Source organism: Streptomyces sp. NPDC050704 (assembly GCF_040654355.1).
Lineage (GTDB): Bacteria > Actinomycetota > Actinomycetes > Streptomycetales > Streptomycetaceae > Streptomyces.
In genome coordinates, this window is sequence record NZ_JBFAHW010000023.1 from 1 (window position 1) to 57,419 (window position 57,419).

Consider the following 57,419-nt stretch of genomic DNA (forward strand, 5'->3'; position numbering starts at 1 on the left):
TTGCGGGGGGGGGCGCCCCCCCCCCCCCCCCCCCCACGCCACAGCCACCGTTCACCCTGCCGGGACAGCCGTCAGTGCGTCACCGTCGAGTAGTCGCTGTTGTTGTCGTCCGAGAGCCCCTCACTGCTGGTGGTTCCGGGGAGAACCGCTGAACGTCGGTTCTGCCGCAGCCGGTTGGACACGGCGCGCATCTGCTCGTCAAGGTCTGCGAGTGCTTGGCGCAGTTCGACGGCGCGGGTTTCCAGCGCGCCGGCCTCGGCCGCCAGGGAGACTACGGTGGCTGCGATGGAGGGTCGGTTCTCGGATGCCGGGGTCGTCATGTGTCCTCCGCCGGAAAAGGCCGATATGTCGAGGACCGGCCGGAGACGGGGTGGCCCCTGGAGACAGGGGCCACCCTCCTGCCGAAGGCTTACTGCTGCTGTGCGAGCCAGTCGGCGAACCTGGTCCCGGCGAGGTGCGCGTCCGGCCCCGGCAGGAGCGTGGTCTCCTGCAACTTGGCACCCGAGTACGTGGCATGCGGGTCCGTGACCACCGCGCGGGGGTCGTTCTTGGCGGCGAGCCCCTTGCGGACGAACTCGTCGATCGGGAACGCTTCGGGGCCCGCGACCTCCACCACACCCTTGACCGGGGCGCCGACCGCGGTACGGCCAACGGCCGCGGCCACGTCGTCGGAGACGATGGGCTGGATCTTCGCGGCGGGCAGACGCACGGTGTCGCCGTCGGTGGCCGTGTCGGCGATCCCCTTCGCGAACTCGAAGAACTGGGTGGCGTGGACGATGGAGTAGGGGATGCCGGACGCCTTGATCAGTTCTTCCTGCACCTGCTTGGCACGGAAGTACCCACTCTCCTGGAGCCGGTCGGTGCCGACCACGGAGAGCGCCACGTGATGGGTCACGCCGGCGTTCGCCTCCGCCTTCAGGAGGTTGGTGGTCGACGTGCGGAAGAACTCCATGACGGCGGCGTCCGCGAACGAGGGGGAGTTCGAGACGTCGACCACGACGGAGGCACCCTGCAGAACCTCGGCCAGGCCCTCACCCGTCAGTGTGTTGACGCCGGTGTTGGGCGCGGCCGGAACCGCCTCGTGGCCGTGCTCGTTGAGCTTGGCAACCAGCTTTGAGCCGATGAGTCCGGTTCCGCCGATGACTACGACCTTCATGATGTGGATCCTCTCGGAGTTTTCCCATGTGCAGCGGGCGTGGTGCGAAGAGCGGCTCGGCTGCACCGGCCAATTCTGTCTTCACCAGGAAAGACAGGACAGTGACTGCATTTGTGACACGGAAGCCGGATGGAGTCCGAAATTCCCTCGGCAAGGCCGGCAGGTGTCGATTTCCTCATGCCGAAACGCGAATTCGGCGGGTTACTCCACGAGCTTTCCAGCGGTCGAGACCTCTTCCATGAGAGGGGCGATCTCGTCCGGGACGGGGGCGATGCTCTCGTGGGTGATTCCCGTCGTCGGGGACCATACGAGATTGACCCGCAGCGCGGGATCCATGTCCGGGTGGTCGCTGCGGTTGTGGCAGCCGCGGGTCTCTCGGCGTTCGAGTGCCGCTTCGAGCGTGGCCCGGGCCGCGAGGGCGGCGGACTTGAGGTCGAAGGCGTGCGCGAGGTCCTGGAAGCCGGCGATGTCGGGATGGACGCCGACGGCCTCCATCCGCTTCTCGATCACACCGAGTTCGGCCAGCCCGGCGCGCAGTCCTTCTTCGTCGCGTACGACGCCCGCGTGCTCGGTCATGGTGTTGCGGATGGCGCGCTGCAGGGCACGGACGTTCTCCGGTCCGTCGGCCGTGAGCAGCTCGTCGATCTCGGCCCGGGCCTCGGCCACCGCCGACGCCGAGCGCGGCTGCGCGGTCAGTGACTCCGAGTAGGCGGCGGCCGCCTGCCCGGTGATGCGGCCGTAGACCAGCAGCTCGATGAGGCTGTTGCCGCCGAGCCGGTTGGCGCCGTGCAGGCCGCTCGCCGCCTCGCCGATGGCGTACAGACCGCGTACGTCGGTGCTGTGGTCCTCGGGCCTGACCCAGACCCCGCCCATCGAGTAGTGCGCGGTGGGCGCGATCGCGATCGGCTCGCGGGTGATGTCCAGCATCTGCAGGTCCAGCAGCGTCTGGTAGACCCGGGGCAGCCGGTTCATGATCGTCTGCCGGGGCAGGTGGGAGACGTCGAGCCATACCCCGCCGTTGGGCGTGCCGCGTCCTTCCTTGATCTCGGTGTAGGAGGCGAGGGCCACCCGGTCGCGGGTGGACAGTTCCATGCGCTCGGGGTCGTAGCGGGTCATGAACCGCTCGCCGTGGGCGTTGCGCAGGATGCCGCCCTCACCCCGTGCGGCCTCGCTGACGAGAGTGCCGGCCGCGTTCTCCGGCTCGATGATGCCCGAGGGGTGGAACTGGACCAACTCCGGGTCGCGCAGCCGTGCTCCGGCCTCGACGGCGAGCCGGAAGGAGTCGCCGGTGTTCTCGTCGCGCCGTGAGGACGTGCGCCGCCAGATGCGAGTATGGCCGCCCGCCGCGAGAATGACGGCGTCGGCGTGGATCACGTAGCGCTGTCCATCCGTGAGGTCGAAGCCGTACGCCCCGAACACGGCACCGTCGTGCACCAGGAGCCGGGTGATGTAGACGCTGTCGAGCATGGGGATCTTCAACTGGCTCGCCCGCCTGATGAGCGTGCGCTGGATCTCCAGGCCCGTGTAGTCACCGGCGAAGGCGGTGCGCCGGAACTTGTGCGCACCGAAGAAGCGCTGGGAGATACGGCCGTCCTCCTCCCTCGCGAAGGCCATGCCGTAGCGCTCCAGGTCGTCGATGCCCAGGGCGGCGCCCTGGGTGACGATCTCGGCGGTACGAGGATCGGCGAGCAGGTAACTCTCCTTGAGCGTGTCCGCGGCGTGCTGCTGCCAGCTGTCCTCGGGGTCCATGGTGGCCAGGGCCGCGTTGATACCCCCGGCGGCCAGAGCCGTATGGGCGTCCTCCTTGGGGCGCTTGCCGACGGCGAGGACGTCCATACCGGCCTCGGCCAGCTCGATCGCCGCCCGCAGGCCGGCCCCGCCCGTACCGATCACCAGCACCATGGTGGACAGACGTCGTTCGGTGATAGCCACGATTGCTCCGATCGCTTGGGTCGTCACCCAGTACGACCGGCCGATCCCGCTGTTTGTGACATCCGTCGGAGTGCGACGTTCGAGGCGTTGTCACAACATCACGGGCTCCCCGGTCATACGACCAGAAGCGCTCCAGGGAGCACCGCGCTGACCAGGCTCCCCACGCCTCCCCGCGTATGGCCTGGTCCGCCTCGCCGCGGGAGGGCGGTGCCGTGTACCGACCGGACGGTGGTACACGGCAGCCGCGGGGGTGGTGGCCGGGCGAAGACGCCCTGGCTAGGGAGCCAGCGTGATGGTCGTCGGGGTTCCCTCCCGGGCCATCCTCGCGTAGGGGCACAGCGAGGTGGCCTTCTCGATGAGGGGTGCGGCGATCTGCGGAGGGATATCCGGCCACTTGACCACCAGATCGACACGAAGCAAGTAGCCGCCGCCACCCGGATCCCGGCCCAATGCCACGGTCGCCTCGATGGAGATCACGGCCGGATCGAGTGCCGTTTGCCGCGCCACCAGGCTCAGGGCGCCGTGGAAGCTGGCTGCGAAGGCGGCGGCGAACGACTGCTCGGGATTGGTTCCCCGGCCGTCGCCACCGAGTTCGGCAGGCATGTGCAGGTCGAGGCCCAGGGCCCCGTCGGCCGACCGCGCCCGGCCCGAGGCTCGCCCGTGTCCGGCCACACCGCCACTGACGGTCACCGTCGTCGTGTAGATGGCGGAGAAGGACTCACCGTCGAAGCCCTCGTCGGTGGACAGTTCGGGCAACTTGATGTGCTCAGTCACCGCGTTACTCCAGCATCGTTGCAGATACGTCCTGGCAGAGACCCGACAGCACGTACGGAGCGGGCAGTGTGGCGGAGACGGCCGGGCCCGCCCGCCCCGTCAGAAGTCTTCCCTCGGCAGGCACAGCCATGCACTCCGCCGCAGGCAGCGCTGACTGTGCCGTCCATGACAATCGTCACGTTGTCTGTCCTTCTAGTCTTGGGAAACCGCAGGTTCCGATTGACTGGTTGACCGACAAGTCACTGTCTTGTGACACCCGGCCGGCCTCGCGTCGTTCCGGCCGGTTCGAGAGGTGCTCAGTTGTCCAGTGACGCCACATAGGGCGACAGCTTGGCCGGGTTCATCACCCACATGATCCGGTCGATCCCTTCCGCCGACGCGTCGACGGACAGCAGCGCCACAGCGCTTCCACCGGATCGGACGAGCACGGCCGGGCGGCCGTTGGCCTCGACCCAGCGGATGTCCGACTGCGGCCAGAATCGCGGCGCGAAGGCGACAAGGTACTTGGAGACGTGCGGACGTCCGATGACCGGGATCCGCGATGCGCCACGCATTCCTCCGCCGTCGGAGTAGCTGACGACGTCCGCTGCGAGGATGTCCTCGAGCGCCCTCAGATCGCCCGTCTGCGCCGCGGTGAGGAACGCTCCCAGCAGGCGCTGATGCTCAGTCCGGCTGACACGTTCCCTGCGTTCGGTGGCCAGGTGCTTGCGCGCACGGCTCACCAACTGGCGGGTGTTGGCCTCACTTGTTTCCAGGATGTCGGCGACCTGCCGGTAGGGGTAGTCGAACGCTTCCCTCAGGACGTAGGCGGCCCGTTCCACCGGGTTCAGCTTCTCCAGGAGGAGGAGAACCGCCAGCTCGACCGCCTCGGCCCGTTCCGCCCCCACTTGCGGGTCCAGGCTCGTGTTGATCGGCTCGGGAAGCCACGGTCCGACGTACGACTCCCGCCGTACCCTGGCGGACTGGGCCATGTTGATCGCGAGCCGGGTGGTCACGGTGGCCAGGAAGGCTGCCGGCTCGACGATGTCCGTGCGGTCGGCGTTCTGCCACCGCACCCACGCTTCCTGGAGGATGTCCTCGGCCTCCACGGCGCTGCCCAGCACGCGGTAGGCGATCCCGAAGAGCTGCGGACGCGCTGCGACGAAGTCCCTCGTCGCCTTCTCAAGAGAGTCGGCGTCATCCCCAGCGTGCATTTGTGTCCCTTCAGGCCCAGAGACCGCCCATGCTACAACCGGTACAGAAGGTGTGTGGCGGTAACCCTGGACAGCTCATACTCAGGTCCACGAACAGTGTCAGTCGTTGGCACTGGGAGATGAGGCAGTCGGAGGGGAAGGCGCGCTGCTTCTACCACTTCCTGCGAACAGTGTCGGCCTGTCACAGATCGCGTGGCCATCCGGTCCTAGTTGGCGAACACGCCGTGTCGCCGTGGACATGAGAGGTGGATCATGAAAGTCACGCGCCGCCGGAAGCCGGCCTCATCACCACGCTCTGGTTCCAGTGGGGACGGTTCGGCGGCTGGTCGCGGGCACGAGAGGCGTAGCACCGGGACGAGTGAGCAGGGGGCGCGCCCACTGTCGTCGAGCGGGCTGCCCGGGAGCGCGCCACCGTCGGGTCTGCGCGCCCTTCCCCGTCCCGTGGCCGTGGTGGTGGGCGCCGGTGGCGTACTCGGAGCGGCACATGTGGGCGTCGGGCACGCTCTGGAGCAACGGGGATTCATCCCGGACATGATCATCGGAACTTCGGTGGGCGCACTGAACGGGGCCATCGCGGCCGCGCATCCCGACCGGGCCGCGCCGTGGCTGGACCACGTGTGGACCGAGCTGCGTCGCCGTGACGTGTATCAGCTCGGCTACCTGTTCTCACGGGCCAGTATCTTCACCGACCGCGGTCTGCGCCGACTGATCGCCCGGGCCGGGCTGCCGTCGCGGATCGAGCAGTTGGCGGTGCCGTTCACCGCGGTGGCCATGGACCTGGCCACCGGCGCTCCGGCACTGCTCGACCACGGGGACCTGGAGTCCGCGCTGCTGGCCAGCGCGGCCATTCCCGGCATCCTGCCCCCGGTGGACCGTGGGGGCCGCACGTTCGTGGACGGCGGGGTGGTCGCCTATGTCCCGGTGCTGGCGGCCCAGCAGGCCGGGGCGGCCAGCGTGGTCGTGGTGGCGACCGGGCCGGAGAGTTCGCCGTTGCCCGTGACCGTCCCGCGCCGACGTGCGGGCGCGATCGCCGCCAGGGCCGGGCTGCTGCTGTTGCACCATCAGATCGAGCGCGACCTGCACGAGGTGGCCCGGCGCATCCCGACCGTCGTACTGCCGACCGGCACCGAGGTCTGGCCCGCCCCGTGGGACTTCGGCCATTCCCAGCGGCTGATCAGCACCGCGTCCCGGACGGCGGGGCGCTTCATCGACGGGCTGCGCGTCAGCGGGCCGGGCCTGTACCGGGTCGAGGAGGCTCCGACGACAGCGGCCGGTCCCACTGGGACACCGAACTCCACCGCACTGGGGGTTGGCTTGTGAGTACCATCGCGTTCCTCAACATCGGCATGCACGGCCATGTCAATCCGACGCTGCCGGTCGTGGCCGAGCTGGTCCGGCGCGGCCACTCCGTCACGTACTACACCTCGCCCGCGTTCCGTGCGGAGATCGAGGCCACCGGCGCGACCGTGTACGTCTACCCCGGGGGCGAACAGTCGATCCCCGATCCGCCGACGCCGCTCACGCTGATGGAGGCGCTCGCCCGCACCACCCTGCGCCTGCTGCCCGCTGTGCTCACCGACCTGCGCCGGGTCCGGCCCGACCTGATCGTCCACGACAGCGCCTGCCTGTGGGGCGCGGTCGCCGCCCGCGAACTCCAGGTGCCGGCGGCGTCGTCGTTCACCACGTTCGCCTTCAACCGGCATGTCCCCAGCCCCACCCGCGGTTCATGGGCCCTACTGGCCGCGGCGACGGCTCGGCCCCGCAGCCTCCGGAGCTATCTGCGGTCCCGCCGGCAGCTGCGCCGCCGCTTCGACACACGGGGGTTGCCCCTGCTCGACCTGGGGAACATCCGTCAGCCGCTCAACCTGGTGTACACCTCGCGGGAGTTCCAGCTCGCCGTCGATGACTTCGACCACTCGTACCGGTTCGTCGGCCCCAGCATCGGCGCCCGCCCCGACGACCCGTCGTTCCCGGCCGACCGGCTGCACGACCCGGTGCTGTACGCCTCGTTGGGTACGGTGTTCAACGCCGACCCCAAACTGCTGCGCAGTTTCGCCACCGCGCTCGCCCCACTGGGCGGCGCCGTGGTCGTCTCCACCGGACAGACCGATCCCGATGAGCTGGGCCCGTTGCCGGCCAACGTGCTCGCCCGCCGCTTCGTGCCCCAGCCGGAGGTACTGGCCCGCGCGGCGCTGTTCGTCACCCATGGCGGGATGAACAGCGTCAACGAGGCCATGTACGCCGGGGTTCCGATGCTGGTGGTCCCGCAGGGCGCCGACCAGCCGGTGGTGGCCGGGCGCGTCGTCGAGCTCGGCGCCGGCCTGTCGATCCGTACCCAGGACGTCGACAAGCGCTCCGTGCACGCCCTCGCCCGGCGCCTGCTGCACGACCCCCGGTTCCAGGCAGCCGCGACCACCCTGAAGGCCGCCCAGCACGAGGCGGGCGGATATCGGCGCGCCGCCGACGAACTCGAGCGGTATCCGCATCCGGCCGACCCCGTCGGTCAGCCGGCTCCCGTCGATCCGTCACAGCGAGGTTGAGCGATGTCCGCCGCCGTCGTCGCACTGCTGTTGCTCGCCGGAGTGTCGGAGGCCGCCGGACGCATCATGCCGCTGGCCGTGCGCCGGCCCGGCATGTCGCGGCCCTTTGTGGCCGGGTTGCTGCTGGCCGCCGGGCTTGTCGAGGCTGCGGTGCTCGCGCTGTGGCCGCTGACCGCCTGGACCCTGGCCGAACTGGTGCTGGCTCCTCCACCGCCAGGCGCCGAGTTGGTCTGGACACCGGGCCTGGTCGCCCCGCTGGTGTTCGCGGCCGTCCTCGCGTTCCCGTTGCTCGGGCCCTTCCTCCACCTGCTGCTCTTCGTGGGGGTCGGGGCCGGTCTGTCCGGCCCGCTCGCCACCGCGACCGGGATGGGCTGGTGGAGCGCCGCCGGTTGCGTGGCCCTCGCCGGGGCCGGGCTGGGAGTCGCCGTGGAGGCTGTGCGGCGACTGGTCGTGAGGATCAGTGAGACCGGGACACCGGAGGCGATCGCATGAACGACCTCCTGCTCTGGGCCGGCGCGTTGGGGCCGGCGCTGCTCGCCGAAGGTCTGCTGGCCCGCTACGAGGTGCTGGCCTACGGCGCGGGCTGGCGGACCCCCACCACCGAGCTTCCGCAGGGCGTGCCCTACGCCAGGGGCGCGGCCCCCGAGGGCCCCCCGGACGCCTACCTGGTCTACCTGGACGGCATCGGCAAACGCCGAGTCCGTGACAGTCGGGACGGCGGCCAGCTGGTCAAGGCCGTGCTCGCCGGAGCACCGGAACTGCGGGTACTGGGTCAGGTGCAGCCCTACTCGCCGCTTGCCGATCCGCTCGCCGACCGGCCGGTGTGGGCGTGGCTGCGCCGCCGCGTCGGGCTGCTGCTGTTCCTGCACAACGTCATGCAGACCTTCGTCGCCGCCGACCACCGCTACCGGCCTCTGTACAACCGGGCCGTCGGCTCCCAGATCGCCACCCAGCTCCGGCTCGCCGGGTACCAATCCGGCAGCGGTATCCCCGTGGTGCTGCTCAGCTACAGCGGCGGCGCGCAGGTCGCCACCGGCGCGGTCGACGAACTGCACACCCAACTGCATGCCCCGCTCCTGCTGATCATGTTCGGCGGGTTCCACAACGGCGCCAACGACCTCACCCATGCCGAGCACGTGCACCAACTCACCAGCGCGAACGACCGGATCGAACGGGTCGGCAGCTGGATCTTCCCGCAGCGCCGACGGCTGTTCCGCCGCAGCGGATGGAACCGGGCCGTCCGCGCCGGGAAGATCACCGTGCACCGGCTCGACCCGGCCACCCACGTCGGGCCGCGCAGCTACATCAGCCCGACGGCCCAACTGCCCGACGGCCGCAGTCACCTGGACCGCACCGCCGACACGGTCATCGCGCTCGTCCGCGCCCGCCGCAGTGCGCCCGCGGCGACAGAGGACCCGTTGCCGTGACGGCCTGATCGGCGACGGCCCAGACCTGCTGCCCGGCCCCAGGCGGTGCGGGGCGACGCTCGCTCGTCGCTCCGCACCGCACTCATGGTGGCCTTTCTGTCGTGGGTCATCGCTGTCTGAGTACGGCGGCAGTCGCTCGCCGAGAGCCCGCACATGCCGGGCAGCGGGAGCGGAGGACCAACCGTGCGTTGGCGGAGCTGTCCCCGCACGCGCGTCCGGAGCCGGTCGTGGAGCTCGGCAAGCCGGCCCGTCACCTGCCAATGGCGGTAAAGGCATGCATCCGCCGATACCGCGGGGAGTCCGCAGGCAGGTTGGCCCACTTCACGCCGTTGTCGGCCACATAGCGCACCGCGTCGAGCATCACACGGTGGGAATTGCCCTCCGGCCGCCCGCCCCTCCAGCCAGGCCGGAACAGGCAACAACGGCCGCAGCACCCGCCACTCCGCCTCTGTCACATCGGAGACATAGCTCGAAGTGCGCTCCGGCCCGTCCGCCGCGCTGCCGAACCTGTGCGCGAGGCAGTCACACGACGGCGGCAGCGAGTTGGGCCCCACGCACGCGAGCGCGAGAGACCGCGGCAACAGGGCCTCCTGGTACTCGGATGGGATCGCACCCCCGAACTACCAAGAAGCCCTGCTGCCATGCGCCGGCCATCACGCGATCACCCGATCAGGAACCCTGTTCGACCAGACCAGCCCCGTGATCGATAAGCGGATGGCGTCTCACAAACATTGGGGACCGTCAGTAGGCACGCCGTTGAATTCCCAGAAGGCATCCAAGGTCTTCGGTCCGACGATTCCGTCAACGGCAAGGCCGAAGCCAAAAGTGTTCAAGTAGCGCTGCAACGCCTTGATCGTGTAGCGTCCGACGATTCCATCGACGACCAAGCTGGTACCTCCATTGAAGCCACGCCTGTTGAACATCCGCTGCGCGGCCTTCCAGCTGTCCTTGCCCAGCAGCCCGTTGTGCTCATAGGTCGGGTAACCCATGCGGGTCAGAAAGCACTGCCAGTTCTTCGCCCGACCGACGGTCAGGCCGAGATTGTTCACCGCGAGGACGGAAACGTCCTGGGTGCTCGCCGCAGGCCTGGCGGTCGGCTCGGATGCCGCAGAGCTGACGGTCGCGCCCGCCAGACTTCCGGCGGCGAGTCCGATGATGGTGGCAGCGCTAACGAATGTCCTCGTCAAGGCAGGTCGCATTTGTTGTCCTCTTAACTGTCTCGCCGCTGCGGGGCGGGATAGGGAAATGACTTCTTCAAGGAGCGGCACATACCGCGCCCTTACTGCAGGTTTGTGTGGGCGGGCTGCACCCAGTTCCCGACGGTGCTGGCAAAGATCCGCATTCCGCGGGTCGGTCCGGGCCGGCCCCACACGAAGCCTTGCAGCGCTGCGGCCGGCAAGGGGTATTGCAACAGCCCGTGCCCCAAGTGACTGCGGCGCCGGGGCATCTTGCGCATGATCCCGGAGAAGACCGATGGCCAGGCTGCCCGCTCACTTCCCTTTCTCCGGCCCCGTCCATGGACCTGAGGGTCATCGCGGGTTGCGGACTGTGGCATCCGTGCAGGGAACTTCGTCAGTGGTGCACCGCCTCAAGGTCGCGCCGCTTCACGCGACCGCCATGGCCGGTGTCAGCCCCGTACGACGGGCACAGTAGCCCGGCCCGGTCGCCGAGTCTGCCGGTCGTTTGCCCCACAAGGAACGGCCGCCGCGCACACCGGAATACGGGCAAGGCGGCGGTCGAGACCGCCTCTGGTTTACCGTCGCGACTTTGTTGAGCTCGACTGCCGCTACCGCTGGGACCACGAAGAGCGGGGTCTGTGTGCACCGAGCACTCCACCGGGGCTTGTATACGAGATCAGCAGAGGTTCAAAGATGGGTTCTGAGGGAGTGAGGAGAGGAAGGTGCCGGCCGCGGGCACGCGCGAGCCGTCGGTGCCCCGGCCGGCAGAAGCTGTGCCCGGTGATGGTGGGCATCACCGGGTGGAGTCACCGGCGCGCGAGCCACCGGGCGACGGTTCCGTGGGCCAGGTGCGCGTCCGTCCGGGGGACCAGCGTCCGCTCCTCGAGCACCGCGCCGAAGAAGGGGGCGTGTACGTCGGTGACCCCGCTGGTGCCTTCGTGGCGGTGGCGGTGGATTCACCCCGCTCACTACATCTCTGACAGTGTTCGCGCTGCCGTTGTGACACTGCACGGCACTGCCCGGCACAGGCCGACGGGTACGGGGAGAGGACGGGGCGCGGTAGCGGTCACCCATGTCACAAATCCGCGGTGCATCCGGTCATCCCTGTGCACGTGGTGGAACCTACGGAAGGTGCAACACAGTGTCGGAGAACCAGACAGCACATGTCCATGAGACCGGCGAGCACACAGGGGCGAAAGGCTGGATGACCGCGGCCAAGATGCTGCAGGACGCCTCGCCGATCACCGTTCCCGAAGGTGCCTCGGCGATGACCGTGCACATCGAGTGGGAGCCCGGCGACCCGGGAACTCCTCCGCACCGCCACTCGGGTCCCGCCTTCGGGTACGTCATCGAAGGCGCGGTCCGCTTCGAGCTCGAGGGCGAGCCCGAGCGCGTCGTCAAGGCCGGCGGGACGTTCTGGGAACCGGGCGGCGACGTGATCCACTACCAGGACGGCAACGCGCTGACCGATGCGCGGACCGAGTTCGTGGTGACCATGATGTGTGCGCCTGGCAAGCCCATGCTCGAACTGGTCGACGAGGCGGAGCTGGTCGAGCGGGCCCACCTGCGCGCCCCTCGCCCCACCGTCTGACCTGCGACCTTGCCCGCACAGGCCGCCCGTTGCCCACGGAGCTCGTCCGCTCCGTGGGGAGGGCGCGACACGGCATGAGTGCCACTGACGTCGTGTACTGCATGCTGACGGCGCTGTTCGCGGCTGCGGCCGTCCACGGGCTGCGGCACGGCGTCCTGCCACGGAGCGCGGGATGGCGCGCCCGCGTCGACCATCTCCTGCACACCGCCATGGCTCTGGCCATGGCGGTGATGCCGTGGAGCTGGGGCCGGGCGCTGCCCGAGCTGCCGCAGACGGCCTTGTTCGCGGCCGCCGCGCTGTGGTTCCCCTTGACCGCGGTCCGTCGCTGTCGGGAGTCCCGACCGGCCGCGACCGCGAGGAGGCTGCCGTACGCGGCCGGCATGGCCGCGATGGCCTGGATGACCCACCCCATGGCGGGCTCGTCGCACGAGACGTTGGCCGAGGGGCTCCCGGCCGTGCACCACGCAGCCCATCTCGGTCACCCCGGAGCGGGATCGAGAGCCGGTGACGCGATCACCGTGGTGCTGGCGTTGTACCTGTTGGCGTGCGCGCTGTGGTCGCTGACCCGCGACATGCCCACGCTGCGCACGGCAGCGGACACAGTCGTCGACAGCGTGGACCCTTCCACCGTCGGGCAGCCGTACAGCCACTTCCGGGACGGATCGACCACCCTGGGAACGGTCGTCATGCTGCTGATGCCCCACTGAACCCGTCGACAGCCGGACCGCGCAGCAATGGGGGAGCGGAACACTCGGCAAACACGCGGCAGTCGGCTGCCGCGGCACATCTCTCACGAGGCGTGGACCTGTTGGCGCGCCGGTCAGCCACAGAGCGTCGAGCTGGACAACACGCTTGGGTGCGCCGGTGGGTCCGCCGCCGTCGACGACGTTCAGCAGACGGGGCCCGGGACCCGTGGCCCGGGGGATGAGATCCGCTCCCCGTACGTCCCGCGGCTCGTTCGTCATGTCAAGGAAGAGCACCAGTCGTCCAACACTTCGACGCCCTGCCGCGGGCCGAAGCCGAGGGGCCCGGCCCGGCTGAGCCACCTCCGGGAACCTGCCCCCGGGGGTGAAGTGCCACTTCATGGCCGCTCAGACGGACTCTGACAGTCGGTTACTCCACGAAGTACGAGTCGTGCCTGTCGAAGAACTCGGCGCGCTCCTCGTCCGTGGCATCGGCCAGTTGCGACACCTTCTCGAAGTACTCCTCACGCGGTGCGCCCGGGGTGAAGAGCAGCAGCATTTCGGCCGGGGCGTCGGAGTCGTTGCGGAAGGCGTGCAGCCCGCCCTGCGGCACGTGCAGGAAGTCGCCCTTCCGCGCATCGATCCACTGCGCGCCGTCGAAGAGGCGAACGGTGCCGTCGAGGATGTAGAAGGACTCCGAGATGGACTTGTGGAAGTGAGTCCTGGGGCCGCCTGCCTTCGCCCTCATCTCGACTCGATAGAGCCCGAACTCGCCTCGTGTGGTGGTCGTGGTCGCCAGGTAGTGAACGGCGTCCTTACCGGCCTCACCGACATCGGGTCCGGTGCTCGACGGGCGGAAATCAGCGCTGACCTCGCCGCCCTCTCCCCAATACACCTGTTCCGGGTACGACATGATTCCCATCCTTTACATACGGTGGTTTCGGCGGTCGTCGGCCGAACTTCCGGCGGAGTCAGATGAGTTCGAGTCCGCCGTCGACCGTGAGGACCTGACCGGTGACGTGCGTCCCGCGCGGATCGGCCATACGCAGGATCCAGTCCGCGACGTCGCCGGGATCGCCGAGCCGGCCCGCGGGAATGCGCTCGCGCTCGTAGGTGTACATCTCGTCGACGGTGTCAGCGGCAAGACCTGCCGCGGTCAGGACGTCCGTCTTGGTGGGGCCGGGGGCGACGGCGTTCACACGGATGCCCATCGGAGCCAGTTCGAGTGCCCAGCTGCGGGTGAGCTGCTCCATGGCGCTCTTGGTGGCCGCGTAATGCGCCCCACCGGCCAGGGGACGGTGGCCGTACGTGCTCGACACGTTGACGATGGACCCCGAGGACTTCCGCAGGTGGGGCAGGGCCGCGTGGGCCAGCAGACTCGGCGCCGTCACGTTGAGCTCGAACAGGTTGGTGATCACTGCACGATCCGTCTCCGCCAGGGGCATCACGGCGGTGACACCGGCGTTGTTCACCAGTAGGTCGAGTCGGCCCCACCGCTGCACGGCCGCGCCGACGACCGTTGCCGCGGCGCCCTCCGCGCAGATGTCGAGCGGCAGGATCTCGATGTTGGCGTGCGCGCGAGCCGTCTGCTCCAGCGCGTCCTTTCGACGCCCCACGCCGAGGACACGGGCCCCCGACTCGGCCAGGGCGACCGCCGTGGCATGGCCGATGCCCGATCCGGCTCCCGTGACGATCGCGACACGGTCCGAGAAGGGCAGGGCTGCAGAGCTGGGCATTGGGTTCCCTACTTCTTAGTTGCTGGTTCATTGTTCGATGTTCGTTGGACATCGAACAATTTAACAGATGTTGGCATGGCGCAAAGTTGACAGAACGAACACACCGTTGATCTGCGATCAGCGGCGCATGGCACAGTGGTTTCCGGCGCCGGAAGTCCGTCTCCCCGCCGGAGGCCGGGGGTGGCGCGGAGACGGACCGTATGCGTCCGGCCGGGCCGGGTGTCTCTCGTCAGCCGAACTGGCCGGGCTGGTAACTGCCGGCGGGCTGCTGGTTGATCACGTTGATGCGGTTGTAGGCGTTGATGACGGCGATGAGGGAGATGAGCGCGACGAGTTGGTCCTCGTCATAGTGCTTGCGGGCGTTCGCCCAGGCCTCGTCGGTGACGCCACCGGCCGCGTCGGCGATCCTGGTCCCCTGCTCCGCCAGCTCCAAGGCGGCCCGTTCGGCCTCGGTGAAGACCGTGGCCTCGCGCCAGGCGGCGACCAGGTTGAGCCGCAGCGAGGTCTCCCCGGCGGCGGTGGCGTCCTTGGTGTGCATGTCCGTGCAGAAGCCGCAGCCGTTGATCTGGCTGGCGCGGATCTTCACCAGCTCCTGTGTCGAGGCCGGCAGCACCGAGTCCGCTACGACCTTGCTCGCCGAGTTGATGTGCTTCAGGACCTTGCCCGCGAGGGGATTGCCGAAGTAGTTGAGGCGCGAATCCATGGCCTTCTCCTTGCCGAGTTGTGGATACGCACTACTGACCACGGAGCCGGGGGAGATGTGACACGAGGAGGGGAGCACGCCGACGTTGGCAGGTTCACACGGTGCGGTTTCCGGCCGTTGTGCTCCCGAGGCCGCGACGTTCGTCCGGTACCGGACAAGCGGTAATCTGGCCGCCATGCCGGACCACTCGTCATCACCCGCCCGCAGTGAGATCACCTTGCCGCGCGTACTGGGAGCGCTCAGTGACCCGACGCGGCTCGGTATCGTCCGGGTGCTGTCCGACGGCAACGAACGCGGATGGGGCGAACTACGTGCACCCATCGCCAAGTCCACCCTCAGCCATCACCTCAAGGTGCTGCGTGAGGCGGGTGTCACGCAGACCCGTCAGGAGGGCACCCGGTGCTTCGTGACGCTGCGCCGCGGAAGCCTCGACGCGCGGTTCCCCGGACTGCTGCCGGCTCTGCTGTCCGCGGCCGTCGCCGACCATGTCGGCGCACACGTGACCGAAGGTGACGAGGGGGAGTGACCGGACTGCCCACGTAGCGAGCGGAAGGGTCCAGAACACCGAAATCCCCGTCCCGCGGTTCGGCCGCCCGCCGCCGGCAGCCACCTGGCAGGTCACCGACCGGGTGGCGCCTCGCCTGATCCTTCTCTCCGTCGATGGTCTGGGCGGTCGGGCCCGTCACCGAGGACCGACACGAGCTGGAGACTCGCATAGCTCTCCGTGCCGGGTACCGCGGTGAAGACCAGGAGCCGCTGCGACTGGTCGGGGTCGACCAGCGTCTGGCAGTGCAGTTCCAGCAGCCCCACCCGCGGATGCTGGAAACGCTTCGGTGCGCAGTAGGGTCCGAGCACCGGGTGCTCGGACCACAGAGCCGCGAACTCGGGGCTGGCGGCCCGCAGTTCCTCGACGAGTTGCGCGGTGCGCGAGTCACTGCCGTCGCGTGCGTACGCGCCGTACAGATCCGCCGCCAGGAGGCGGCTGTGCTCGGCGTGGTCGCTCTCAGGGCGGACGAGCCGGGAAGCGGGATCGGTGAACCAGCGATAGTGCAGGCTGCGGGCCCATCCCGTGAAAGCCGTCTCGTCCCCCAGCAGCGCCACCGCCAACCGGGTCTGCTTCAGCGTCTCGCCCAGGTGGTTGACCACTTGCGCGGGAGTGTCCTGGAGCCGGTCGAGGATCCGCATGATCCCCGGGTTGATGTGGTCGCCTCGCCTGATCCTTCGGGGAGCGGCGTGACCCGCGAGCCGGAACAGGTGGTCTCGCTCCTCCAGGGACAGACGCAGGCCGCGAGCGATCGCGGCCAGCATCTGCTCCGACGGATTCGGTCCCCGCGGTTGCTCCAGCCTGCTGTAGTAGTCCACCGACATGTCGCACAGTGCGGCCACTTCCTCTCGGCGCAGGCCGTCGGTACGCCGACGACGGCCGCGGGGCAGTCCGGCGTCCTCCGGTTGCAGGGCCTCACGACGAGCCCTGAGGAAGGCCGCCAACGCGGCTCTGTCCGCTGTGTCCACTGTCCCGCTGTCCTGTTCGTTCGACGTTCGAAAGGGGTCCGACGGTGTGTTCGGCGGGGGCGCCGAGGGTGTCGTCTGCCTCAGACGGCGGCGAACTCGATTCCCGTGAGACGTTCCGAGACTTGCCAGAGCCGGGCCGCGGCCGCCTCGCTCCGGGCCGACTTGTAGATCGCCAGCTGAGTGGGGCTGCCGGTGAACTGTCCGAAACCGTCAGGGCCGTACAAGTGTCCGCCGCCTGCCTCGGGGCTGGTCGCCGCGTACAGGATCGGCTGCAGTCCCGCGTCGACGGAGTGCACGAGGAGCCCCCAGCGTGCGAGCCGCTTCATGATCGCTTCGTGGGGTGCGGTCCGGGCGCGGCCGAGGTTGGGTCCGGACGCGTAGAGATTGGTCAGTGTCGTGCCGGGATGCGCGGCGTTACTGACGATGCCCCACCCACCTGCCGTGCTGAGGCGGTCCAGCTCCAGTGCGAACAGGAGGTTGGCCAGCTTGGAGAGGCCGTAGGCGCGCACCGGCGAGTACCGCCGCTCACTCTGCAGATCGTCCCAGTCGATCTTGCCGCCGCGTGCGGCGCTGCTGGTCACGGTGGTCACCCGGGCCTGTCCGGCTCGCAGCAGCGGCATCAGGTGTCCGGTGAGCGCCACATGGCCGAGGTGGTTGGTTCCGAACTGCAGCTCGTACCCGTCCGTGGTCGTGTGCCGGGTGGCCGGCGCCATCACCCCCGCGTTGTTGATCAGGAGGTTGACGGGTCTGCCTTCCGACTTCAGTGTGTCGGAGAGGCTTTCGACCGATGCCAACGAGGCCAGGTCGAGGACGCGGGTGGAGACCCTCGCCGTCGGCTCGCTCGCTCGGATGCGGTCGAGAGCGGCGGCGCCTTTGGCCGCGTTGCGCACCGGCAGGACCAGTTCGGCGCCGGCCCGGGCGAGGCGTAGGGCCAGCCCCAGGCCGATGCCGTCGCTCGCCCCGGTCACCACGGCGAGTTTTCCTCGTACGTCAGTCACGGTCACTTCCTTCATCACAAGCTCCCTGCTGTGCGGTCCACCGCTCGGATCACCAGAGTCCCTACCTGCGGCGGCCTGATCCATGTGACGTCGAACCATGGATCCGCCCTGCATGGCAGAACCGATACGGGCCCTCCGCCGTGATGCGGGTCGGAGGCGTCCATACCTGAAAACACGGTGTGACAAGATGTTGTTCCCGCGATATTTTCGGTGTGCACGCTTCGCCCCATGCCGCCTGACGCGTTCTGGGATTTCTTACTGATGAAGGGCCTTGACCATGCCTGCAGTTCTGATCCATGGCGTCCCCGACACCCACCGTCTGTGGGACGGAGTCCGTCGGCAGCTGACTCGGAGTGACGTGGAGGCGTGGGATCTGCCCGGGTTCGGTGCGCCGCGGCCGGCCGGCTTCGGTTCCACCAAGGAGGAGTACGTCGACTGGCTCGTCGAGCGGCTGGAGAAAGTCGGCGAACCGGTGGACCTGGTCGGCCATGACTGGGGTTGCATTCTCACCGCTCGCGTCGCCTCCGTGCGCCCCGACCTGGTCCGCACCTGGGCCGGGGGCAACGGGCCGATCAGTTCCGAGTACGTCTGGCATCCGCTTGCCAAGATCTGGCAGGACCCGTTCGAGGGCGACCGTTTCATGGCCGAGCTGGAGACCACGTCCTTCGCTCGCGACCTGGTGACGGGCTTCGACGTGCCCGCCGGACCGGCCGAGGAGATGGCGGGCCGTGTGGACGGACCGATGAAGGACAGCGTCCTCAAGCTCTACCGTTCGGCCCTGACCGTGGGCGCGGAGTGGGAGCCCGCGCTGGCGAACGTGTCCGCGCCGTGTCTGGTGTTCTGGGGCGCGCTCGACCCGGCCTGCCAGATCGAGTTCGGCAGGAGGCTCGGTGCCGCCGTGCGGGCGTCCGAGGTCATCGAACTCGACTGCAACCACTGGACGGTGCTCCAGAGGCCGGCCGAGGTCGCCGCGGCCCTTGAGGCGCACTGGGGCGCGTACACGGGGAGTTGAAGCGAGAGGCGACCGCGCGGAGACCGGCGCCTGAGCGGTCCCGGCACTGGGCGGGTGCATCGTACGCACCCGCCCACCGTGCCCGTGTCGTCGGGGACTACTTCCGCGTCAGCGGTGTGACGGCGATCTGGTCGATCACCGGTGCGTACGGGGACCGCTGGTCGTACTGGTTGTAGGTGTCGCCGTTGAAGTCCGGCAGTTCCTCGGCCGTGAAGGTGATCCGGTTCGTGCCCTTCTTCAATGTGAGCGGGACGGTCAGGTCGCGGAAGTCGTTGTAGTGGAAGGTGGTCGGGAACAGGACCCGGTGTGCCGGGCCGCCGTTCACCGAGAGGTCGGCGTGCCGGGCGATCGGGTCGGGGTTGTAGTGGGTGGCGGGTGCCTGTTCGGCGTTGGAGTAGCGGATGGTCACCGCGTGCCGCCCGGACCTGGCGGCCATGACGTCGATGGTGAGGGCGTTGGCGGTGCCGTTGCCGATGTCCGTCACGGACTTGCCGTTGGTGGCGAAGGTGTACTGGTCGGTCGTCCTGGCGGCTCCGGAGACGCTGCCGTCCTCGGCCTGGTACACGGTGGGTACCAGGGTGCCTTCCGACGGCGACACCCGCAGCCGGTCGAGCACCAGTTGGCGGGCGGTGCCGGTGACGGTGATCTTGTTGATGCCGGCGGACAGGAACATCTTGACCGCTGCTGTACCCGGCTCGCCGCCGCCGACCTTCGGACGGTCGAGTTCCTCACCGTTGAGTGCCAGGCTAGCGCTGCCGCCGCCGAGATGGTCGACGGACACCGTCGATTCGCCGTCCGTGGGGGAGTAGACCCAGAAGGTCGCGGAGCCCTTCTTGGACAGGGCGACCGCACCCGGACCCGAGGCGGCGGGGTGGGTGTAGCCGGGCCGGGCGCCGGCGAGGGTGGCGTACTCGGCCTCGTAGATCGCCGGCTGGGTCACGTGTTCGTCGCGCAGGGCCAGGTCGATCTTGTCGATGATCGCGTCGCCCTTGGTGACGCCCAGGTCCGCGTCCTTCGCGGCGAGCGTGATCCGGTGCTTGCCCGCGGTGAGTTTCACCGTGGTGTCGGTGTGGCCCCAGACCACCCACTTGTAGCCGAGCGGCATCCGCAGTTCCTGCGGGTCCTTGCCGTCGACGCGCAGGAAGACGTTGGTGGGGCCCTGTTCCTTCACCCGGCCGTCCAGGTTGTAGGAGTTGGCGAAGACGCTCAGGTCGTACGTGCCGTCCTGCGGGACCTCCACGTCGAAGCCGAGCACTCCGTCGGAACCGGTGCGCAGCCCGCCGACGTTGTAGTTGCCGGACGTGGCGAACTTCCCGACGTCGGAGGGAGTGCCCTCGGGGCCGTTCTTGGAGTAACCGCCGCCGGTGTACGTGGCGTTCTCCGCCTCATAGCTCTTCCGCCAGCTCGTCGAGGGGGTGGCCGGCTTCCCGCCGTTTCCGCCCGGGGAGAGGATGACCTGGTAGGCGGACATCTCGTTCATGCCGGTCATCGGCAGCGTCACGGAGCCGTCCTCGCCGACCGTGACCTCCTGGTCGGCCAGCCGCAGCGGCTGTGCGGAGTCGCCGACCTGCCCGGTCCACGGGATCTCCTGCACGGTGGCGCGCACCGTCTTCCCGAACAGTTCGGGGTCGATGTTGTCGAAGACGATGTCCGCGTCGCCGCTCTTGCCGCCGAAGATGGCGCGGGACTGCTTCTTCTCCTTGTCGAGCGTGGCCACGCCCTGGAGGGTGTACTGCTGGTTCGGATGGGGAGCGGTCACCTGGACGGTGTGTCCTGACAGCTGGCCGTAGGCGTTGAACAGCCACCACTGGCCGTTGCCCTTGTTGGCCTCCACGGCCGAGTCGTTGAGGTTGCCGTCGATGTTCCAGTACGCCAGGTCGGCGTCGATCTTCGACTCCTCGATGGCGGAGACCCACTGGACGACCTGGCCGGGCACGGAGAGGTGGTAGTTGTGCCCGTACTCGTTGACGTTGATCGGCAGCGGGCCGATCCCGATCTCCTTCTCCCACTGCCGGTACTTCGCGACGCTTGTCCGCACCGCGGCGGGGCTGGACAGCTCGTGCCAGGTCATCACGTCCGGGACGACGTCATTGGCCTTGGCGTACTGCAGGAAGCCCTTGACCTGGTCGTAGAGGAGGGAGGTGTTCGGGCCCGCGATCCGCGCGTCCGGATCCAGCTCCCTGATGAGCTGGTAGGTCTCCTTCCACGCCGCGAAGTAGTCCTTCGGATCGGTGCGCCAGGAGACTCCGTTGTAGCTCCACTTCCCGGTGCCGAACATGTTCCCTTCGGGCTCGTTGAAGGGCACGTAGACGACGTGGTCCTGTTCGTTCTCGTCCATGGTCAGGACCTGCTTGACCTGCTTCTTGATCTTCTCCTGGAAGTCGGCGAGCCGCGCGGGGCCGTCCGCGCCCGGCCACTCGTACGGGAAGCCCCGGTAGATGTCGGTCATGTAGATGTAGACGTCCTTGCCGCCCGCCTTCACGAACGACGGGAGGATCTCCAGAGCGTCCGCGCCGGGGTGCTGCGGGCCGTCCTGCGCTTTGGTGGACACCGTGCGGACGTTCATACCCTCGATGAGGTTCCGGCTGGGAACTCCGTCGCCGTAGATCCCGTACAGCGTGCCGCTGGCGCCGCCGTGGAAGGGACCGGTGTCGGTGGCGAGATCGATGACGAGCCGTTCCGGCTCCGCGGCCTCGGCCGTGCCGATGGAGGGCATGGCAAACATGGTGGCGAGAACCGCCGCCGCGATGGCGGCGGCTCCCGTCGTTCTACCTCTTCGCACTGCGTTCTCCGTGTTCTCCGTGGGGGCTGACTGACCGGACTGGTTCCGGGTCGCTTCGGATGCGTGGCCTGCTGATGGCGGGGCAGCTCGAACGTCCTGGATGGGGAAGAGGCTTCCCGGGCCGCCGTGTCGCGACGTCGAACCGGTTCGAGCGAATGCCTGCGGCACAGGCGTGACTTCTGGCAGTGGGTGCGGTGACGCTTCGGTTTCCGGCCCTCGGGCATACCCAGCCGCCCCTTGCCGGAGGGAGAGATCCGGCACGCCGACGGTCTGCAGGCCGGTCCGGCACCCACATTCCAACCGGAGGGCGCCTACCGCCACGTGACGGGCGGGCCCCACGCGGTGTCCCGATGCATGGATGCTGCCTCGATCACCGCCTTGGACCTCAGTGTTCAGCGAACCGGTTCGAGGAAGCTAGCAGCGGCGAAACCGGCCAGCAATACCCCTGACACGGATCTCTCAGGTTTCGTCAGGGAGGCCGCGTGAGCGGTCTCTGGTTCGCCGCAGTCCGGATTTTCCCTGGTGAAGCGAGCTTTTTGCATAGCTCGGACAACCCCCGGGCGGGCCGCTCATGATTTCCGCACTGTTACGGGAAGTTCGGCGCGAGGCGTTGACACTCGTCCGGGTTGCTCCTACCTTCACTTCACGCGAACCGGTTCGACGATCGGTTGCCGGCCTCCTTGCCTCAGTACCAACTGGCGCGGGCGGTACGGAAGTACGATCCCTCTCATCTCAAGTCGTCGAACCGGTTCGCACAGCGAAGCAGAAACCAAGGAGTGCCCGTGAACATCGGTGAGATCGCCAAGCGGGCCGGTGTTTCCCGGAGCACCGTGTCCTATGCCCTGAGCGGCAAGCGCCCGGTGTCGGACGACACGAGGGAGAAGATCCAGCGGGTCATCGACGAGCTGGGCTACCAGCCCAACGCGAGTGCGCGGGCCCTGGCCAACGGCCGGACCAGCACCCTCGGTCTGGTCTTCCCGCCGGCCGGAAACCACTACACGGGGATGCAGCTGGACTTCATCGGCAGCGTCGTCGAAGCCGCGGCGACCTACGACTACGACGTGCTGCTCTCTCCGAGCGGAGCGGACAGCGACCGCTCGTTCCAGCGGCTGCTGGGCGAGCGCCGGGTCGACGGCGCGATCCTGATGGAGATCAGGTTGCAGGACGACCGGGTCGACCACCTCACCGCGGAGGGCTTCCCCGCCGTCGCCATCGGCCGTACCGCACATCCGGAGCGCGGCTGGTGGGTCGGCCTGGACCACACCGCACTGGTGGAGGCATGCGTCCACCACCTCGCCGACCTGGGCCACCGCACCGTCGCCTTCGTCAACCGGCCCGAGCAACTCCTGCGGGCCGGGTACGAGTCCGCCCACCGGGGCCTCGACGGATTCACCAAGGCCGCGGCGGAGCGCGGGCTCACCGTCCGTACGTACTGCTGCGGGGACGACGCCGCCTCGGGCCTGGCCTGTCTGGAGCGGATCCTGCACGACGAACCGGCCACCACGGGCCTGGTCACACTGAACGAGGCCGCGCTTGGCGGTCTCTACCGGGGGCTGGCCCAGGCCGGCCGCCATGTGCCGCGCGACTTCTCCGTCACCGGGGTCGTCGCCAGTCGGTGGGCGGAGACGGTGACCCCGCAGCTCACCGCGGCCGACGTACCGGCGGAGCAGATGGGCCGCCTCGCCGTCGAACTGCTCGTGGAGCGGCTCGACCACCCTGACGCACCCGCCCGGCACCACCTGCTCGCACCCCCCATCTCGCTGCGCGCCAGCACCGGTCCGGCAGGAGCCGTGCCGGACTCCGGTTCCGCCACGAACTCCTGACGTACCTTCCGCAACCCCCGTTCCCGCGGCTCCTCTTCCCCTTCCCCTAAGCACCTGCCCCTTCCCGACACCGGTCGGCCGTGCCGGATGCTCACAGGCCCCGGTCGGCACCTCAGCAGCCACCCCTCCCTGGCACACCCGTGCCCAAAACCAAGAGGTAAGCGCAATGAACCGATCCGCCAGACGGCGTCTCACCGCCGTGGCCCTGACCGTCGTCGCCGTCACCACCAGCGCCACCGCGTGCTCCTCCGGCGGAAGCGGCTCAGCCAACGAGGCCGCGGACAGCGGCACGTACACCGTCTGGGACCCGTACCCGCAGTTCGACAAGGGCTCGGCGTGGGCGAAGCTGCTGGACGACTGTGGCACCGAGGCCGGTGTGAAGATCAAGCGGACGGCCTTCGACACCAGCGACCTGACGAACAAGGCACTGCTGGCGGCGCAGCAGGACAACTCCGCGGACGTACTCATCGTGGACAACCCCGTCGTGTCGACACTCGCCGAGGCGGGGCTGCTCACCACGACCGACGAGAACAAGCTGGACACCTCGAAGGCGGACCCCAACCTGCTCGCCGCGGGCCAGACGGACGGCAAGACCTACGGCACCCCGATCGGCGCGAACACCCTGGCCCTCTACTACAACAAGGAGGTGCTGAAGAAGGCCGGGGTGGACATCGCCTCGGTCACGGACTGGAAGTCGCTGACCGCGGCACTGGAGAAGGTCAAGAAGGCGGGCAAGAAGGGCATCACCTTCTCGGCCATCGGGACCGAGGAGGGCAGCTTCCAGTTCCTGCCGTGGTTCTGGGGCTCGGGCGCGCAGCTGACCGACCTCGACTCGACCGGAGCCGTCTCGGCGCTGTCGCTGTGGAGCGACTGGCTGAAGAAGGGCTACGCCCCCAACTCGGTGATCAACAACACCCAGACCACCAGCTGGCAGGAGTTCGCGAGCGGCGACTACGCGTTCAGCGAGAACGGCACCTGGCAGCTCGCCAACGCGGAGAAGGCCGGCTTCGACTACGGCGTCATCCCCGTCCCCGCCGCCTCGGGAGGCAGCGCCGCGGCCCCGACGGGCGGCGAGTTCGTCACCATCCCGGTGCAGGGCGAAGCGGACCGCTACGCCACCTCGCAGAAACTCGTGTCCTGCCTGACCAGCGGCCAGAACCTCCTCGACACCGACACCACCCTGTCCTACGTCGCACCCACCGGCGAGGTCCAGGACAAGCAGGTGGCGGCCGACGCCAAGCTGAAGCCCTGGGTCGAGGCGGTCAAGGCGGCCAGGGGACGTACCAGTGACGACCTCGGCACCAAGTACCCCAAGATCTCCGAGCAGATGTGGAAGGCGGTCCAGTCCGCCCTCAGCGGGGCGCAGTCACCGAAGGACGCGCTCACCGCGGCACAGTCCGCCGTCAAGTAGGTCAGGTAACCGGACCCGAGGGCTTCTTGATGAACCGCACGACACACCCGCCGGACCGCCGGCCGGTGCGCGACCGGAACGGGGCGGCCACCGCCGCCCCGCCCCCGGCACGCGTGACGACCCGGCGCCGTCCCACGTCCCAGCAGTGGGCCGCCTGGGGATTCCTCACCCCGGTGGTCCTCTACCTCGGCCTCTTCTACGCCTACCCGCTCTACCGCAACATCGACCTGAGCCTGCGCAACTACACCGTCCGCTCCTTCGTCCAGGGCGACGCACCGTTCACAGGCCTGAAGAACTACCTGACCGTCTTCGACGACCCGACGTTCGCCCCCGCACTCCTGCACACCGTGGTGTTCACCACCGTGTCGCTGGTCTTCCAGTACGCCATCGGTCTGGCCCTCGCGGTCTTCTTCAGCCAGCACTTCCGCCTCTCCGCGATCCTGCGCGCGCTGTTCCTGGTGCCCTGGCTGCTGCCGCTGATCGTGTCGGCCTCCACCTGGTCGTGGATGCTCAACAGCGACTCCGGCATCGTCAACGCCGCCCTGAACGTGGTCGGTATCGGCCCGGTGAACTGGCTCACCTCGCCCTCGTGGTCGCTGACTTCGGTGATCCTCGCGAACATCTGGATCGGCGTCCCCTTCAACCTGGTCGTCCTCTACAGCGGTCTGCAGTCGATCCCCGCCAGCCTGTACGAGGCCGCGGCCCTCGACGGCGCGAACGCCTGGCAGCGGTTCTGGCGCATCACCTTCCCGCTGCTGCGCCCGGTGTCCGCCATCACCCTGCTGCTGGGGCTCGTCTACACACTCAAGGTCTTCGACATCATCTGGATCATGACCAAGGGTGGCCCGGCGGACGCGTCCACCACCTTCGCCACCTGGTCCTACCAACTCGGCTTCGGTAACCTGCTGCCCGCCTTCGGCCCGGGTGCGGCCGTCGGAAACCTGCTGGTCGTCGCGGCTCTGGTATTCGGACTGGTCTACATGAGGGTCCAGCGAAAGCAGGGACTGTCATGACAGGAACCGCCGTGAACCGACGCAGCCGTACGTGGTGGAAGACGGCCATCGGCCTGCTGCTGACCGCGGTCATGCTCTTCCCGGTCTACTGGATGCTGAACGTGTCCTTCACCCCCGACCAGGACATGCGCAAGAGCCCGCCGGACCTGTTCCCCGTCAACGCCACCCTGGACGGCTATCGAGCCGTCCTTGACCAGCAGTTGCCCTACCTCGGCACCAGCCTCGTCATCGGCCTGGGCACCGTCGTGCTGACCGTGGCACTGGCCGCGCCCGCCGGCTACGCGCTGGCCAAGCTGCGCCCGCGCGGCGGCGGAGTCCTCTCCTTCGTCCTGCTGGCCGCCCAGATGATCCCCGGAATCATCATGGCGATGGGCTTCTACGCCATCTACCTCAGCCTCGGCCTGCTCCAGTCCGTCCCCGGTCTGATCGTCGCCGACTCGACCCTGGCCGTCCCCTTCGCCGTACTCATCTTCACCGCCTTCATGTCCGGCATCCCCGGCGAACTGCTCCAGGCCGCGAAGACGGACGGCGCCGGACCCCTGCGCACCTTCTGGTCCATCGTCCTGCCGATGAGCCGCAACTCCGTCGTCACGGTGTCCCTGTTCGCGTTCCTGTGGTCCTGGTCCGACTTCATCTTCGCCAGCACCCTCGTCAACGGCGGCGCCCACGAGCCGATCACCCTCGGCATCTACCAGTACATCGGCAACAACAACCAGGAGTGGAACGCCATCATGGCCACCGCCGTCGTGGCCTCGCTCCCGGCCGCGGTCATCCTCGTACTCGCCCAGCGGTACGTCGCCGCCGGCGTGACCGCCGGAGCCGTCAAGGACTGACACCGGGCCCACCGACCGTACGAGGCCGTGCCGTCCGACCGCCCGTGGCTCCACCGCCGGTCCCGCCCGGCCGGACCGACCACCGTGCCGAAAAAGCCACTGCACAACAGCAGCCGAAGAAACGAGTAACGCTTCATGACCGCCGCCCGATCCGGCCCGGCCTTCTCCGTCCACGACATTCCGTTCAGCTTCCACGGGTCCTGGTTCGGTATCTCGCCCGTGCTCGCCGAGAAGACACGCGCCGACGACCTCCACCTCGTCTCGCACCAGAACGGCATGCACCCCGTCCTGTGCTTCGTCCCCAGGGACACGGCGACGGGCGACCGGGCAGAGACCCTCGTGGACGCGACACCCGGCCGGCTCAGCTGGACGGGCCCGAGCGGGCACATAGACCTCGCCTACGAGACACCGGACACCGTCCGCCTGCGCGGCGAGGGGCTGGACCTGCGCGTCACCGCGGCGGCGAAGGCCCTGACGCCGTTCAGCGGCAGCTACTTCTACCGTGACCCGGTGGACGGCGCGCACCTGTTCACCTCGTACGAGACCGGTCGCCGCTACCGGATCACCGTGCTGTCCGGCAGAGTGGCCGACTCATCCGGCACGCAGGCCCTGGGCAGTGCCGACCGCGGCCTCACGATCACCGCCGATGTCGATGCCGGTGGAGGTGCCGGTGCCGACGGAGCCTGGGAGGTCGCCGTCGAGGAACTCGACTCGGCGCGGCGGCCCTTCACCTCGTCGGCGACGTTCGACCAGGTCGTGAGGGCCGCGCAACGCTCATTCGCCGAGTTCGCCGACACGGTCGCCCCCTGGCGCTCGTCCGGCACCCCGGCCGCCGAACTCGCCGCCTACGTCGTGTGGTCCGCGACCGTGAACCCGGCGGGCCTGGTCACCCGGCCCGCGGTGCTGATGTCCAAGCACTGGATGGACAAGGTCTGGAGCTGGGACCACTGCTTCAACGCCCTTGCCCTGGCCCCCGGTTCACCTGATCTGGCGTGGGACCAGTTCTCGCTGCCCTTCGACCACCAGGACGACAGCGGGGCGCTGCCCGACTCGGTCACCCACTCCGAGATCCTCTACAACTTCGTCAAGCCGCCCATTCACGGCTGGACCCTGGGCCACCTGCGCAGACGGCTCCCCGAACCCCTCGGCCAGGCGGAACTCGCGGAGACCTACCGCAGGCTGGAACGCTGGACGGACTTCTGGCTCACCACCCGGCGAGCGCCCGGCGCCGCCCTGCCCCACTACCAGCACGGCAACGACAGCGGCTGGGACAACGCCACCACCTTCGACCCCGAGCGCGTGATCGTCACCGCCGACCTGGCGGCCTTCCTCATCCTCCAGCTGCGTGAACTCGCCGATCTGGCAACGGAATTGGGGAGACCCGACGATGCCCGGCGGTGGACGCGTACGGCTGACGCGACCCAGGCCGCGATGCTCGACCAGCTGTGGACCGGGGACCGTTTCGCCGCCCGTTCAGTCCACGGCCAGGAGTCCTGGACGAGTTCCAGCCTGCTCGACCTGATGCCGATCGCGCTGGGCGAACACCTGCCGGAAAGCGTCAGCAGCGTGCTGGCCGACCGTATCGAGTCCCACCTCACCCCGCACGGCCTGGCCACCGAGCTGCCCACCTCGCCCCACTACCGCTCCGACGGCTACTGGCGCGGCCCCATCTGGGCCCCGGCCACCGTCCTCATCGAGGACGGCCTGCGCCGCAGCGGCCACCACCGCCTCGCGGACGAGATCAGCGCCCGCTTCCGCACCCTGTGCGAGACCCACGGCTTCGCCGAGAACTTCGACGCCCTGACCGGCGCGGGTCTGCGCGACCGCGCCTACACCTGGACCGCCAGCAGCTACCTCCTCCTCGCCGAAGCCCACGAATTCCGCCGTACCGCACCCGCCGAGGCCGTCGGCGGCTGACAACGCCCTGGACGCGCCGCGCCCAAGGGCGCTCGCCGACCGCGAACGCGCTTCGGCCGAACGGATCCGCGGGGACCTGGATGTTCATGCCGCTTCATCAACCGCGTACCGTGGAGGCATCACGACCGGAGGTCACACACATGTCCGCGCAACCGCACGAGCCGACCCCGCAGACCGACTCGGACTCGGACTGGCCAGAACACGCCGACGGCCCGCAGACGCTCGCCGAGCTGCGAGCCGCCCTCGCGGTGATCAGCCCCGACGCGTTGACCGCCTTCAACGCCCGGCTCGACACCGCGACGTTCGGCGAGGACCAGGCTGAGATCATCGCCAAGGCCCGCCGCACCGTGGCGTTCGCGAACCGCGCCGAAGCGGAGAGTTCCGTGGCCTCCTCCCCGGACGAGACGGCCGGAGCGCAGTCGGCAGAGGATCTGTGGGCCCACCTCGACGTGCGGGACAGCGCCTCGTAACCCACTGACTCGTCAACCTTCCGCCCCGCCGGTACGAGGCGTTCGCCCGTCTCTCCGGCGCGGCCGGAATGCCGAACACGGCAGACCGGCTTCCGGCCGCCCGCGGAAACCGGCGAGGCTCCGGAGAAGATCCCTCATGAACGAGAACTTGCGCTTTGGCGTCTACCTGCCGCCGTTCGGCCCGTTCGGCGACCCCAACGTCCTCGTCGAGCTGGCGGTGCGAGCGGAGGCCGCCGGGTGGGACGGTGTGTTTCTGTGGGACCACGTGGTCACCGACGCGATGCCCATCGCCGATCCCTGGACCACGTTGGCGGCCGTCGCGCACGCCACCGAGAATCTGCTGCTCGGCCCGACGGTCACGCCACTGGCCCGGCGGCGGCCCTGGATGGTCGCCCGGCACGCGTCCACCGTCAGCAGGCTCTCCCGGGGACGGCTTGTCGTCGGCACCGGAGTGGGCGTCGACGAGTCCGGTGATTTCAGTGGCTTCGGAGAGCCGACGGACCTGGCGACCCGCTCGGCGATGCTGACCGAGGGGCTCGAACTGATGCGGGCGATGTGGGCAGGCAAGGCGATCCGGCACAGCGGCCCGCACTACCAGGTGGACCTGGCGGCCACGGAACCGGAGCCGCACCGCATTCCGGTCTGGATGGCCAGTTCCACCAACAACCCGCGGGTGATCAGCCGTGCCTCCGGCTGCGACGGCATCTTCCCGAACCCGGCCGACCACGAGCTGATCCCGGAGGAGGTCGCCGACATCCGCCGGCGGTTGCACCGCGCCGGCCTGCCTGCCGACCGGCCGTACGACATCGTCGTCCGCGGCAACGCGAGTCCCGCATGGCAGGAGGACAAGAACGTCGATCTCGGGGGACTCGCCCAGGCAGGCATGACCTGGTGGCTGGAGTCACTGATCCACTTCGACCCGCTGGAACTCTCGATGGCGGTCGTCGACGCCGGACCCCCTCGCATGTGAGCGCACCGGAACCGGGCCGACTCGCGCAGCCGCACCGGACGCCGACCGCACCGACGTGCATGAGACTGTGGTGAGTGAGCGCACCTCGTCGCCTGCCGGCCCCGGGCCGGCAGGCGCTGCCCCAGGAGGGACCAAGAGCATGATCATCTTTGGTAGCAAGGGATACCTGTACCAGCTCGCGATAGTGACGCTGCTGTGCGGCCACTGCGGCAATCCCGCCGCGCACACGCTCAAGAAGCGCGTCACGAAGTTCACGCTGTTCTTCGTTCCGCTGTTCCCGTTCTCGACGAAGTACGTGACCCAGTGCACCTTCTGCGGCGCGGAGCAGAAGGTGACCAAGGAGCAGGCCGAGCAGCTGCAGAAGCAGGGTGCGAGCGGCCACGGCGGCCAGCCGTACGGGCAGCCGCAGCAGCAGCCGTACCAGTCCTGAAGCGGCCCAGGGCCGGTGCGGTCGGCGGCACGACAGAAGCCGGGATCGTCCGGTTACTCCCCTGATGGTGCGGTCAGTGTGACGCCGAGGGCCACCGGTGTGCCGAAGTTCGGAGTGCCGTCGGCGTTCCAGGTGAACTTCTGCGCTCTGGTGGACCGGTTCATGTCGCAGCCACCGCCGGCCGAGTCGTTGGCGTGGTAGACCATCCAGTCCTCGGTCCCGTCCGGCGACTTGAAGAAGCCGTTGTGGCCGGGGCCGTACACACCGTTGGCGTTGGACCGCTGGAAGACCGGGTTGGGGGACTTGACCCAGGACGAGGAGCTGAGCGCGTCGCCGCCGTTGTAGGTGAGCATCCCCAGCTTGTAGTCGGGTGTGGAGCAGTGGCTGGCGGAGTAGACGATGAACGTCTTCCCACCCCGCTGGAGGACCTCGGCGCCTTCGTTGACCGCGCCGCCGACCGTCTCCCAGCTGTAGGTCGGGGTGGACAGCACCCGGCGGGTGCCGCTCGCGGTCCACGGGTTGGACAGCGGGCGGATGAACATGGGCTGCGAGCCGTTGTAGAAGGTGCCGAGGAGGTAGAGCCGGCCGTTCAACTGGAGGATGCCCGGGTCCAGTTCCCAGGTGTTGTCCTGGGTCGGGTCGAGCAGGTCGGCCTTGAAGCTGTAGGGCCCCATCGGGTCCAGGCCGGCGCTTTCCAGCACATGGATCCGCTGGGTGCCCAGGTCGTACGGCTCCCGCCCGGCCGTGTAGTAGAAGTACCACCGCTTCCCGTTGGGTCCGTCGAGCAGGTGGAACTCCGGGGCCCACATCGTGCCGGCGCCGTTGGGCCGGGTCAGGTTGAAGATCACCTGGTCGGTGGCCGTGGCGAGTCCGGCGAGAGTGCTCGCCTTGCGCATGGTGATCGTCGAGTTCCAGGTGGTCGTGGCGAGGTAGTAGGAGCCGTCGTGGTACGTGAGCCAGGGATCGGGTCCGCGCTGGGAGAGCGGGTTGGTGAACGTGCGTGTGCCCGTGCCGTCGCCCGTGAAGCCGGGCAGCCGCCACACCCTGCCGTTCGCGGCGGCGCACGGGAGTTGCACCAGGCCGGTGTTCGAGGCCGACGAACCGCCGCTCGGCGTCACGCACTTGCCCGAGCCGGCGGAGACCAGGTTGAAGGTCTTGTCGGTTCCGGAGACCGGCACGGGAACGAGCCGCCACCGCTGGTTCGTTCCGTTGTGGCAGGGCCACTGGATGATCGTGGCGTTGTCCGCCGTGGACGCCCCGGAGACGTCGACGCACTGGCCGGACTGCGTGGTGATCGTGTACGTGTCGGCCGTCCCCGCGACCGGGGTGTAGCCGAAGTTCTGGTTCGCGCCGGAGCCGCAGGCGAAGGCGCGCAGCTGAGTTCCGTTGGTCGTCGAACTGCCGGGCAGGTCAAGGCAGTTGCCGCCGTTCTGGTTCACTCCCGTCGAGGCGAACGTGACGGCGGCGGTTGCGGGCGGCGCCACCAGGAGGGCGACCACCATGGCGAGCACGGCGGTGAGTACGGCCGTACATCTGGATCTGGTCACTGAGTCACATCCCTTCAGGGTCCGTACGCCTTGACTTCGAGAAGGCCCACGGAGCTGCTGCCGGTGCCGGTGAGCAGCACCCGTAGCCGGGTGGTGTTCGTGGGGGTGAAGGTGACGGTGTTGTACTGGTTCTTGGCCAGCGGGTAGGTGCCGGCGCCGGGCACGTCGACGTAGGCGCTGCCGTTCCAGTACTGGAGCTTCCATGAGGCGGGCATGTCGATGCCCTGGTCGTCGTCGAAGAAGTACACCTCGGCCTTGTCGAGGGTCTTGGCCGAGGGCCAGGTCAGCTCGGCCCACTGCTGGCCGGTCTCCGGCCAGGTGCCCCAGCGCGGGTTGACGGTGTCGTTGGACGACGGCGGGTCGATCCCGTCGTTGACCGCGGCGACGCTCTCCCAGGAGGACGTGTACGACGCGGACGCCGTCGCGGACGCGGCCAGGTTGGCCGGTGGCTGGACGCCGCCCCGGTTGTGGACCTTGACCTCGGTGAGGCCCGTTTTGGCCCCGGAGGTGTTGGTGGCCAGCACTCGGATGCGCTGGGCGCTGATCGCCGGGAACCGCACCAGGTTGTAGTTGGCCCGGGGCGCGTCCGGGGTCTTGGTCTGGGCTGGTGTGTTCACCCAGGAACTGCCGTTGTGGTACTGGATGGTGTACGCGGACGGGGCCCGGTAGGTGGTGCTCGCCGGGCGGCTGTCCTTGAAGTACAGGCGCACCTCGTTGAGCGTACGGGCGGTGCCGAAGTTCAGCTCGTACCAGTCCTGGCTGTTGGGGGAGCCGCCGGCGCCCCAGAACGGTTCGTTGGTGGGGTATCCGTTGACCGCTCCCGAGACGGTGCTGCCCGATCCGGTGTGGGAGGCGGACACGGTCGCGCCGGCGGCGAGGTTGGCCGGGGCGGCGGTCAGGTCGACGCCGGCCTTGGCGAGCATGTCGACCATCTGCGGGCTGTTCTGCTCGACCTGGTTGGGGGCCTTGAGCCCGGCGACGGCCGTCTTGTGGGTGACCGTGCCGTTCGTGGCGACGTCTCCGGTGGCCGGGTCCCAGGTGAAGGGCACCAGTGAGCTGACGGTGGCGGCCCGGCTGCCGTTGACGTAGATCGAGTAGCCCTCCGGGATACCGGGGTAGCGGACCACACCGTCGGCCGGATCGTCCCAGACGACGGACAGGTCGGCGCCCCGGTAGCGGAGGTTGTTGACGGTGAAGTGGCTCCAGCCGATGTCGATCGGTGAGAGCTCGACCTTGGCGTCGTTGCGTGGCCGCAGTCCCGCGACGTCCTCGATCACGGTCCAGTTGCTGCTGCCCAGGATGTTGTGGTGGATCCAGGAGCGGTAGTCGATCGAGCTGCCGTTCCAGTCGGCCCAGAACTCGTTGGCGTCGGGCCACTGGGTGTTGCCGCCGACGTACTGCGCCCAGGTGTTCCAGTAGAGCAGTTTCTTGTAGTCGGTCGCGTTCATCCAGGAGTTGGAGTAGTTGCGCAGCACCGAGGAGTAGAGCCGGAACTGCACGGTGGAGTTGATGGTGGAGAAGTTGTTGGAGCCCGGATTCCCGGCGTCGGCAGCCGCTTTCTTGTCGACCTGGTTGGCCGTGTAGAAGGGGAAGACGGGGTACTGGGCCGGGTCGTCGTACAGGCGCAGGGCCTGCTTGTAGGCCGCGGTGTCGGGGACGGCGCCGACCGAGAACGGGTAGTAGTTGTTGATCTCCTTCCAGGGCACCCATTCGTTGGTCGACTTCAACCGGTGTTCGAACAACTGCCGGTTGGGATTCCACAGCACGTTGACGATGGCGTCCTTGATCTGCGTCGCGAGCGTGCGCATCTCGGTGGCCTTGGCCGTGTTGCCGGTCGCCTCGTAGGCCTGCGCGGCGGCGAGCGCGCCGCTGTACTGGTAGGCGGACTCGGCGCGGTCCATGGTGCCGGGCTTCCAGTGGAAGGAGACGGCGTCGGCGTCGTTGCCGGTCAGGGCGCCCCAGTCGTACTCGATGAGCTTGTTGTTGTCGCGGTCGTAGTGGGCGAGCTGGCCCTTGACGTCGCCCTCCGCGTAGTGGGCCAGGCTGGCGGCGATCGCGGGCTGGCCGCCGTGGATCTGGTAGCTCTTCCACGCCGCCTCGGCGATGTACTGGGTGTAGCTGTTGGACCAGTTCTCCGGGTCACCGGGGTTGTCGAGGAAACGGCCGCCCTTGGAGGTCTGGCCGACGCTCAGCCAGTCCCCGTACGCGTAGGCCGGGTTGCGCAGGTACTTGAGGTCGTCGATGTGCATGGGCTGAGTGAGGGCGATCGCGTTGTTGTAGCCGAGGACGCCTTCGGTGGAGGTCGGGAACTGGAAGGTCTGCCCGGGGATGTTCGCGTCGAGGCTGTTGAAGCGCATCAGCCACCAGCGGTAGTAGATGTTCTTCTTGATCGCGCCTTCGGGTACGTCGATGTAGGGCACGTTCTGCGCCCACCACAGGTTGTAGGCCCTCACGTGGGTGGCGAACGCGGTCGCGTTGGAGTAGCCCGCGTAGGCGTTGTACTCGGTGAGGGATTCGGGGATCTCGTCGGTGACGAAGCCCATGACGACCTTGGTGGTCACTGTGGCTCCGGCCGCGATCGTCACGGACCGGGTGAGGCCGCCGCCGGAGGCGGTGAATCCGTCGCCGGTGAGCCGGGGGCGGACGGTGGTGAGGTTGTTGTAGGCGTTGACCTGCCCGGTCAGCTCGCTGCCGGTGCCCGTGGTGGCGTACGGGGAGGTCGCCCTCAACTGGAGTGTGGTGGGGCCGCTGCCGTTGTTCTTGATCGACAGGTTGGTCACGGCGACGTTGTTGTCGGTGATGAACTTGGTCTGGTTGACCGTGACAGAGCCGCTGGTGTGCACGCTCTTCCAGTGGCTGGGTGCCTGCCAGCGCTGGGAGACCTGTTCCGTGAAGGTGCCCGGGCTGATCGCGACGCTGTAGGCGTTGTTGTCGTTGATGCTCTCCCAGTAGGCGGCGTGGCCACCGAAGCCGAGCACCGCGGGATCGTGGGTCTTCATGAAGAGCGCACGGCCACGGCTCATCAGCCAGGGGCCGGCCGGGTCGTTGCCGGAGCGGGCCAGCAGCCGGTCCATCCAGAAGTCGGTCCCCGAACTCTCCGCGTCGTAGATGCTCCGCATCATGTCGCCGGTCGTGTGGGCGACGGGCGGGGCCGGGATCGCGGGGCCGGTGAAGGTGGGGAACCCGATGGTCTGCGCGGCGTGCGCCGGGGTCGCGGTGACGACGGAACAGACGATGAGCGCCAGTACGAGGAGCAGTCGCTTCACGACAGGGCCCGCCGTTCACGGATGCGGGAGGCGCTGTTGACCTCGGTGTCGGCCTCGCCGGCCCTTGGTGAGGCGAAGCGGCACGGGGCGTGGGTGACGTCCCTTCCGGGGGACGCCGTCCGTCGTCTTCTCATCGGGTGCTCCCTGTCCGGTTGACGGCACGCGCCTGCCCCCGGACGTGCGGGGCGACGGGGCATCGGCCGCCATCGCTTATGTTGTGCTCATGACATACAGCTGTGCACGTGGAAGCGCTGAAGAGCGAAAAGAGGGGACCTGTGAGGCGGAAGGTCCCGGCGTGCCCGGGAGGTTCTGAAACGACCTGAAAGGTTTTCGCAACGTAGATCTGTGCTCTGGAAGTGTCAAGGGGGATGGGTGCGACCCGACGCGACGCGGTCCGCCCCGACGCTCAGGACAGGGCTGCCGTGGACCCCCTGATCACCACCCGGCAGGGCAGGGTCTCCACGCCCGCCCGCCGCGTCCCGGAGATCGCGCTGAACAGGGCGTGCGCGGCGGCCCGCCCGACCTGTTCGAGGTTCATGTCGACGCTGGTCAGCGGCGGGCGGGAGGCGGAGGTCAGTACCCGCCAGTTGTCGAAGCCCATGACGGCCACGTCCTCCGGCACCCGGTGGCCGCGCTCGCGCAGTACGTCCATGACACCGCGGGCGATCTGGTCGCTGCCGCACAGAACGGCGTCGACGTCCGGGTGCCGGTCGAGCAGCATCGCGGTGGCCGCCCGTCCCCAGCCCTCCGACCAGACCCCGAACCGCGGTTCGCCGACCAGGGCGAGGCCGGCGTCGGCGAGCGCGGCCCGGGCGCCCTCGGCCCGCTCCCGCGCCGCCAGGTATCCGGGGTCGCCGGTGATGTGCGCGATCCGGGTACGGCCGCAGGCGAGCAGGTGGTCCACCGCGATCCGGCCGGCGCCCACGCTGTCGGGGACGATGGACAGATCCGCCGGGTCCTCCGACGGCGCGTACGCGTAGACGACGGGCACGGGCAACTCGCGGCCCAGGGACGGCCGCGGGTCGGTCCGGCTGCCCACCACGATGAGGCCGTCGACCCGGCGGCCGAGCAGCGCGCGGACGTGGTGCTGCTCGCGGATCGCGTCGCCGCGGGCGTCGCAGAGGAACACCGCGACCGCACCCGCTCCGAACGCGTCCTCGGCTCCCATCAGGATCGGGATGCTGAACCGGCCCTCCAGGTCGCTGGTGAGCAGACCGACGGTGCCCGTGCGCCCGGCGAGCAGGCCGCGGGCCACCTGGTTGGGGCGGAACGACAGCCGCTCGGCCGCGTCGATCACGCGCTGCCGGGTCTCGGCGCGCACCTGGCTGCGGCCGTTGAGGGCCTTGGAGGCGGTGGCGATGGACACGCCGGCCAGCCGGGCGACGTCGCTGAGCGTGGCGGGCCCCGAACGAGCGGGGTCGGTGGCCTGTGCCATGGAGGTTCTCCTGTCTCGCGTCGCGTGCCGAGGCCGTCGAGGGTGACACGTCGCGCGTAAAACCGTACGTGAGAGGTTTCGGTCGGAGAGGTGCGCCATCGGTTTCCCTGGGTTTCGGCAAGCCTTCAGCAACCAGGCTGGGCAAGGGGATTGACGCGAAAACAGCCGGGTCCTAGCTTACAGAAAGCCTTTTCGGTTCATTTCTGCACCAGAGCTCGTCTTAGCAGTTCGTCGCAGAGGGGGGATCGTCGTGGGGAGTACGACCGGACCACGTGGACACATCCGCAGGCTCGCCACCGGTGCCATCGCGCTCCTTGCCGCCGCGAGCCTGGTCACGGCCTGCGGGTCGGGAGACGGCGGTTCGGACGGCAAGGAAGACGGCGCGGCGGCCGGCGCCAACGGCGTCGACGACGGTGCCACGCTGACGATGTGGACGCGGGCGGCGACCCGCCCGCAGAGCGAGGCCCTGGTCAAGGCGTACAACGCGAGCCACGAGAACAAGATCGAGCTGACCGTCATACCCACCGACGACTACCAGGCCAAGGTCGGTGCGGCTGCCGGCGCCCGGGACCTTCCCGACCTGTTCGCCTCCGACGTGGTGTTCGTCCCCAACTACACCTCCAGCGGGCTCTTCGCCGACATCACCGAACGCGTCGACGCCCTGCCCTTCGCCGAGGACCTCGCCCAGTCGCACATCAAGGCCGGTACGTACGAGGACAAGAAGTACGTGGTGCCGCACACCCTCGACCTGTCGGTGCTCTTCTACAACAAGGAGCTCTACCGACGAGCGCAGCTCGACCCCGAGAAGCCGCCCGCCACACTGGTGGAGTGGGACCGTCAGGCACGGGCCGTGGACGCCCTCGGCGGCGGCGTCAACGGCACCTTCTTCGGCGGCAACTGCGGCGGCTGCGGCGTCTTCACCTGGTGGCCCTCCATCTGGGCCGCGGGCGAAGAGGTGCTGAACGAGGAGGGAACGGCGGCAACGCTCTCCTCCGACACCGCGAAGAAGGTCTACGACACCTACCGCGGCTGGGTCGAGGACGACATCGTGGCCCCGGGCGCACGCGACGAGACGGGCACGACCTGGACCGGCGTCTTCCCGAAGGGAAAGGTCGGCGTCATGCCGATGCCTTCGACCACCCTCGGTCTTATGCCCAAGGACCTCGACCTCGGTGTCGCGCCCATCCCGGGCCCCGACGGCGGCAAGTCCACCTTCGTCGGCGGTGACGCCATCGGCATCTCGGCCACCAGCAAGTCGGCCGACCAGGCCTGGAACTTCCTCGCCTGGTCACTGGGCGACAAGGCACAGGTCGACGTGGTCGCCGCCAACAAGGACGTGGTGGCGCGCACCGACCTCGCGTCCAACAAGCACTCCAAGGCGGACCCGCGGCTGGTGACGATCAACGAACTGGTGGCCGAGGGCCGGACCCCGTACGCGCTGAAGTTCGGCCAGACCTTCAACGACCCCAACGGGCCCTGGCTGACCCTGATGCGCGACGCCGTCTTCGGCAAGGCGTCCTCCGTCGACAAGGACAACGACGCGGTCAGCGCGTCACTTGCCGACTGAACGGCACCCGGCGCACACGTCACCCCTCCGCATCAACCCTCCGCATCACCCCTCCCACGTCACACGGCAGAGGAGAGCCATGCAGGTGAAGGCGGCCGACCCGGCGGCGGCCGAACCCCGGACCCGGCCGGAACGCCGGGTCCGTCCGTCCCGCGCCACCCCACCCCGGTGGCGGTCCCGCAAGGTGAAGGGTCTTGCCTACGCGGCCCCCACCGCCGTGTTCGTCGCGGTCTTCTTCCTGCTGCCGCTGCTGCTCGTCGGGCAGATGTCCCTCAGCGACTGGCCGCTCCTCGCGGGAGACCGGGGTGTCAACGCTCCCGAGAACTACACCGACGCCACCGACAGCACCCTGTTCTGGCCCGCGGTCCGCTTCACCCTCCTCTACACCGTGATCGTCACGGTCGTCCTCCTCGGTCTGGCGCTCCTCCTGGCCCTGCTGGTGCAGGAGTTCCGACCCGGCGCGGGCTTCTTCCGCACGGTGTACTTCCTGCCCAGCGCCCTGGGGCTGGCCTCCGCGTCCCTGCTGTTCTGGGGCCTGTACAGCCCCACCACCGGCCCGCTCAGCAGCATCCTGGAAAGCCTCGGCCTCGTCGACGACCCGGTGTCCTTCCTCGGCACACCGACCTCCGCCCTGCTGTCGACGGTCTTCCTCATCGTCTGGAAGTTCGCCGGCTTCTACATGCTGATCCTCCTCGTGGGCCTCCAGCGCATCCCCCAGGAGGTGTTCGAGGCGGCCCGCATGGACGGCGCGAGCCGCGGCCAGATCTTCCGCTCCATCACGCTGCCGCTGCTGCGCCCGTCCCTCGCCCTGACCCTGCTGCTGTGCGTGACCGGATCGCTCCTCGCCTTCGACCAGTTCTTCATCCTCACCAAGGGCGGACCGGACAACAGCACCGTCACCATCGTCCAGTTGATCTACCGGGAGGCCTTCCAGCGGCTGAACCTGGGCACCGCGGCGGCCCTGTCGATCATCGTGCTGGCCGTGCTGCTCCTCCTCAACGTCCTGCAGTTCCGCGGTCTGCGCCGCGCCGACGAGTCATGAGCCGCAGCTCATGAGAAGGGACACCACGGTGCTGACCCGCGCCCTCGGCCGGACGCCCTACTACGTCGTCGCCGGCGGGCTGGCCGTCATCTTCCTCTTCCCGCTGGTGTGGAACGCCTGGGCCTCCGTCAGCGGACAGCCCGGCACCGCGCAGGAATCCGGCTACGGCCTGGGCAACTACCGGACCCTGCTCGACTACGACGCGGGCCTGTGGCGGTACCTCCTCAACAGCACCGTCGTCTCGGCGCTGACCGTCGCCCTGACCCTCGGGGTGTCGCTGCTGGGCGGCTACGCCTTCGCCCGCTTCGAGTTCCCGGGCAAGAACCTGCTGTTCCTGCTGACCCTGGCCATCCTCATGGTCCCGTACGCCACCCTCCTCATCCCCCTCTACGTCCTGCTCGGCAGACTCCACCTGCAGAACTCGCTGATCGGGCTGAGCCTGGTACTGGCCATGTTCCAACTGCCGTTCGCCACCTTCATGATGCGGATCTCCTTCGAGGCGGTGCCCCGCGAACTGGAGGAGTCGGCGCTCGTCGACGGCTGCGGCACGGCGGGCGCGCTGCGCCGCGTCCTCCTGCCGGCCGTGCGACCGGGACTGATCACCGTCGGGCTGTTCGCGTTCCTCGCGGCCTGGAACGACTTCATCGCACCGCTGATCCTCATCTCCGACAGCGAGAAGGCCCCGCTGCCGCTGGCCGTCGCGAACCTGCGGCAACAGAGCATGGGCGCCGTCGACTACGGCGCCACCGAGGCGGGTGTGGTGGTCCTCGCCGTCCCCTGCCTGCTCCTCTTCCTGTTGCTGCAACGGCACTACATACGAGGCTTCATGTCCGGCGCGCTCAAGGGCTGAGCCTCGAACGACCGGGACGGACAAGCGAAGGGACGAACCGAAGGCATGAAGTGGTGAAGGAGAACACAGCGCGGTCACACGTCCTGCCGGTGGCGCCGACCCGCGGCCGGCTGCGACCGCTCGGTCTCGACGAGGTCAGGATCACCGGGGGTTTCTGGGCCCGGCGCCGTCACGTCAACGCGACCGCCACCCTGGGACACTGCCGCGACTGGATGGAACGCGTCGGCTGGACCGGCAACTTCCGGGCCGCCGCCGAGGGCCGGATCCACCGGGACCGGCGCGGCCGGGAGTTCGCCGACTCCGAGCTCTACAAGCTCCTCGAAGCCATGGCCTGGGAGGCCGCCAACGGCCACGACACCCGACTCGACGCGGACATCGCCGCGCTCACCGACGCCGTCGCACCCGCCCAGCAACCGGACGGCTACCTGAACACCGCCTTCGGCCGCCCCGGACAGCAGCCCCGCTACAGCGACCTCGAATGGGGCCACGAGCTCTACTGCCTCGGGTTCCTCATCCAGGCCGGCGTGGCCCAGACCCGGGCCCGGGGCGAGGGCGAACTGGCGAAGATCGCCCGGCGGGCCGCCGACCATGTCTGCGCCACCTTCGGCCCCGGCGGCATCGAGAGCGTCTGCGGCCACCCGCAGATCGAGACGGCCCTGGTGGAGCTGGCCAGACTGACGGGGGAGCAGCGCTACCTCGACCAGGCCGCCCTCTTCGTCGACCGCCGCGGCCACCGCACCCTCGCCGACACCGAGTTCGGCCGCGCCTACTACCAGGACGACCTGCCCGTACGGGAGGCCACGGTGCTGCGCGGCCATGCCGTCCGCGCCCTCTACCTCGCGGCCGGCGCCGTCGACGTGGCCGTGGAGACCGGGGACGACGCACTGCTCGCCGCGGTCGTACGACAGTGGGAGGCCACGGTCGCGCGGCGCACCTATGTGACCGGCGGGATGGGCTCGCACCACCGGGACGAGTCCTTCGGCGACGACTTCGTCCTCCCGCCGGACCGCGCCTACTCGGAGAGCTGCGCCGGCGTCGCCTCCGTGCTGCTCGGCTGGCGGTTGCTGCTGGCCACCGGCGAGCCGCGCTACGCCGACCTCGCCGAGCGGACCCTGTTCAACGTGGTCGCCACCTGCCCGGCGGAGGACGGCCGGGCCTTCTTCTACGCCAACACCCTGCACCGGCGCCACCGGGGCGCCGTGCCCGCCGCGGACGCCGTGAGCCCGCGTGCCGAGTCGGGTCTGCGCGCGCCCTGGTTCGCGGTGTCCTGCTGTCCGACCAACGTGGCACGGACGCTGGCCCAGCTGCCCGCCTACCTGGCCACGGCGGACGACCACGGACTGCAGCTGCACCAGTACGCGGACGCGGAGATCGCCACGTCCCTCGCCGACGGTCACGGCGTCGCGCTGCGGGTCCGTACCGACTACCCGTCCGGCGGGACGGTGACCGTACGGATCGGCAGGTCTCCGGACCGCCCCTGGACCCTCTCGCTGCGCGTGCCCGGGTGGACGGCGGGCGCGACCGCGTGGCTGGTCGACCCGGACGGGGTACGCCGTGCGGTCGCCCCGGGCACGGCCGAGGTCACCCGCGTCTTCCGGCCCGGTGACGAGATACGGCTCGAACTGCCCGTGGCCCCGCGCTGGGTCCGAGCCGACCCGCGCATCGACGCGGTACGCGGCACGGCGGCCGTCCAACGCGGGCCACTGGTGTACTGCGCCGAGTCCGTGGACCTGCCGGGCGGACACGAGGTCGACGCGATACGAGTGGATCCGTCCGCCGAGCCGGCCGACGGACCGGACGGCGCGGGCGGCACCGTCGTCGTCGCCGGCGAACTCGCCACGCACGCCGAGGACAGCGACGCCGGCTGGCCGTACCGGCCGCTCGGCCGTCCCGCCGCGACGTCCGCCGACCGCGCGGGGATCGTCCTGGTGCCCTATCACTCGTGGGCCAACCGCGGGCCGTCGACGATGCGGGTGTGGCTGCCCACCGGAGAACCGGACCGTCCCGGAGAACCAGACCGCCCCGCAGAGTCGGACAGCACCGTCGCAGGAGGGTAGCCGTGCACAGACCGGGAAGGCGCCACCACCGAAGAAGCCTGGCCCTGCCCTGGTCGGAGCAACCGTGATTCCCTCCCCGTCGTGACGCCGTGGTTCCGTCCTGCCGTTCTCCCGCCCGTGCCCACCGACAACTCACGATCGGAGTCCGAGCATGTCCCAACCCCCCACTCGTCGCCGCCTGTTGAGGCTCGCAGCCGGATCAGCGGCCGCCGTTCCACTCGTACAGGCGGTCACGCCGGCGCACGCCGCCCCCACCGGAGCGGCCCTGTCGGCGGCGCCCGCCCAGGCCACTGTGGCTCCGATACCCCTGCCACCCACCTGGGCCGTACAACCCTTTCCCCTCGACCAAGTGACGCTCGGCGACGGCGTCTTCCGCCGCAAGCGCGACCTGATGCTCGACTACGCCAGGTCCTATCCGGCCGACCGGATCCTGGCCGTCTTCCGGGCCAATGCCGGGCTCGACACCCGCGGCGCCCGGCCGCCCGGCGGCTGGGAGACCGCCGACGGCAACCTGCGCGGCCACTACGGCGGGCACTTCCTCACCCTCGTGGCCCAGGCGTACGCGGACACCCGGGAGGCCGCGCTCAAGACCAAGCTCGACTACCTGGTGGGCGCGCTCGGCGAGTGCCAGCAGGCCCTGGCGGAGCACGGCTCGCCGAGACCCAGCCATCCCGGCTACCTCGCGGCGTACCCGGAGACGCAGTTCATCCTGCTGGAGAGCTACACGACGTACCCCACCATCTGGGCGCCGTACTACACCTGCCACAAGATCCTGCGTGGTCTTCTCGACGCGCACACCCTGGCCGGGAACGCGCAGGCCCTGACGATCGCCTCGAAGCTGGGCGACTGGGTGCACAGCCGGCTCGGCCGCCTGCCGAAAGCACAGCTGGAGCGCATGTGGTCGATCTACATCGCCGGTGAGTACGGCGGGATGAACGAGGTGATGGCCGACCTGTACGCCCTCACCGGCCGGCAGGAGCACCTTGCCGCCGCCCGCTGCTTCGACAACACCGCGCTGCTGGACGCCTGCGCCGAGGACCGAGACATCCTGGAGGGCAGGCACGCCAACCAGCACATCCCGCAGTTCACCGGCTATCTGCGGCTGTTCGACCACACGGGGGAAGACGAATACGCCGCCGCGGCCCGCAACTTCTGGGGCATGGTCGCGGGCCCCCGGATGTACAGCCTGGGCGGCACGGGCCAGGGCGAGATGTTCCGCGCCCGGAACGCGATCGCGGCCACCCTCGACGACAAGAACGCCGAGACCTGCGCGACGTACAACATGCTCAAACTGAGCCGGCAGCTGTTCTTCCACGAACCGGACCCCGCCTACATGGACTACTACGAGCGGGGCCTGACCAACCACATCCTCGCCTCCCGCCGGGATGCCCCCGGCACGAGCAGCCCGGACGTCACCTACTTCGTCGGAATGGGCCCGGGGGTCGTGCGCGAGTACGGCAACACCGGCACCTGCTGTGGCGGCACCGGCATGGAGAACCACACCAAGTACCAGGACTCCGTCTACTTCCGCTCCGCCGACGCCAACGCGCTCTACGTCAACCTCTACCTCGCCTCGACACTGCGGTGGCCGGAGCGAGGGCTCGTCATCGAGCAGACGAGCAACTATCCGGCCGAGGGCGTCCGTACCCTGACCTTCCGCGAGGGCGGCGGCAGGCTCGACCTGAGGCTCCGGGTCCCGTCCTGGGCCACGGCAGGTTTCACCGTCACGGTCAACGGGGTCCGGCAGCGAGCCGAGGCGGTGCCCGGCAGTTACCTCACCCTGAGCAGAAACTGGCGGCGCGGCGACCGGATCGCGATCTCCGCTCCCTACCGGCTGCGTATGGAGAGGGCCCTGGACGATCCCGCCGTGCAGTCACTGTTCTACGGTCCTGTCCTGCTGGTCGCCCGCAGCCAGGAAGCGCGGTTCCGCGAGTTCTCCTTCTACAAGGACTTCACGCTCCGGGGCGATCTCGCCGACGCGGTCGAACCCCAGGGCCGCCCGATGCACTTCACCACCCACGGGCTGACCCTGGCCCCGTTCCACGTCGCGGACGACACCCGCTACCACGCCTACTTCAAACGCGCCGAACCCGTGGTCGTGTTCGGTGCGACCGACTCCGGCGTACCGAACCGCGCCCGCGGTGACGGTCTGACCTTCCTCGACGTCCTCTGGGAGCAGGCGCCCTTCATGGACTCCGGCCGTTTCGTGCGGGCGGTACGCACCCTCGCCGACAGCTGGCTGTCCGAGGGGCTGTTCACATCCACCGAGCGGGACCGCGTCGTCGCGGCCGCGGCCGGCGCGGACATGAGCTGAGCGAAAGGGGAGGCAAAAGGGGGAAGGGGGAGGGAGGAGGGAGCCTGCCCGTCGCTCCCTCCCCGACGGCGTCTTCTCTCAGCGCCGCACGAGTTCGATCCGGTACTCGCGCGTCTTGGACCCGTCCTCACCGGTTACGGAGACGACGGCCGTCGTGCGACCGGACTCGTCGGTCCTGTCGACCGTCACGGCCGCGTAGGGGTCCCGAGCCGTCGCCGTGACCGTGCTCCGGTTCGGGCGGTCGGTGACGACCCGGTAGTCCGTCGTGTCCGGGTCGAACGACGGGACCGGCACGCCGTCCACCGCGAGCGACGTGGCGGCGGCGTCGGAGGAGACGCCGGGGGTCTTGGCGTACACCTCGATCTCGCCCAGGGTGATGTAGCTGTTCTGGCGTGCGGTCATGACCACCCGCACCTCGGTCGCCGGTCCCGCGTCCAGTGGGACGTCGACCACCGGTGTGCCCTCGGTCCCTACGGTGATCTCGTCACTCGCGTCGACCCACGCACCGCCGGCGGCGGGCCGTACCTGCACCTTGAGGCTCGCGGGGAAGGAGGCGGTGCTCCCGTCCCGGTGGAAGTGGGCCACGATCCGGTTCAGGTCGCGCGCGGCCGGCAGCGTGAAGGTGATGGAGTCGGACGGGTTCTTGGTGCCCGACTTCCAGTTGGACCAGGCCTTCTCGGACAGGGTGCCGTTGCGCAGCCGCTCAGCGGAGTAGCCGTTTTCGGTGAACGTGGCGCCGACCGAGACATCGTCGTCGCGCGCGATGTTGGTCTGAGCCGGTGCGGTGACCTGCACACGCGCGGTGGCGTCGGCCGTTGTGCCGTCGACGATCTGCGCGGCGCCGTGCAGGGTCACCACCCCGGCCTTGTCGAACGCCCCGTCAGGTGCCGCCTCCCACGTCACCGGAAGATCGGCTCTGCCGCCGTTCCTGCCCACACCCACGACGGTGGCCGGCAGCTCCGGCTTCCCACCCGTGTAGGTCTTGGCGCGACCGGAGAGGGTCGACGCGATTGTGTCGACGGTGACCACCGCCTTCGCGGGGATCTTCCGCCCCAGCGGATCCGTCGCCTGGCCCTTGACGTGTACCGTCCCGGCGTCGCGCCACTTCCGGTCCGGCGGAAGAGTCCACACCACGGGCAGGGCGCCCCGCGCGCCGTCCCGGAACACCGGCGTCACCGTCTCGGGGAGTTCCGGCGCCAGCCCGGGGACGGTGAACGCCTGGGCCGTCTCGGTGCGCAGCACCGTCTCGTCGGTCACGGCCCAGCGTTGGTTCGCCGCCGAGGTCGGGGTGTACGTGGACACCTTGGCGCCGTCCGTGGAGGACTGCCCGGTGACGTCGATCAGCCGGCCGGTGGCGGCGTTGACGAACGTCCACGTGTTGTCGCCGGTCGTCGACATGATCCACTGTGTGGCGGCGTCCTTGGCCCCGCTGCCCTCCGGGGTTTCGAGGACGGCCTGGTTGTCGCGTACCGCGAGTCGCTTGCCGGTCGTGGCGTTGGTGACGGTGTAGCGCTCGCGGTTGTCGGTGCCGCGGGTCAACTGCTCGACGGACCACAGCTGTTCGGCCGCGCCGGGATCGGTCGTGCGGATGACGACCGAACTCCCGTCGTCGGAGGGAGCCAGCGACTTGCCACTCTGTGCACCCTGCAGCCGGTAGACATGGTCCGGCCGCACCAGGGCGGCGTCCTTCGCCACGCCGCTGACCCCCTCGACCAGGAAGGTCGTGACGGACTTCGCGGGGACGGACAGCGTGGCCGACCGGTCGGAGACCCGGACCGGCGTACCCCGGACGAGCGCGCCGTCGGCGCTCGTCACCACGGGGGTCACGGATGCCTTGTGCCGCACCTTGCCGAAGCGGGAGAGATCGAGCGTCACGGCGCGCGCGGACGTGCCGCTGTTCACGTGCACCACGGTCGCCGCGTTGCCGGACTTCTTCAGTGCGGCGACGCTGGACGGATCGTCGACCTTCACGAAGTGATCGCCGGGACGGATGTGGTGGGTGAAGTTCCGGATGGTGTGGAACTTCGAGTTGGTCTTGATCGGGCAGGTTTCGAGCGTGTCCTTGGCCGTGCAGTTGAACGGGACGTGGATGCTGCCCCAGTTCTTGCCCGCCGCGGCCTGGGGTATGGCGTCCTCGACGGGTTGCCAGAACACCCAGGCGGAGGGCTCCAGTTCGCGCATGTCGTCGACCATGCGGCCGGCGATCCCGAGGCCGGGTTCCATGCTGGTGAAGTCGGTGCCCGTGCCCCAGGTGCCCTCGACCTCGCTCATCCAGAGTTTCTGGTCGGCGCCCTTGGCGATGTCGCGCGCGCTGGTGCGCATACCCGTGCCGTAGGTGTGGACGTTGAGCTGGTCGACAGCGGCGCGTGCCGGGGCGCCGTAAGCGTTCCAGTTCTGGGTGAAGATGCTGGGGTTGGTCTCGTCCATCGCGGAGATCTTGGCGCGTGTGCCGGGTTCGGCGTCGAGCGCCTTGCGGAGCGCGAGGACCACTTTCTGCTGGAGTTCGGGCCCGGCGTGCGCGCCCTCCTGCCGACCGCCCGTGGGCTGGCCGTCCGCTCCCAGCTGGGTGCCCCAGTAGGGCGTGTTGGGCTCGTTGAGCGGGGCTATGGTGTCGAACTTGATGCGGTGCTTCTTCTCCAACTCCTCGGTCACGCGCGCGAGGTAGGTGGCGAACTCGTCGACCCGGTCCGTACGGATCTGATCCGCGCCTGCGTCGAAGCCTCCGGAGACGTACCCGCTGACCGTCTGGAACCACGGCGGCGAGTTGCTGAACGCCTCCCAACGGGTGACCTTCTTCTTGACCTGGTCCACCCACCAGCGCTGGTTGGCGTCGGCCTTCCAGTCCCAGTGGTCGGGGTTCTCGGGGTCCCACCAGTCCTGGTCCTGCTGGGTGGTTCCGGCGGGGGCCTTCCAGAAGCCCTCCATGGTCGCGCCCGGCTTCATGTAGTCCTTGCGGACGTCGGGGGCGTTGCCGCCGCCGATGTTGTACCGGGCGATGTTGAGGCCGAGACCGTCTTTGCCGAACAGCATGTCGACGAGCTGTCTGCGGATGGGGTCCGGGTAGCCGCCGGTGGCGTTGGCGAACCAGACGAGGCTCGTACCCCACCCCTCGAACTCCTGCTGCTGGTAGGAGGGGTCGATCCGCACCGTCACCGCGCTCTGCGGCGGTGGATCCGCGGCGGCGGCGACGGGAGCGGCGATGAGACCCGCGCCGAGGACCAGGGGAACCGTTGGCGCCAACACCCGGACCATGCGATGTCTGCTGGACAAAGCACTTCCTTCCACAACACAGAGGCGAACAGAACCGACCAGAATCAATCGAGCTGAAGGCATGGTTGATGGCGAAAATGAACACGTCAAGACATTGCGCAGACTCCGGCCCATTCGGGGTTCGACCGGACCGCCTCATCGGGCGGGAGCGGATCGCCGGACGCCGCAACGGCGGGTCTGGTGGGGCACGGGCGGGGTTGCGGAAAGGCCGGCAACCACTCCGTCCGGGGTCACCACGGTGTCTCCGTTCGGGCGCAGGGCCGGCCGCTGCACATTCGGGTGGAAACGACCTGTCTCCGACTCGGACAGATCATCGGCGGCGATCCGATCCACTGTTCGGACCCGCTCGCCACGGCACACGTTCCACACGTCACACCACTCCAGCGGACGTGACCGTCACGATTCACGCGTCGCCGACACGTGACGCGACTGGTTCCCGTGTCGGCTGCCTCTGAGGGGCCTCACGATCAAGAGGGTCAGCGGCCATGTCCGGGGCGGCAGATCACGCGAGCGATTTATCCGCCATGACACGTTCCAAGGATCGTTGCCCCATCCGACTCATGGCCGGGTTGCTTTCGACGTAGTACCAGACCAACCCCATCGCTTGAACGAAAGCCCACGCCTTGCCTCGCTCCCATTCAAGGTCGTCGCTACCCAGGTGATCACGGAGCACCTGTCGCGGCCCAGCGTCGAGTAAATGCCACGCACTCACAAGATCCAGCGAAGGGTCAGCCGGCCCGAAGCCTCCGACGTCGAGAATCCCCGCAAGCCGACCGGCGGACACGAGCACGTTGCCAGGAATCAGATCGCAATGGGCCATGGCGTCCTCAGCCGCACCTCGCGGCAGGTCACGCAAAGTTGCCCAGATGCGGCGAAGTGCGGGGACATCCAGGAGCTGCTCACTGTGTCTGAAGCAGGTCTCCATCCACGTGTCATGGGATTGCAGGTCGCCTCCTCGACCTGTGCCGGCAAACGTGCGGCCACGCGTGTCCATCGCGCGCAGGTCGCCGATGAGATCGGCCAAGTCGCGGGCGAACGCGGACGATTCGCCCGGGTCCTCGTCGGCGGCCACGATGCCCGGCAGCCACGTCTGCACCGACCACGGAAGCGGGTAGCCCGCACCGGGTTCACCCAGCGCGACCGGCTCGGGAGTGGGGAAATGCGTGCGACCCACCAACTCGCGAGCCGCTTCCATTTCGGACTTCAGCCACATTGCCCGGCGCGGCACCGAGCACGGCTCCGGCCTGGGTGTGTACCGCTGGGTCGTGAAAGGAGCGATCCCGCACTTTGCCGGGAGTAAGGGCAGGCGATGCGCTTCAAGACGTGGGCCTGCTCGATGTGTCAGTAGGCACTCATAACTCATAGCAGTCGGGCCCGCGCAGCCTCACATCCGGGATCTCAGTACGTCGATCTCACAGCCCGGCGCGGCGGGGTCGAAGCCGTGCTCGATCAGCCAGCGAACCGCCAGCAGACTTCGCAACGACCACCACGCGTGGATCACGTCGAGGTCGATGTCGGTGCCATAGCCGGCGATGACGTCATCGAGGTGCTCCTCGTGTCCGAGCGTGAAGGTGGCGAGGTCGTACAGGGCATCACCCTGGCCCGCCTCGGACCAGTCGATGATGCCGGTGACCTCGTCGCCGTCGACGAAGACGTGCGCGATCTGCAGGTCGCCGTGCGTGAACGCCGGAGTCCAAGGTCGGAGCGCGGCCTCGGCGACCTTGCGGTTGCGGGTGACCAGGTCGGTGGGAAGGACGCGGTTCGTCACGAGCAGCTCGCACTCGGCGTCGAGTTCCGCCGCCAGCGCGACAATGCCCCGACCGGCCCGGCCCGGCCGGGGCGGCGGGGGCGCTTTGTGCAGCTTTCGGATGGCGGCGCCCGCCGCGGCCCACGCCGCCGGCGACCCGGTCGACGGCCCGCCGAGGCGCCCGAGCGTCGTCCCCGGGAGTGCGGTGAGCGCGAGCACGGGCGGCTTGCGCCACAGGACCTCCGGGGTCGGGACCGGCGCCAGGGCCATCGCCTCGACCTCGACGTCGATGCGCGTCTGATCGGCGTCCACCTTCAGGAACACGTCGCCGACGCGCAGGGTCGCGCGCTCGGAGTGGGCGACGACGACTTTGACCTCATCCATGGGCGACCAGTATCCCGGGGATGGTCGCGGACGTCGCCGGGTTTATCGCGTGCGATCACGCGGCTGACTGCGTCCCGCTACCCGGCGGCCTCCTGCGCGACACCGACAGCCTTGCAGCTCTGCCACTTCGACGGTGGGCACGCCGCGTTCACCTGCAAGCGGTCAACTCAACTGCCGCCGGGGGACCGCCAGTTACGCCCCGTCGGCGCCCGCCTCCCTACGCCTGGGAGCGTGCGGCGAACCTGCCGTCAGGACGCTTGTGCAGCCAGCCGCGGTCGGCGAGCTCGGTCATCTTCGCCCGCAACGGTTCCAGCTTCCCGCGCACCGTCACCTCAAGGCCCAGCTCCTCGCCGACGGCCCTGACCTGCACCGGGCCTTCGGCAGCCCGCACGATCGCCAGGATCTTGCGGTAGTCAGCGGGCAGCGCGGCTCATCGCCCGTCCCGCCGCGGTGCGGGATCAGCAAAACCGCCCGTCCCGCTACCCGGGCCGCCGTCGGGGCGGCGGCCGCGGCGGCCGCCGCCACAGCCCGGCCCTGTTCGGCCAGCCGGTGCAGGACCTGCTCGGAGATCACCAACTCCTCCCGCTAGGCCTGGACCTCCGCCAGCTGCTTGGCCAACTCCTCGGCGAGCGTGTCCAGTTCATTCCGGCGAGCCGTGATCCGCTCCAGCTCCAACATCCCCACGCCCTCCCCGCGCTCTCCCGGCGCCGGCCCGGTCAGGGATCGCAGGAGGGGCACGGCGGTCGGCGCAACAGAACCCGACAACAGCCCTGGCGACAGGGCAGACGATCTTCACCATGGACACCCGCCGACGACCAGCGCGAGTACCCCGCCCGCCCCGCACACCAGACCCGTGACCTGCGTACTTCATGTTGCACAGTCTCGTGGGGAATGCGGCACTCTTCGCCCGGATGTCGACCCGCGGTGTGCGTGGTGGTACGTCTTCGATCAGCGGTCGATGGCGGCCATGTTGTCCGCGTCGTAGCGCTCGCCGGAGGCCCGGGGCAGGTCGTTCAGGCGGGCGACGTGGCCGGGGGTGAGCTCGATGTGGTCGGCGGCGGCGTTCTCCTCCAGCCGGGCGACTCGCTTGGTGCCGGGGATGGGCGCGATGTCGTCACCCTGGGCGAGCAGCCAGGCCAAGGAGACCTGCGCGGGCGTGGTGTCGATCTCGGCGGCTACGGCCCGGACCTCGTCGACGATTCGCAGGTTGCGTTCCAGGTTGCCGTCGGCGAAGCGGTGGTTGGTGCGGCGCCAGTCGTCGGTGTCAAGATCGTTCAGGGAGCGGATGCTGCCGGTCAGGAAGCCGCGGCCAAGCGGGGAGTACGGCACGAAGCCGATACCCAGTTCGCGCAGGACGGGCAGGACCTCGCCCTCCGGATCGCGGGTCCACAGGGAGTATTCGGACTGGACCGCGGTGACCGGATGCACGGCGTGAGCGCGGCGGATCGTGGCGGGGCCGGCCTCCGACAGGCCGATGTGGCGGATCTTGCCTTCGGCCACCAGTTCGGCCAGCGCGCCAACGGTCTCTTCGATGGGCGTGCCGGGGTCCACCCGGTGCTGGTAGCAGAGGTCGATGTGGTCGGTACCCAGGCGCTTCAGTGATCCCTCCACGGCCAGGCGGATGTTGGCCGGGGTGCTGTCCGGAGCCGTGCCACCGGTGTGGGAGATCAGTCCGAACTTGGTCGCCAGCACGACCTCGTCCCGGCGCCCCTGCACGGCCCGGCCGACCAGCCCCTCGTTGATGAAGGGGCCGTACCCCTCAGCGGTGTCGATATGGGTGATCCCGAGGTCCAGAGCGCGGTGGATCGTGCGGATCGACTCGTCGTCGAACTGGCCGGCGCCGGTGTAGAACGCCGACATTCCCATGGCTCCGAGACCGATGTGCGAGACCTTGAGGCTGCCGAGCGAAACGGTTTTCATGGCGCGGACTTCCCTTCCCATCAATTAAGTACCGGGCGGTGCAGAACTCTAGCACATCAAGACCGACCGGTACTGAACTGCGTTCGCCGCCTGAGGAGGATGAAACCGCTGGTCAACGTAGATCTGTACCGAGAGGTACGCTTGCGGGATGGGTGACTCCCGTAGGGCCGTCATGGGTCGGCCTCGAGAATTCGACATCGACCAGGCGCTGGAACGTGCGATGCGGGTGTTCTGGGCCCGGGGGTACGAAGGTGCAAGCCTCGCTGAACTGACCGGCGCCATGGGGATCACCAAGACGAGCATGTACGCGGCCTTCGGCAACAAGGAGCAGTTGTTCCGCAAGGCCCTCCAGCGCTACGGCGCGGGGCCGGCCGCCTATGCCACGCGCGCCCTGGAGGAGCCCACCGCACGGGCTGTGGCCTTGGCGTTCCTCCGCGGAGCGGTCCGCACCACGACCCCGCCCGGCGGCCCCGCCGGGTGTCTGACCGTGCAGGGTGCGCTGGCGTCGAGCGACGAGAGCCGGACCGTCCACGACCTGCTCGTCGACTGGCGCAACGACGCGGGGGTCCGCCTTGAGGAGCGCTTCCGGCGTGCCGTCAACGAAGGTGATCTTCCGCGCAACGCCGACCCTCGGCGTCTTGCCCGGTTCATCATGACGATGGGTTTCGGCATCGCAGTGCAGGCCGCCAACGGCCTCGGTCCTGCTGAGCTCGATGAGATCGTCGACACGGCATTGCTCGGCTGGCCTGCATAGCCGGCTGCACCCCTTCGCTCGCCCCGGTGAGACCTTCCCCTCGCATGAGGGCCGTGACGGTGCGGCAAAACTTCTGTACCGTGCGGGACAGAAGTGTCGAGCAGTGGTTCCTCCCCCCCCTGCCGACGATCACCGCGACGAAACCGTCAAGGGCCGTCGCGAAACACCGAGCATGACCTCCGCTCCGGAGGCCGAAGAAGGAGATCATGTCCGACACCGACCTGCGCGAGTTCTACCTGCGCTACATCGGGGCGCTCAACGCCCACGAGATCTCCCGCATGGACGAGTTCATCAACGACGAGACCACCCTGAACGGCGAGCCGGGCACTCGGGACCAGGTCATCGCTGTGCTGAACGGCGCCATCGACGCGGTCCCGGACTTCCACTGGGAGCCCCGGGAGATCGCGGTCGATGGTGATCGCCTGGCCGCCCGTCTGACCAACACGGGCACGCCCGCCAAGGAGTGGCTCGGCGTGGCTCCCACCGGCGCCTCGTTCGAGATCGTCGAGTACGCCATCTATCAGGTTCGTGACGGGCGGTTCGTGCACATGACGGCCCTGCACGACGCCGAGACCCTGAGGCGGCAACTCGGTGCCTGACCCCCGTAAGCCGATCGGCGTCGGCATCGTCGGCCTGAGCGCCACGGGAGGCTGGGCGGCCGCGGCTCACCTGCCCGCGCTGAGAGCCGTCGACGGGATCGAGCTTCGCGCGCTGGCGGCGAGCTCCGAAGCCTCGGCCCAGGCCGCGGGAGCGGCGTATGGCGTACCCGCGTACACGTCGGTCGAGCAGCTCGCCGGCGACGAGAACGTCGACCTCGTTGTTGTCGCCGTCAAAGTGCCCCAGCACCGCGAACTCGTGTTGCCCGTGCTGAAGGCGGGAGTGCCGGTGCTCTCCGAGTGGCCGCTCGCCGTCGACCTGCGCGAGGCCGAGGAGATGGAGCGTGCCGCCGGGACGACGCGCACCTTCGTCGGTCTTCAGGGACGCTCCTCGCCTACCTTCCGCTGGCTGGCCGACCTCGTGTCCGAAGGATTCGTGGGGGAAGTGCTCTCCGCCACCGTCGTGGCGTCTTCGACCGAATGGGGCACTCCGGTGTCTTCGAACATGGTCTACACGCTCGACCGCAAGCTCGGGGCCACGATGCTGACCATCGCGTTCGGACACGCGATCGACCTGGTGTCGATGGTCGTCGGCGAGCTTCAGGAAGTGGTCGCTACGACCGCGACCCGGCGCCGCCAGGTTCCCCTCGGGCGCACCGGGCAGGTCGTTCCGATGACCGCCGAGGACCAGATCGCGATCTCGGGCACCGTGGCGGGCGGGGCGATCCTGTCCGTCCACCACCGTGGAGGCGCGGCATCGGGTGCAGGGTTCTCTCTGATCATCGACGGCACGGAGGGGAGACTTGAGATTACGGCCGCCGAGTTCCCGCACGTCGGTCCAGTCACGGTGCGTGGCACACGCGGCGGCGGTCGGCTTACGAAGGTCACGCTGCCCAGCGGCTACGACGACTGTCCCGGCCTGGCCGGGACAGTGATCCACACGCTGGTGCACGCCTACGCCGCGATTCGGGACGACCTTGTCCACGGAACGGCTGTCGCCCCGGACTTCACCCACGCCGTCAAGCGCCACCGACTCCTTGACGCGATCGTACGGTCCGCCGCCACAGGCCAACGAAAAGCCCTCCATCCTTAGGCGCGCAGCCAGTCGATTTCGACACTGTCCGACATCACTTCGCCACATCGGCCCCTGCCGTGTGTGCCGGCATACTCGGCCGCACGCTGACCGATCGAGAGCGGACACGAGCGAGCGTGGTGTTCGGCGCAGCAGAACCCGACAACGGCCCTGGCGACAGGTCGGACGATCTTCACCATGGGCACCCGCCGACGACCAGCGCGAGTATCCCGCCCGCCCCGCACACCAGACCCGTGACCTGCGTACTTCATGTTGCACAGATCTCTGTCGGCGCAGTACCGCGATCGAGGCCGTGTTGCCGGGCAGGACGAACGCGAAGACCGCGAGGACGGCGGGGAGCGAGAGGCGAAACGCCAGGTCCAGGCACGCACGGCCCGCCTCGCCGCCGATCCCACGGCCTTGGGCCCGTGGGTGCACGGCGAAACCTGGGTCGACTCCGTGCTCGGCGCGATTACGCAGTCCCACCCGGCCGAGAAACGCGTGCGTTGCGGCATCCCTGACCGCAAAGTCGCCGTAGCCGTGGCTGGTCCAGTGGGCGACGTGATCGTCGCACATGGCCCTGGCCGCAGACCGACTGTCCGCCCGGCCGGTCGCCAGCCATCGCATGACGCCGTCCTGGCTGACCACGGCCTCAAAGAGATCGTCGCTGTCCCTACGGCGGATCGCCTCCATCACAAGCCGCTGGGCGCGCAGCACGGGTCCACTCAAGTGGGGCGGATCGCTGGGGCAAGGGAGTTGAAGCATGGTCGCCGCGGGTTTGCGTCCTGTGAGGCAACGCCTCCGCGCATTCCCGCCCATCGCGGACCGTCGTACGGGGAATGCATCAGGGCCTTTCCGGCATCGGACTTCCGAATGAGCCGGGCATTCTGCGCACTCGGCAGGAGCGGAAGGTCCCGCCTCTTCATCGCATCAGTCGACGGTGAGGCGCGGTGGTCCAAGGTGAAAGCGTGGTTCAAGGTGAAAGCCGACCCGTTGTGTGGCGAGTGGTCGATTCATTCGTCTGAGCGGGCGTCATATCAGGCTGTCATGCTGTCAGTTCCGCACTGCCGCAGGAGGCCCTCATGCCCGAGCCGTCCGTCCTCGCCTCGCTGGTGTCCGCGTTGCGGGGTGGGTCGATCGAAGTCGTCGACCTCACGTCGCCCTTGTCGTCGTCGACCCCCGTGATCCAACTGCCGCCGGAGTTCGGCCAGACGGCGGTGTTCGAACTGGACGAGATCAGCAGGTACGACAACCGCGGGCCGGCCTGGTACTGGAACAACTTCCGCAGCGGCGAGCACACCGGTACCCACTTCGACGCCCCGAACCACTGGGTGACCGGGAAGGACCTCGCCGACGTGGCGTCCGTGCCGGCGCGTCGGCTGATCGCACCGGCCGCCGTGCTGGACTTCACCGCGGAAGCGGCAAAGAACCCGGACTTCCTGGTGGAAGTGGATCACGTGAAGGCGTGGGAGGCCGAGCACGGGCCCCTGCCCGACGGCGGCTGGCTGTTGCTGCGCACCGGCTGGGACTCCCGTTCGCACGCGCAGGAGACGTTCCTCAACGCGGACGAGAACGGCCCGCACACTCCTGGTCTGTCACCGGAATGCGCCCGCTGGGTGGCCCAGGAGGCGCCGGTGATCGGCCTCGGCGTCGAGACGGTGGGCACCGACGCCGGACGGGCGCACTCGTTCGACCCGGTCTTCCCCTGCCACTCCTATCTCATGGGCAGTGACAAGTACGGGCTGACCCAACTGCAGAACCTGGCGTCACTGCCGGCGACCGGCTCCGTGGTTATCGCGGGCCCGCTGCCCATCGTCACCGGGTCCGGGGCCCCCGCACGCGTGCTCGCGCTGGTGGAGCACCGATGAAGGTCGCGGAAGCCGGAATGCCCATGAAGGTCGCGGAGGCCGTCGGACGGGCGCTGTCGGCGGCTGGGGTCGGCCAGGTCTTCGGCGTGGTCGGATCCGGCAACTTCCATCTCACCAACGCCATGGTCGCGGCGGGTTCACGGTTCGTCGCCGCCCGCCACGAAGGCGGCGCGGCGACCATGGCCGACGCCTACGCACGCATGAGCGGCTCGGTGGCAGCGCTCAGCGTGCACCAGGGTCCCGGCCTGACGAACGCCATGACCGGCATCGCCGAGGCGGCCAAGAGCCGCACACCGCTGCTCGTACTGGCCGCCGAGGTGACCGAACCGAGGTCCAACTTCCACGTCGACCAAGACGCGTTGGCGCGATCGGTGGGCGCGGTGACGGCCCGCGTGACATCGGCGCAGGACGCCGTCGCGCAGGCCTGCGCCGCGCTGCGACGGGCGGTGCACGAACGACGTACCGTCCTGCTCAACCTCCCGCTGGACGTACAGGTCCTCGACGCACCCGACGGCGGGCCGGCCCTGGTCGAACCGGCGCCCCAACTCGTCGCGGTCGAACCGGAGTCGGCCGACGTGGAGGCCCTGGTACAGGCGCTGGAGCAGTCCCGTCGGCCGGTCTTCGTCGCCGGCCGCGGAGCGCGCTCGCCCGGCTGCCGGGACGCCGTGGCGGCGCTCGCCGAACGCCACGGCGCGCTGCTGGCGACCTCGGCCGTCGCCCGCGGCCTGTTCCACGGCAACCCGTGGTCGCTCGACGTGTCCGGCGGCTTCGCATCCCCCCTGGCCGCCGAGCTCATCCAGGGAGCCGATCTGATCGTGGGCTGGGGCTGCTCGCTGAACATGTGGACCATGCGGCACGGTCGCCTGATCGGCCCGGACACCACCGTCGTACAGGTCGACGACGACACGTCGGCGCTCGGCGCCCACCGGGAGGTGCACCTCGGCGTCACCGGCGACACGGAACTCACGGCGCGCCACGCGCTCGAAGCGGGTGGCGGGAATCGGCAGGGCTACCGGACCGCTGACATCGGGGCGGCCATCGCCGCACGCGTGCACTGGCGGGATGTGCCGTACGAGGACACCAGCAGCCGTGAGCGGATCGACCCGCGAACCCTGAGCATCGCGCTCGACGACATCCTCCCCGTGGAGCGGGTGATCGGCGTGGACTCCGGCAACTTCATGGGCTATCCGAGCACATACCTGTCGGTGCCGGACGAGAACGGCTTCTGTTTCACCCAGGCGTTCCAGTCGATCGGCCTGGGCCTGGCGACCGCGATCGGCGCGGCCCTGGCGCGGCCCGACCGGCTTGCGGTGGCCGCGCTCGGGGACGGCGGCGCGATGATGGGCGCCGCCGAACTCGACACGGTACGCAGACTCGGGCTGCCGATGGTGGTCGTCGTGTACAACGACGACGCCTATGGAGCGGAGGTGCACCACTTCGGCCCCGACGGACATCCGCTCGACACCGTCCGGTTCCCGCCGACGGACATCGCCGCCGTGGCGCGCGGCTACGGCTTCGAAGCGGTGACCGTCCGCACACGTACGGACCTGAAAGCCGCCGAGGACTGGCTCGCCGGGCCGCGATCGACTCCGTTGCTCATCGACGCCAAGGTGGTCGCCGACCGCGGGGCCTGGTGGCTTGAGGAG

The 57,419-nt window shown here is 69.1% G+C and carries 48 protein-coding genes and 1 pseudogene (1 of these 49 running past the window's edge); 26 read left to right on the forward strand and 23 right to left on the reverse strand.

All coding sequences use genetic code 11. From position 1 onward, the window contains the following. Positions 1-71 precede the first annotated feature (71 nt). The 5 genes from AB0I18_RS15950 to AB0I18_RS15970 all read right to left on the reverse strand — a co-directional run bounded on the left by AB0I18_RS15950 (position 72) and on the right by AB0I18_RS15970 (position 5,055). On the reverse strand, positions 72-320 hold the full coding sequence (locus AB0I18_RS15950) for a hypothetical protein (RefSeq protein WP_363106067.1): 249 nt from the start codon (positions 318-320) through the stop codon (positions 72-74). Positions 321-409: 89 nt separating this feature from the next. Continuing rightward, complete coding sequence (locus tag AB0I18_RS15955; RefSeq protein WP_363106068.1) at positions 410-1,156, reverse strand: SDR family oxidoreductase; 747 nt, start codon at positions 1,154-1,156, stop codon at positions 410-412. A 201-nt stretch (positions 1,157-1,357) separates the two neighbouring features. Next, positions 1,358-3,058: an FAD-dependent oxidoreductase gene (locus AB0I18_RS15960; protein WP_363106172.1), complete on the reverse strand. Its 1,701-nt coding sequence runs from the start codon at positions 3,056-3,058 to the stop codon at positions 1,358-1,360. A gap of 306 nt (positions 3,059-3,364) precedes the next feature. After that, positions 3,365-3,862 (reverse strand): Ohr family peroxiredoxin, encoded by a 498-nt coding sequence (locus tag AB0I18_RS15965; RefSeq protein WP_363106069.1) that lies wholly within the window; start codon positions 3,860-3,862, stop codon positions 3,365-3,367. Between the two features lie 296 nt (positions 3,863-4,158). Beyond that, a complete protein-coding gene (locus tag AB0I18_RS15970; protein WP_363106070.1) occupies positions 4,159-5,055 on the reverse strand; it encodes an RNA polymerase sigma-70 factor in 897 nt (298 codons plus the stop codon). 453 nt (positions 5,056-5,508) lie between these two features. Here AB0I18_RS15970 and AB0I18_RS15975 point away from each other — a divergent pair, with 453 nt between their 5' ends. Genes AB0I18_RS15975 through AB0I18_RS15990 form a run of 4 tightly spaced genes read left to right on the forward strand, consistent with a single transcriptional unit; the run spans position 5,509 to position 9,022 of the window. After that, positions 5,509-6,375, forward strand: a complete 867-nt coding sequence (locus AB0I18_RS15975; RefSeq protein ID WP_363106173.1) for a patatin-like phospholipase family protein — start codon at positions 5,509-5,511, stop codon at positions 6,373-6,375. Continuing rightward, positions 6,372-7,595: a macrolide family glycosyltransferase gene (locus tag AB0I18_RS15980; RefSeq protein WP_363106071.1), complete on the forward strand. Its 1,224-nt coding sequence runs from the start codon at positions 6,372-6,374 to the stop codon at positions 7,593-7,595. Before AB0I18_RS15975 ends, AB0I18_RS15980 begins: the two co-directional genes overlap by 4 nt. Before the next feature lie 3 nt (positions 7,596-7,598). Next, complete coding sequence (locus AB0I18_RS15985) at positions 7,599-8,087, forward strand: hypothetical protein (protein WP_363106072.1); 489 nt, start codon at positions 7,599-7,601, stop codon at positions 8,085-8,087. Next, complete coding sequence (locus tag AB0I18_RS15990) at positions 8,084-9,022, forward strand: hypothetical protein (protein ID WP_363106073.1); 939 nt, start codon at positions 8,084-8,086, stop codon at positions 9,020-9,022. Before AB0I18_RS15985 ends, AB0I18_RS15990 begins: the two co-directional genes overlap by 4 nt. Before the next feature lie 250 nt (positions 9,023-9,272). Here the strand turns inward: AB0I18_RS15990 and AB0I18_RS15995 are convergent, their stop codons facing one another. Together AB0I18_RS15995 and AB0I18_RS16000 are read right to left on the reverse strand one after the other, a co-directional pair. Continuing rightward, positions 9,273-9,383 carry a hypothetical protein gene (locus AB0I18_RS15995; RefSeq protein WP_363106074.1) on the reverse strand — a complete coding sequence of 37 codons (111 nt, stop codon included), beginning with the start codon at positions 9,381-9,383 and terminating at the stop codon, positions 9,273-9,275. Positions 9,384-9,744: 361 nt separating this feature from the next. After that, positions 9,745-10,221, reverse strand: coding sequence for a peptidoglycan-binding domain-containing protein (locus AB0I18_RS16000; RefSeq protein WP_363106075.1), 477 nt, complete (start codon positions 10,219-10,221; stop codon positions 9,745-9,747). Positions 10,222-11,404: 1,183 nt separating this feature from the next. Between AB0I18_RS16000 and AB0I18_RS16005 the strand changes: the two genes are divergently transcribed. After that, on the forward strand, positions 11,405-11,791 hold the full coding sequence (locus AB0I18_RS16005) for a cupin domain-containing protein (protein WP_363106174.1): 387 nt from the start codon (positions 11,405-11,407) through the stop codon (positions 11,789-11,791). Between the two features lie 74 nt (positions 11,792-11,865). After that, positions 11,866-12,498 (forward strand): DUF5134 domain-containing protein, encoded by a 633-nt coding sequence (locus tag AB0I18_RS16010; protein WP_363106076.1) that lies wholly within the window; start codon positions 11,866-11,868, stop codon positions 12,496-12,498. A gap of 406 nt (positions 12,499-12,904) precedes the next feature. Here the strand turns inward: AB0I18_RS16010 and AB0I18_RS16015 are convergent, their stop codons facing one another. The 3 genes from AB0I18_RS16015 to AB0I18_RS16025 all read right to left on the reverse strand — a co-directional run bounded on the left by AB0I18_RS16015 (position 12,905) and on the right by AB0I18_RS16025 (position 14,913). After that, positions 12,905-13,387 carry a cupin domain-containing protein gene (locus AB0I18_RS16015; protein ID WP_363106077.1) on the reverse strand — a complete coding sequence of 161 codons (483 nt, stop codon included), beginning with the start codon at positions 13,385-13,387 and terminating at the stop codon, positions 12,905-12,907. Positions 13,388-13,445: 58 nt separating this feature from the next. Next, positions 13,446-14,210, reverse strand: coding sequence for an SDR family oxidoreductase (locus AB0I18_RS16020; protein ID WP_363106078.1), 765 nt, complete (start codon positions 14,208-14,210; stop codon positions 13,446-13,448). Between the two features lie 229 nt (positions 14,211-14,439). Then, positions 14,440-14,913, reverse strand: coding sequence for a carboxymuconolactone decarboxylase family protein (locus tag AB0I18_RS16025; RefSeq protein WP_363106079.1), 474 nt, complete (start codon positions 14,911-14,913; stop codon positions 14,440-14,442). A 175-nt stretch (positions 14,914-15,088) separates the two neighbouring features. Between AB0I18_RS16025 and AB0I18_RS16030 the strand changes: the two genes are divergently transcribed. Beyond that, positions 15,089-15,439: a metalloregulator ArsR/SmtB family transcription factor gene (locus AB0I18_RS16030; protein ID WP_363106080.1), complete on the forward strand. Its 351-nt coding sequence runs from the start codon at positions 15,089-15,091 to the stop codon at positions 15,437-15,439. Between the two features lie 92 nt (positions 15,440-15,531). Here the strand turns inward: AB0I18_RS16030 and AB0I18_RS16035 are convergent, their stop codons facing one another. Further along, positions 15,532-16,425: a helix-turn-helix transcriptional regulator gene (locus AB0I18_RS16035; protein WP_363106081.1), complete on the reverse strand. Its 894-nt coding sequence runs from the start codon at positions 16,423-16,425 to the stop codon at positions 15,532-15,534. Positions 16,426-16,505: 80 nt separating this feature from the next. Then, a complete protein-coding gene (locus tag AB0I18_RS16040) occupies positions 16,506-17,438 on the reverse strand; it encodes an SDR family oxidoreductase (RefSeq protein ID WP_363106082.1) in 933 nt (310 codons plus the stop codon). Between the two features lie 262 nt (positions 17,439-17,700). Here AB0I18_RS16040 and AB0I18_RS16045 point away from each other — a divergent pair, with 262 nt between their 5' ends. Beyond that, the gene (locus AB0I18_RS16045) at positions 17,701-18,435 is read left to right on the forward strand and encodes an alpha/beta hydrolase (protein ID WP_363106083.1); all 735 of its coding nucleotides are present in this window, start codon (positions 17,701-17,703) and stop codon (positions 18,433-18,435) included. 97 nt (positions 18,436-18,532) lie between these two features. Here the strand turns inward: AB0I18_RS16045 and AB0I18_RS16050 are convergent, their stop codons facing one another. Then, positions 18,533-21,160 (reverse strand): cellulosome protein, encoded by a 2,628-nt coding sequence (locus AB0I18_RS16050; protein WP_363106175.1) that lies wholly within the window; start codon positions 21,158-21,160, stop codon positions 18,533-18,535. An 839-nt stretch (positions 21,161-21,999) separates the two neighbouring features. Between AB0I18_RS16050 and AB0I18_RS16055 the strand changes: the two genes are divergently transcribed. From AB0I18_RS16055 to AB0I18_RS16090, 8 genes are all read left to right on the forward strand, one after another. After that, positions 22,000-23,040: a LacI family DNA-binding transcriptional regulator gene (locus AB0I18_RS16055; RefSeq protein WP_363106084.1), complete on the forward strand. Its 1,041-nt coding sequence runs from the start codon at positions 22,000-22,002 to the stop codon at positions 23,038-23,040. Positions 23,041-23,206: 166 nt separating this feature from the next. Beyond that, entirely contained in the window at positions 23,207-24,451 is a 1,245-nt protein-coding gene (locus AB0I18_RS16060; protein WP_363106085.1) for an extracellular solute-binding protein, read from the forward strand. A 29-nt stretch (positions 24,452-24,480) separates the two neighbouring features. Beyond that, the gene (locus AB0I18_RS16065; protein WP_363106086.1) at positions 24,481-25,464 is read left to right on the forward strand and encodes a sugar ABC transporter permease; all 984 of its coding nucleotides are present in this window, start codon (positions 24,481-24,483) and stop codon (positions 25,462-25,464) included. Positions 25,465-25,475: 11 nt separating this feature from the next. Continuing rightward, positions 25,476-26,297, forward strand: coding sequence for a carbohydrate ABC transporter permease (locus AB0I18_RS16070; protein WP_363106087.1), 822 nt, complete (start codon positions 25,476-25,478; stop codon positions 26,295-26,297). Between the two features lie 135 nt (positions 26,298-26,432). Continuing rightward, entirely contained in the window at positions 26,433-28,214 is a 1,782-nt protein-coding gene (locus AB0I18_RS16075) for a trehalase family glycosidase (protein ID WP_363106088.1), read from the forward strand. A gap of 140 nt (positions 28,215-28,354) precedes the next feature. Further along, positions 28,355-28,684: a hypothetical protein gene (locus tag AB0I18_RS16080; RefSeq protein WP_363106089.1), complete on the forward strand. Its 330-nt coding sequence runs from the start codon at positions 28,355-28,357 to the stop codon at positions 28,682-28,684. A 136-nt stretch (positions 28,685-28,820) separates the two neighbouring features. Further along, entirely contained in the window at positions 28,821-29,654 is an 834-nt protein-coding gene (locus tag AB0I18_RS16085; protein WP_363106090.1) for an LLM class flavin-dependent oxidoreductase, read from the forward strand. Between the two features lie 139 nt (positions 29,655-29,793). Then, positions 29,794-30,084, forward strand: a complete 291-nt coding sequence (locus AB0I18_RS16090) for a zinc-ribbon domain-containing protein (protein ID WP_363106091.1) — start codon at positions 29,794-29,796, stop codon at positions 30,082-30,084. A gap of 53 nt (positions 30,085-30,137) precedes the next feature. Here the strand turns inward: AB0I18_RS16090 and AB0I18_RS16095 are convergent, their stop codons facing one another. The 4 genes from AB0I18_RS16095 to AB0I18_RS16110 all read right to left on the reverse strand — a co-directional run bounded on the left by AB0I18_RS16095 (position 30,138) and on the right by AB0I18_RS16110 (position 36,332). Beyond that, positions 30,138-31,631 (reverse strand): family 43 glycosylhydrolase, encoded by a 1,494-nt coding sequence (locus AB0I18_RS16095; RefSeq protein ID WP_363106092.1) that lies wholly within the window; start codon positions 31,629-31,631, stop codon positions 30,138-30,140. 14 nt (positions 31,632-31,645) lie between these two features. Further along, a complete protein-coding gene (locus tag AB0I18_RS16100; RefSeq protein WP_363106093.1) occupies positions 31,646-34,897 on the reverse strand; it encodes a discoidin domain-containing protein in 3,252 nt (1,083 codons plus the stop codon). Then, positions 34,894-35,031, reverse strand: coding sequence for a hypothetical protein (locus tag AB0I18_RS16105; protein WP_363106094.1), 138 nt, complete (start codon positions 35,029-35,031; stop codon positions 34,894-34,896). The genes AB0I18_RS16100 and AB0I18_RS16105 overlap by 4 nt, the downstream gene beginning before the upstream one ends. A gap of 272 nt (positions 35,032-35,303) precedes the next feature. Beyond that, positions 35,304-36,332: a LacI family DNA-binding transcriptional regulator gene (locus tag AB0I18_RS16110; RefSeq protein WP_363106095.1), complete on the reverse strand. Its 1,029-nt coding sequence runs from the start codon at positions 36,330-36,332 to the stop codon at positions 35,304-35,306. Between the two features lie 250 nt (positions 36,333-36,582). Here AB0I18_RS16110 and AB0I18_RS16115 point away from each other — a divergent pair, with 250 nt between their 5' ends. From AB0I18_RS16115 to AB0I18_RS16135, 5 genes are all read left to right on the forward strand, one after another. After that, positions 36,583-37,899 (forward strand): sugar ABC transporter substrate-binding protein, encoded by a 1,317-nt coding sequence (locus AB0I18_RS16115; protein ID WP_363106096.1) that lies wholly within the window; start codon positions 36,583-36,585, stop codon positions 37,897-37,899. A 79-nt stretch (positions 37,900-37,978) separates the two neighbouring features. After that, positions 37,979-38,941, forward strand: coding sequence for a sugar ABC transporter permease (locus tag AB0I18_RS16120; RefSeq protein ID WP_363106097.1), 963 nt, complete (start codon positions 37,979-37,981; stop codon positions 38,939-38,941). A gap of 28 nt (positions 38,942-38,969) precedes the next feature. Further along, the gene (locus AB0I18_RS16125) at positions 38,970-39,791 is read left to right on the forward strand and encodes a carbohydrate ABC transporter permease (protein ID WP_363106176.1); all 822 of its coding nucleotides are present in this window, start codon (positions 38,970-38,972) and stop codon (positions 39,789-39,791) included. A 53-nt stretch (positions 39,792-39,844) separates the two neighbouring features. Then, complete coding sequence (locus AB0I18_RS16130; RefSeq protein ID WP_363106098.1) at positions 39,845-41,848, forward strand: beta-L-arabinofuranosidase domain-containing protein; 2,004 nt, start codon at positions 39,845-39,847, stop codon at positions 41,846-41,848. A gap of 151 nt (positions 41,849-41,999) precedes the next feature. Continuing rightward, the gene (locus tag AB0I18_RS16135) at positions 42,000-44,162 is read left to right on the forward strand and encodes a beta-L-arabinofuranosidase domain-containing protein (protein WP_363106099.1); all 2,163 of its coding nucleotides are present in this window, start codon (positions 42,000-42,002) and stop codon (positions 44,160-44,162) included. Positions 44,163-44,240: 78 nt separating this feature from the next. On the opposite strand, the gene AB0I18_RS16140 is transcribed toward AB0I18_RS16135, so the two are convergent. The 5 genes from AB0I18_RS16140 to AB0I18_RS16160 all read right to left on the reverse strand — a co-directional run bounded on the left by AB0I18_RS16140 (position 44,241) and on the right by AB0I18_RS16160 (position 51,483). After that, positions 44,241-47,414 carry a glycoside hydrolase gene (locus tag AB0I18_RS16140; protein ID WP_363106177.1) on the reverse strand — a complete coding sequence of 1,058 codons (3,174 nt, stop codon included), beginning with the start codon at positions 47,412-47,414 and terminating at the stop codon, positions 44,241-44,243. A 520-nt stretch (positions 47,415-47,934) separates the two neighbouring features. Beyond that, positions 47,935-48,645, reverse strand: coding sequence for a phosphotransferase (locus tag AB0I18_RS16145; protein WP_363106100.1), 711 nt, complete (start codon positions 48,643-48,645; stop codon positions 47,935-47,937). Positions 48,646-48,816: 171 nt separating this feature from the next. Continuing rightward, a complete protein-coding gene (locus tag AB0I18_RS16150) occupies positions 48,817-49,563 on the reverse strand; it encodes a phosphotransferase (RefSeq protein WP_363106101.1) in 747 nt (248 codons plus the stop codon). Between the two features lie 217 nt (positions 49,564-49,780). Beyond that, positions 49,781-49,954: a hypothetical protein gene (locus AB0I18_RS16155; protein WP_363106102.1), complete on the reverse strand. Its 174-nt coding sequence runs from the start codon at positions 49,952-49,954 to the stop codon at positions 49,781-49,783. Between the two features lie 557 nt (positions 49,955-50,511). Continuing rightward, positions 50,512-51,483, reverse strand: coding sequence for an aldo/keto reductase (locus AB0I18_RS16160; protein WP_363106103.1), 972 nt, complete (start codon positions 51,481-51,483; stop codon positions 50,512-50,514). A gap of 148 nt (positions 51,484-51,631) precedes the next feature. On the opposite strand from AB0I18_RS16160, the gene AB0I18_RS16165 reads away from it, so the two are divergent. The 3 genes from AB0I18_RS16165 (at position 51,632) to AB0I18_RS16175 (ending at position 53,926) form a co-directional block, all read left to right on the forward strand. Then, positions 51,632-52,237, forward strand: a complete 606-nt coding sequence (locus AB0I18_RS16165; RefSeq protein WP_363106104.1) for a TetR/AcrR family transcriptional regulator — start codon at positions 51,632-51,634, stop codon at positions 52,235-52,237. A gap of 206 nt (positions 52,238-52,443) precedes the next feature. Then, positions 52,444-52,836 carry an ester cyclase gene (locus tag AB0I18_RS16170; protein ID WP_363106105.1) on the forward strand — a complete coding sequence of 131 codons (393 nt, stop codon included), beginning with the start codon at positions 52,444-52,446 and terminating at the stop codon, positions 52,834-52,836. Next, the gene (locus tag AB0I18_RS16175) at positions 52,829-53,926 is read left to right on the forward strand and encodes a Gfo/Idh/MocA family oxidoreductase (protein WP_363106106.1); all 1,098 of its coding nucleotides are present in this window, start codon (positions 52,829-52,831) and stop codon (positions 53,924-53,926) included. The genes AB0I18_RS16170 and AB0I18_RS16175 overlap by 8 nt, the downstream gene beginning before the upstream one ends. 279 nt (positions 53,927-54,205) lie before the next feature. On the opposite strand, the pseudogene AB0I18_RS16180 reads toward AB0I18_RS16175, so the two are convergent. Then, positions 54,206-54,724, reverse strand: a pseudogene (locus tag AB0I18_RS16180) (GNAT family N-acetyltransferase); the annotation flags it as partial. 263 nt (positions 54,725-54,987) lie between these two features. On the opposite strand from AB0I18_RS16180, the gene AB0I18_RS16185 reads away from it, so the two are divergent. Then, positions 54,988-55,773 carry a cyclase family protein gene (locus AB0I18_RS16185; protein WP_363106107.1) on the forward strand — a complete coding sequence of 262 codons (786 nt, stop codon included), beginning with the start codon at positions 54,988-54,990 and terminating at the stop codon, positions 55,771-55,773. A gap of 23 nt (positions 55,774-55,796) precedes the next feature. Beyond that, positions 55,797-57,419 carry the 5' portion of a thiamine pyrophosphate-binding protein gene (locus AB0I18_RS16190; protein WP_363106178.1) on the forward strand. It continues 18 nt past the right edge of the window, so 1,623 of the gene's 1,641 nt are visible here — the first part of the coding sequence; its start codon is at positions 55,797-55,799; the stop codon falls past the right edge of the window.

Excerpts from the sequence above, each read along its gene's own strand:
- AB0I18_RS15950 (WP_363106067.1), bottom strand. The coding sequence starts at position 320 with ATGACGACCCCGGCATCCGAGAACCGACCCTCCATCGCAGCCACCGTA.
- AB0I18_RS15955 (WP_363106068.1), bottom strand. The coding sequence starts at position 1,156 with ATGAAGGTCGTAGTCATCGGCGGAACCGGACTCATCGGCTCAAAGCTG.
- AB0I18_RS15960 (WP_363106172.1), bottom strand. The coding sequence starts at position 3,058 with ATGGTGCTGGTGATCGGTACGGGCGGGGCCGGCCTGCGGGCGGCGATC.
- AB0I18_RS15970 (WP_363106070.1), bottom strand. The coding sequence starts at position 5,055 with ATGCACGCTGGGGATGACGCCGACTCTCTTGAGAAGGCGACGAGGGAC.
- AB0I18_RS15985 (WP_363106072.1), top strand. The coding sequence starts at position 7,599 with ATGTCCGCCGCCGTCGTCGCACTGCTGTTGCTCGCCGGAGTGTCGGAG.
- AB0I18_RS15990 (WP_363106073.1), top strand. The coding sequence starts at position 8,084 with ATGAACGACCTCCTGCTCTGGGCCGGCGCGTTGGGGCCGGCGCTGCTC.
- AB0I18_RS15995 (WP_363106074.1), bottom strand. The coding sequence starts at position 9,383 with ATGCTCGACGCGGTGCGCTATGTGGCCGACAACGGCGTGAAGTGGGCC.
- AB0I18_RS16000 (WP_363106075.1), bottom strand. The coding sequence starts at position 10,221 with ATGCGACCTGCCTTGACGAGGACATTCGTTAGCGCTGCCACCATCATC.
- AB0I18_RS16005 (WP_363106174.1), top strand. The coding sequence starts at position 11,405 with ATGACCGCGGCCAAGATGCTGCAGGACGCCTCGCCGATCACCGTTCCC.
- AB0I18_RS16010 (WP_363106076.1), top strand. The coding sequence starts at position 11,866 with ATGAGTGCCACTGACGTCGTGTACTGCATGCTGACGGCGCTGTTCGCG.
- AB0I18_RS16015 (WP_363106077.1), bottom strand. The coding sequence starts at position 13,387 with ATGTCGTACCCGGAACAGGTGTATTGGGGAGAGGGCGGCGAGGTCAGC.
- AB0I18_RS16020 (WP_363106078.1), bottom strand. The coding sequence starts at position 14,210 with ATGCCCAGCTCTGCAGCCCTGCCCTTCTCGGACCGTGTCGCGATCGTC.
- AB0I18_RS16025 (WP_363106079.1), bottom strand. The coding sequence starts at position 14,913 with ATGGATTCGCGCCTCAACTACTTCGGCAATCCCCTCGCGGGCAAGGTC.
- AB0I18_RS16030 (WP_363106080.1), top strand. The coding sequence starts at position 15,089 with ATGCCGGACCACTCGTCATCACCCGCCCGCAGTGAGATCACCTTGCCG.
- AB0I18_RS16040 (WP_363106082.1), bottom strand. The coding sequence starts at position 17,438 with ATGAAGGAAGTGACCGTGACTGACGTACGAGGAAAACTCGCCGTGGTG.
- AB0I18_RS16045 (WP_363106083.1), top strand. The coding sequence starts at position 17,701 with ATGCCTGCAGTTCTGATCCATGGCGTCCCCGACACCCACCGTCTGTGG.
- AB0I18_RS16050 (WP_363106175.1), bottom strand. The coding sequence starts at position 21,160 with ATGTTTGCCATGCCCTCCATCGGCACGGCCGAGGCCGCGGAGCCGGAA.
- AB0I18_RS16060 (WP_363106085.1), top strand. The coding sequence starts at position 23,207 with ATGAACCGATCCGCCAGACGGCGTCTCACCGCCGTGGCCCTGACCGTC.
- AB0I18_RS16065 (WP_363106086.1), top strand. The coding sequence starts at position 24,481 with ATGAACCGCACGACACACCCGCCGGACCGCCGGCCGGTGCGCGACCGG.
- AB0I18_RS16075 (WP_363106088.1), top strand. The coding sequence starts at position 26,433 with ATGACCGCCGCCCGATCCGGCCCGGCCTTCTCCGTCCACGACATTCCG.
- AB0I18_RS16080 (WP_363106089.1), top strand. The coding sequence starts at position 28,355 with ATGTCCGCGCAACCGCACGAGCCGACCCCGCAGACCGACTCGGACTCG.
- AB0I18_RS16085 (WP_363106090.1), top strand. The coding sequence starts at position 28,821 with ATGAACGAGAACTTGCGCTTTGGCGTCTACCTGCCGCCGTTCGGCCCG.
- AB0I18_RS16090 (WP_363106091.1), top strand. The coding sequence starts at position 29,794 with ATGATCATCTTTGGTAGCAAGGGATACCTGTACCAGCTCGCGATAGTG.
- AB0I18_RS16105 (WP_363106094.1), bottom strand. The coding sequence starts at position 35,031 with ATGAGAAGACGACGGACGGCGTCCCCCGGAAGGGACGTCACCCACGCC.
- AB0I18_RS16110 (WP_363106095.1), bottom strand. The coding sequence starts at position 36,332 with ATGGCACAGGCCACCGACCCCGCTCGTTCGGGGCCCGCCACGCTCAGC.
- AB0I18_RS16120 (WP_363106097.1), top strand. The coding sequence starts at position 37,979 with ATGCAGGTGAAGGCGGCCGACCCGGCGGCGGCCGAACCCCGGACCCGG.
- AB0I18_RS16135 (WP_363106099.1), top strand. The coding sequence starts at position 42,000 with ATGTCCCAACCCCCCACTCGTCGCCGCCTGTTGAGGCTCGCAGCCGGA.
- AB0I18_RS16140 (WP_363106177.1), bottom strand. The coding sequence starts at position 47,414 with ATGGTCCGGGTGTTGGCGCCAACGGTTCCCCTGGTCCTCGGCGCGGGT.
- AB0I18_RS16145 (WP_363106100.1), bottom strand. The coding sequence starts at position 48,645 with ATGTGGCTGAAGTCCGAAATGGAAGCGGCTCGCGAGTTGGTGGGTCGC.
- AB0I18_RS16150 (WP_363106101.1), bottom strand. The coding sequence starts at position 49,563 with ATGGATGAGGTCAAAGTCGTCGTCGCCCACTCCGAGCGCGCGACCCTG.
- AB0I18_RS16160 (WP_363106103.1), bottom strand. The coding sequence starts at position 51,483 with ATGAAAACCGTTTCGCTCGGCAGCCTCAAGGTCTCGCACATCGGTCTC.
- AB0I18_RS16165 (WP_363106104.1), top strand. The coding sequence starts at position 51,632 with ATGGGTGACTCCCGTAGGGCCGTCATGGGTCGGCCTCGAGAATTCGAC.
- AB0I18_RS16170 (WP_363106105.1), top strand. The coding sequence starts at position 52,444 with ATGTCCGACACCGACCTGCGCGAGTTCTACCTGCGCTACATCGGGGCG.
- AB0I18_RS16185 (WP_363106107.1), top strand. The coding sequence starts at position 54,988 with ATGCCCGAGCCGTCCGTCCTCGCCTCGCTGGTGTCCGCGTTGCGGGGT.